51 protein-coding genes and 1 pseudogene (2 of these 52 only partly in view) are annotated in these 57671 nt (G+C 69.4%); 32 read left to right on the top strand and 20 right to left on the bottom strand.

Going from position 1 to position 57671, the window contains the following annotated elements; translation table 11 throughout:
* From O1R50_RS19980 to cobS, 18 genes and pseudogenes are all read left to right on the top strand, one after another.
* Positions 1-912 carry the 3' portion of a cobalamin biosynthesis protein gene (locus O1R50_RS19980; RefSeq protein WP_270111948.1) on the top strand. Its footprint begins 57 nt before the window's first position, so the window shows 912 of its 969 coding nt (coding positions 58-969); its start codon lies off the left edge, out of view; it ends in the stop codon at positions 910-912.
* Positions 909-2456, top strand: a complete 1548-nt coding sequence (locus O1R50_RS19975; RefSeq protein ID WP_270111947.1) for a cobyric acid synthase — start codon at positions 909-911, stop codon at positions 2454-2456. The genes O1R50_RS19980 and O1R50_RS19975 overlap by 4 nt, the downstream gene beginning before the upstream one ends.
* Positions 2453-6217, top strand: a complete 3765-nt coding sequence (gene cobN / locus O1R50_RS19970) for a cobaltochelatase subunit CobN (protein ID WP_270111946.1) — start codon at positions 2453-2455, stop codon at positions 6215-6217. The genes O1R50_RS19975 and cobN overlap by 4 nt, the downstream gene beginning before the upstream one ends.
* Positions 6214-8361 carry a magnesium chelatase subunit D family protein gene (locus O1R50_RS19965; RefSeq protein ID WP_270111945.1) on the top strand — a complete coding sequence of 716 codons (2148 nt, stop codon included), beginning with the start codon at positions 6214-6216 and terminating at the stop codon, positions 8359-8361. The genes cobN and O1R50_RS19965 overlap by 4 nt, the downstream gene beginning before the upstream one ends.
* A 10-nt stretch (positions 8362-8371) precedes the next feature.
* Positions 8372-8968 (top strand): cob(I)yrinic acid a,c-diamide adenosyltransferase, encoded by a 597-nt coding sequence (gene cobO, locus O1R50_RS19960; protein ID WP_270111944.1) that lies wholly within the window; start codon positions 8372-8374, stop codon positions 8966-8968.
* Positions 8962-10314, top strand: a complete 1353-nt coding sequence (locus O1R50_RS19955; protein WP_270111943.1) for a cobyrinate a,c-diamide synthase — start codon at positions 8962-8964, stop codon at positions 10312-10314. The genes cobO and O1R50_RS19955 overlap by 7 nt, the downstream gene beginning before the upstream one ends.
* The gene (gene cobI, locus O1R50_RS19950; RefSeq protein ID WP_270111942.1) at positions 10311-11024 is read left to right on the top strand and encodes a precorrin-2 C(20)-methyltransferase; all 714 of its coding nucleotides are present in this window, start codon (positions 10311-10313) and stop codon (positions 11022-11024) included. The genes O1R50_RS19955 and cobI overlap by 4 nt, the downstream gene beginning before the upstream one ends.
* A complete protein-coding gene (gene cobM, locus O1R50_RS19945) occupies positions 11021-11791 on the top strand; it encodes a precorrin-4 C(11)-methyltransferase (RefSeq protein ID WP_270111941.1) in 771 nt (256 codons plus the stop codon). The genes cobI and cobM overlap by 4 nt, the downstream gene beginning before the upstream one ends.
* 119 nt (positions 11792-11910) lie before the next feature.
* A complete protein-coding gene (locus O1R50_RS19940; protein ID WP_408612758.1) occupies positions 11911-13077 on the top strand; it encodes a cobalt-precorrin-5B (C(1))-methyltransferase in 1167 nt (388 codons plus the stop codon).
* The gene (gene cbiE / locus O1R50_RS19935; RefSeq protein WP_270111939.1) at positions 13074-14270 is read left to right on the top strand and encodes a precorrin-6y C5,15-methyltransferase (decarboxylating) subunit CbiE; all 1197 of its coding nucleotides are present in this window, start codon (positions 13074-13076) and stop codon (positions 14268-14270) included. The genes O1R50_RS19940 and cbiE overlap by 4 nt, the downstream gene beginning before the upstream one ends.
* Positions 14267-15958 (top strand): precorrin-3B C(17)-methyltransferase, encoded by a 1692-nt coding sequence (cobJ, locus tag O1R50_RS19930; protein ID WP_270111938.1) that lies wholly within the window; start codon positions 14267-14269, stop codon positions 15956-15958. The genes cbiE and cobJ overlap by 4 nt, the downstream gene beginning before the upstream one ends.
* Positions 15958-16158 (top strand): 4Fe-4S binding protein, encoded by a 201-nt coding sequence (locus O1R50_RS19925; protein ID WP_270111937.1) that lies wholly within the window; start codon positions 15958-15960, stop codon positions 16156-16158. Before cobJ ends, O1R50_RS19925 begins: the two co-directional genes overlap by 1 nt.
* Positions 16159-16163: 5 nt before the next feature.
* Positions 16164-16823: a precorrin-8X methylmutase gene (locus O1R50_RS19920; protein ID WP_270111962.1), complete on the top strand. Its 660-nt coding sequence runs from the start codon at positions 16164-16166 to the stop codon at positions 16821-16823.
* Positions 16820-17743: a sirohydrochlorin chelatase gene (locus O1R50_RS19915; RefSeq protein ID WP_270111936.1), complete on the top strand. Its 924-nt coding sequence runs from the start codon at positions 16820-16822 to the stop codon at positions 17741-17743. The genes O1R50_RS19920 and O1R50_RS19915 overlap by 4 nt, the downstream gene beginning before the upstream one ends.
* Positions 17740-18276, top strand: a pseudogene (locus O1R50_RS26460) (bifunctional adenosylcobinamide kinase/adenosylcobinamide-phosphate guanylyltransferase); the annotation flags it as partial. The gene O1R50_RS19915 and the pseudogene O1R50_RS26460, both read left to right, overlap by 4 nt.
* 111 nt (positions 18277-18387) lie before the next feature.
* A complete protein-coding gene (cobC, locus tag O1R50_RS26455; protein WP_408612757.1) occupies positions 18388-19413 on the top strand; it encodes an Rv2231c family pyridoxal phosphate-dependent protein CobC in 1026 nt (341 codons plus the stop codon).
* Positions 19410-20453: a nicotinate-nucleotide--dimethylbenzimidazole phosphoribosyltransferase gene (gene cobT / locus O1R50_RS19905; protein WP_270111934.1), complete on the top strand. Its 1044-nt coding sequence runs from the start codon at positions 19410-19412 to the stop codon at positions 20451-20453. The genes cobC and cobT overlap by 4 nt, the downstream gene beginning before the upstream one ends.
* Positions 20453-21244 carry an adenosylcobinamide-GDP ribazoletransferase gene (gene cobS, locus O1R50_RS19900; RefSeq protein WP_270111933.1) on the top strand — a complete coding sequence of 264 codons (792 nt, stop codon included), beginning with the start codon at positions 20453-20455 and terminating at the stop codon, positions 21242-21244. The genes cobT and cobS overlap by 1 nt, the downstream gene beginning before the upstream one ends.
* Before the next feature lie 83 nt (positions 21245-21327).
* Here the strand turns inward: cobS and O1R50_RS19895 are convergent, their stop codons facing one another.
* On the bottom strand, positions 21328-22602 hold the full coding sequence (locus O1R50_RS19895) for a PP2C family protein-serine/threonine phosphatase (RefSeq protein WP_408612756.1): 1275 nt from the start codon (positions 22600-22602) through the stop codon (positions 21328-21330).
* 401 nt (positions 22603-23003) lie between these two features.
* Here O1R50_RS19895 and O1R50_RS19890 point away from each other — a divergent pair, with 401 nt between their 5' ends.
* Positions 23004-23543 (top strand): hypothetical protein, encoded by a 540-nt coding sequence (locus tag O1R50_RS19890; protein ID WP_270111931.1) that lies wholly within the window; start codon positions 23004-23006, stop codon positions 23541-23543.
* Positions 23544-23571: 28 nt separating this feature from the next.
* Positions 23572-24510: a hypothetical protein gene (locus O1R50_RS19885; RefSeq protein WP_270111930.1), complete on the top strand. Its 939-nt coding sequence runs from the start codon at positions 23572-23574 to the stop codon at positions 24508-24510.
* Positions 24511-24537: 27 nt separating this feature from the next.
* On the opposite strand, the gene O1R50_RS19880 is transcribed toward O1R50_RS19885, so the two are convergent.
* The 4 genes from O1R50_RS19880 to O1R50_RS19865 form a co-directional block, all read right to left on the bottom strand.
* Positions 24538-25062: a hypothetical protein gene (locus tag O1R50_RS19880; protein WP_270111929.1), complete on the bottom strand. Its 525-nt coding sequence runs from the start codon at positions 25060-25062 to the stop codon at positions 24538-24540.
* 178 nt (positions 25063-25240) lie between these two features.
* Positions 25241-25735 carry a universal stress protein gene (locus tag O1R50_RS26450; protein WP_408612754.1) on the bottom strand — a complete coding sequence of 165 codons (495 nt, stop codon included), beginning with the start codon at positions 25733-25735 and terminating at the stop codon, positions 25241-25243.
* A 273-nt stretch (positions 25736-26008) separates the two neighbouring features.
* A complete protein-coding gene (locus O1R50_RS26185) occupies positions 26009-26638 on the bottom strand; it encodes a helix-turn-helix transcriptional regulator (RefSeq protein ID WP_333490272.1) in 630 nt (209 codons plus the stop codon).
* Between the two features lie 512 nt (positions 26639-27150).
* A complete protein-coding gene (locus tag O1R50_RS19865; protein ID WP_270111927.1) occupies positions 27151-27702 on the bottom strand; it encodes a helix-turn-helix transcriptional regulator in 552 nt (183 codons plus the stop codon).
* A gap of 727 nt (positions 27703-28429) precedes the next feature.
* Here O1R50_RS19865 and O1R50_RS19860 point away from each other — a divergent pair.
* Positions 28430-29056, top strand: a complete 627-nt coding sequence (locus O1R50_RS19860) for a hypothetical protein (protein WP_270111926.1) — start codon at positions 28430-28432, stop codon at positions 29054-29056.
* A 217-nt stretch (positions 29057-29273) separates the two neighbouring features.
* On the opposite strand, the gene O1R50_RS19855 is transcribed toward O1R50_RS19860, so the two are convergent.
* Together O1R50_RS19855 and O1R50_RS19850 are read right to left on the bottom strand one after the other, a co-directional pair.
* On the bottom strand, positions 29274-30020 hold the full coding sequence (locus tag O1R50_RS19855; protein ID WP_270111925.1) for a transposase: 747 nt from the start codon (positions 30018-30020) through the stop codon (positions 29274-29276).
* The gene (locus O1R50_RS19850; protein WP_270111924.1) at positions 30001-31113 is read right to left on the bottom strand and encodes a methyltransferase domain-containing protein; all 1113 of its coding nucleotides are present in this window, start codon (positions 31111-31113) and stop codon (positions 30001-30003) included. Before O1R50_RS19850 ends, O1R50_RS19855 begins: the two co-directional genes overlap by 20 nt.
* Positions 31114-31524: 411 nt before the next feature.
* Between O1R50_RS19850 and O1R50_RS19845 the strand changes: the two genes are divergently transcribed.
* Positions 31525-32478: a phosphotransferase family protein gene (locus tag O1R50_RS19845; protein ID WP_270111923.1), complete on the top strand. Its 954-nt coding sequence runs from the start codon at positions 31525-31527 to the stop codon at positions 32476-32478.
* A gap of 213 nt (positions 32479-32691) precedes the next feature.
* Here O1R50_RS19845 and O1R50_RS26445 read toward each other — a convergent pair whose 3' ends face one another.
* The gene (locus O1R50_RS26445; RefSeq protein WP_408612753.1) at positions 32692-32904 is read right to left on the bottom strand and encodes a GNAT family N-acetyltransferase; all 213 of its coding nucleotides are present in this window, start codon (positions 32902-32904) and stop codon (positions 32692-32694) included.
* Positions 32905-33441: 537 nt separating this feature from the next.
* Here O1R50_RS26445 and O1R50_RS19835 point away from each other — a divergent pair.
* The gene (locus O1R50_RS19835) at positions 33442-34644 is read left to right on the top strand and encodes a sulfotransferase family protein (RefSeq protein WP_270111921.1); all 1203 of its coding nucleotides are present in this window, start codon (positions 33442-33444) and stop codon (positions 34642-34644) included.
* Between the two features lie 127 nt (positions 34645-34771).
* On the opposite strand, the gene O1R50_RS19830 is transcribed toward O1R50_RS19835, so the two are convergent.
* Positions 34772-37027: a rhamnogalacturonan lyase family protein gene (locus O1R50_RS19830; protein ID WP_270111920.1), complete on the bottom strand. Its 2256-nt coding sequence runs from the start codon at positions 37025-37027 to the stop codon at positions 34772-34774.
* A gap of 392 nt (positions 37028-37419) precedes the next feature.
* On the opposite strand from O1R50_RS19830, the gene O1R50_RS19825 reads away from it, so the two are divergent.
* Positions 37420-38916, top strand: a complete 1497-nt coding sequence (locus tag O1R50_RS19825) for a family 43 glycosylhydrolase (protein WP_270111919.1) — start codon at positions 37420-37422, stop codon at positions 38914-38916.
* A 2-nt stretch (positions 38917-38918) separates the two neighbouring features.
* Positions 38919-40391: a family 43 glycosylhydrolase gene (locus tag O1R50_RS19820; protein ID WP_270111918.1), complete on the top strand. Its 1473-nt coding sequence runs from the start codon at positions 38919-38921 to the stop codon at positions 40389-40391.
* A gap of 80 nt (positions 40392-40471) precedes the next feature.
* Here the strand turns inward: O1R50_RS19820 and O1R50_RS19815 are convergent, their stop codons facing one another.
* From O1R50_RS19815 to O1R50_RS19805, 3 genes are all read right to left on the bottom strand, one after another.
* Positions 40472-41572 (bottom strand): Gfo/Idh/MocA family protein, encoded by a 1101-nt coding sequence (locus O1R50_RS19815; RefSeq protein ID WP_270111917.1) that lies wholly within the window; start codon positions 41570-41572, stop codon positions 40472-40474.
* A complete protein-coding gene (locus O1R50_RS19810) occupies positions 41569-42303 on the bottom strand; it encodes a sugar phosphate isomerase/epimerase family protein (RefSeq protein WP_270111916.1) in 735 nt (244 codons plus the stop codon). The genes O1R50_RS19815 and O1R50_RS19810 overlap by 4 nt, the downstream gene beginning before the upstream one ends.
* A gap of 85 nt (positions 42304-42388) precedes the next feature.
* Positions 42389-42538 (bottom strand): hypothetical protein, encoded by a 150-nt coding sequence (locus tag O1R50_RS19805; RefSeq protein ID WP_270111915.1) that lies wholly within the window; start codon positions 42536-42538, stop codon positions 42389-42391.
* Positions 42539-42757: 219 nt separating this feature from the next.
* Here O1R50_RS19805 and O1R50_RS19800 point away from each other — a divergent pair, with 219 nt between their 5' ends.
* Both O1R50_RS19800 and O1R50_RS19795 read left to right on the top strand, forming a co-directional pair.
* On the top strand, positions 42758-42964 hold the full coding sequence (locus O1R50_RS19800; protein ID WP_270111914.1) for a hypothetical protein: 207 nt from the start codon (positions 42758-42760) through the stop codon (positions 42962-42964).
* A gap of 43 nt (positions 42965-43007) precedes the next feature.
* On the top strand, positions 43008-43592 hold the full coding sequence (locus O1R50_RS19795) for a DinB family protein (protein ID WP_270111913.1): 585 nt from the start codon (positions 43008-43010) through the stop codon (positions 43590-43592).
* A gap of 127 nt (positions 43593-43719) precedes the next feature.
* On the opposite strand, the gene O1R50_RS19790 is transcribed toward O1R50_RS19795, so the two are convergent.
* Positions 43720-43962, bottom strand: coding sequence for a hypothetical protein (locus O1R50_RS19790; protein ID WP_270111912.1), 243 nt, complete (start codon positions 43960-43962; stop codon positions 43720-43722).
* 173 nt (positions 43963-44135) lie between these two features.
* Between O1R50_RS19790 and O1R50_RS19785 the strand changes: the two genes are divergently transcribed.
* Complete coding sequence (locus O1R50_RS19785) at positions 44136-44933, top strand: hypothetical protein (RefSeq protein ID WP_270111911.1); 798 nt, start codon at positions 44136-44138, stop codon at positions 44931-44933.
* Positions 44934-44968: 35 nt separating this feature from the next.
* Here the strand turns inward: O1R50_RS19785 and O1R50_RS19780 are convergent, their stop codons facing one another.
* A complete protein-coding gene (locus O1R50_RS19780; protein ID WP_270111910.1) occupies positions 44969-45634 on the bottom strand; it encodes a GAP family protein in 666 nt (221 codons plus the stop codon).
* A gap of 283 nt (positions 45635-45917) precedes the next feature.
* On the opposite strand from O1R50_RS19780, the gene O1R50_RS19775 reads away from it, so the two are divergent.
* Positions 45918-46451 (top strand): ATP-binding protein, encoded by a 534-nt coding sequence (locus O1R50_RS19775; RefSeq protein WP_270111909.1) that lies wholly within the window; start codon positions 45918-45920, stop codon positions 46449-46451.
* 194 nt (positions 46452-46645) lie between these two features.
* On the opposite strand, the gene O1R50_RS19770 is transcribed toward O1R50_RS19775, so the two are convergent.
* From O1R50_RS19770 to O1R50_RS19755, 4 genes are all read right to left on the bottom strand, one after another.
* Positions 46646-48244, bottom strand: a complete 1599-nt coding sequence (locus O1R50_RS19770) for a cellulase family glycosylhydrolase (RefSeq protein ID WP_270111908.1) — start codon at positions 48242-48244, stop codon at positions 46646-46648.
* A gap of 328 nt (positions 48245-48572) precedes the next feature.
* On the bottom strand, positions 48573-50885 hold the full coding sequence (locus O1R50_RS19765; RefSeq protein WP_270111907.1) for a beta-L-arabinofuranosidase domain-containing protein: 2313 nt from the start codon (positions 50883-50885) through the stop codon (positions 48573-48575).
* 151 nt (positions 50886-51036) lie between these two features.
* Complete coding sequence (locus O1R50_RS19760) at positions 51037-51129, bottom strand: twin-arginine translocation signal domain-containing protein (protein ID WP_270111906.1); 93 nt, start codon at positions 51127-51129, stop codon at positions 51037-51039.
* Positions 51130-51337: 208 nt separating this feature from the next.
* A complete protein-coding gene (locus O1R50_RS19755; protein ID WP_270111905.1) occupies positions 51338-52024 on the bottom strand; it encodes a carbonic anhydrase in 687 nt (228 codons plus the stop codon).
* Between the two features lie 367 nt (positions 52025-52391).
* Between O1R50_RS19755 and O1R50_RS19750 the strand changes: the two genes are divergently transcribed.
* From O1R50_RS19750 to O1R50_RS19740, 3 genes are all read left to right on the top strand, one after another.
* Positions 52392-54044 (top strand): AbfB domain-containing protein, encoded by a 1653-nt coding sequence (locus tag O1R50_RS19750; protein ID WP_270111904.1) that lies wholly within the window; start codon positions 52392-52394, stop codon positions 54042-54044.
* Between the two features lie 142 nt (positions 54045-54186).
* Positions 54187-55206, top strand: a complete 1020-nt coding sequence (locus O1R50_RS19745) for a LacI family DNA-binding transcriptional regulator (protein ID WP_270111903.1) — start codon at positions 54187-54189, stop codon at positions 55204-55206.
* Positions 55207-55268: 62 nt separating this feature from the next.
* Positions 55269-55967, top strand: a complete 699-nt coding sequence (locus O1R50_RS19740) for a hypothetical protein (RefSeq protein ID WP_270111902.1) — start codon at positions 55269-55271, stop codon at positions 55965-55967.
* 23 nt (positions 55968-55990) lie between these two features.
* On the opposite strand, the gene O1R50_RS19735 is transcribed toward O1R50_RS19740, so the two are convergent.
* Positions 55991-57064 carry a monodechloroaminopyrrolnitrin synthase PrnB family protein gene (locus O1R50_RS19735; protein WP_270111901.1) on the bottom strand — a complete coding sequence of 358 codons (1074 nt, stop codon included), beginning with the start codon at positions 57062-57064 and terminating at the stop codon, positions 55991-55993.
* A protein-coding gene (locus tag O1R50_RS19730; RefSeq protein ID WP_270111900.1) for a LysE family translocator crosses the window boundary here: on the bottom strand, positions 57061-57671 show its 3' portion. Its footprint extends 64 nt past the window's final position; the window shows 611 of its 675 coding nt (coding positions 65-675); its start codon lies off the right edge, out of view; the stop codon is at positions 57061-57063. Before O1R50_RS19730 ends, O1R50_RS19735 begins: the two co-directional genes overlap by 4 nt.

The following is a 57671-nucleotide window of genomic DNA, read 5'->3' as shown; positions in this document are numbered from 1 at the left end:
GACCCGAAACGCGGACACCCCGTGGCCGGATTCGGGCAGCTCGCCGCCAAGGCCGAACATCGCACCTGGCGCGACTCCCGTCCGGTCGGGGCCCTCCACACTGGAGCCCTCGTCGCCGGGACCGCCGCCCTGGCGGCGGCCGCTGACCGCGCCACCACTCGGCCTTGGGCCCGGGCGGCGTTGACCGCTGCGCTGACCTGGACCGTCATCGGCGGCCGGTCGCTGCGACGCGAGGCCGCCGGGATCGCCGCCGCCATCGAACGCGGCGACCTCGACGACGCCCGCCGCCGCCTGCCCGCACTGTGCGGCCGCGACCCTTCGGGCCTGGACGAGGCCGAGCTCGTGCGCGCAGCCCTCGAATCGGTCGCCGAGAACACTTCCGACGCCGTTGTCGCGCCACTGTGGTGGGGCGCGCTGGCCGGGCCTGCGGGACTCGCCGGCTACCGCGCCGCCAACACCCTCGACGCGATGATCGGCCACAAGTCGCCCCGCTACCGCCGCTTCGGCTGGGCCGCAGCCAGGTTCGACGACGTCGCCAACTGGATCCCCGCCCGGATCGCGGCCGCGCTGGCGGTCGTCCTCGCCCCGATCGTCGGCGGCTCCCCGCACGAGGCCGCGCGTATCTGGCGGCGCGACGGCGACGCGCACCCGAGCCCCAACGCAGGCCAAGTCGAGGCCGCCTTCGCCGGGGCTCTCGACCGCACCCTCGGCGGCGGCCAGAACCGCTACCCCGGCCACACCGACACCCGGCCCGCGATGGGTGACGGCCCGGCCCCCACGGTCGCCGACCTTCGCCGCGCGAACCGCCTCGCGGCGGCCGTCTCCGCCGCGGCGGCCGTCGGTGCGGCCGCGATCGCCTGGTCGCGGAGCCGTCGATCCGCGGAGCACCGCACCTCCGGGAGGGCCGCATGAGCGGCGCGATCCTATTGGCGGGCACCGCCTCCGATGTCGGCAAGAGCGTCCTGACCGCGGGCGTCTGCCGCTACCTCAAGCGCCAAGGCGTCTCGGTCGCCCCGTTCAAGGCCCAGAACATGGCCCTCAACGCGGCCGTCACGATCGACGGCGGCGAGATCGGCCGCGCCCAGGCCGCCCAGGCGGCCGCTTGCGGCATCCCGCCCGAGACCGCCATGAACCCGATCCTCATCAAACCCACCGGCGGCCACCGCAGCCAGGTCATCGTCATGGGCCGCCCCGCCTTCGACGCCGGCGCCCGCGACTACCACCGGCGCCGGACCGCCCTGCTCCCGGCCGTCCTCGACGCCCTCAACGGCCTCAAGGGACGCTTCGACGCGGTCGTCTGCGAAGGCGCCGGCAGCGCCGCCGAGATCAACCTGCGTCCGCACGACCTGGCCAACATGGGTCTCGCCCGTGCCGCGAACATGCCGGTCGTTCTCATCGCCGACATCGACCGGGGCGGGGCGCTCGCCTCACTCTACGGAACCCTGGCCCTGCTGGAGCCCGACGACCAGGCTCTCGTGGCGGGCTTCGTCATCAACCGCTTCCGCGGCGATCCGGCCGTCCTCGAGCCGGGGCTGGAGCAGCTGCGCCAGCTCACGGGCCGTCCCTGCCTCGGTGTCCTTCCGCACCTGAACGGACTCGACTTCGATGCCGAGGACTCGCTCGCCCTCGACCGGCCCCTGCCCTCAATTGCACCACTGGGGTCCGACAGTCTGGAGGTGGCAGTGGTGCGGTTGCCGAGAATCTCCAACTTCACCGACGTCGACGCCCTCGCCGCCGAACCCGGGGTCGAGGTCCGGTTCACCACCTCGACCGCCGACGTCCGCCGCGCCGACCTCGTGATCCTGCCCGGCACCAAGAACACCGTCGGCGACCTCGCCTGGCTGCGCGAAACCGGCCTGGCCGAGGCGATCGCGGACCGCGCCGCCGCGGGCGGCCCGATCCTCGGCGTGTGCGGCGGCTACCAGATGCTCGGCCGCACCATAATCGACGACATCGAAAGCCGCGAAGGGACCGCGACAGGCCTCGGCCTGCTCCCGGTCGTCACCGTCTTCCATGAGGACAAGACCCTCAAGATCCACAGCGGTTCCGCCCCAGGCCTCGGCGACATGCCCGTCGGCGGCTACTCCATCCGGCACGGCAGGCCCGCAGCAGACGGCGGCAAGGCCTGGTTGCGCGACGCCGACGGCACCGACGAAGGCTGCGCGGTAGGTGCGGTGTGGGGCACCAGCTGGCACAGCGTCCTCGAACACGACGAGGCCCGCCGCGCCTTCCTCTCCATCGTGGCCGACGCCGCCGGGCTCGACTGGAAACCCGGGGACGAGCCCTTCGCCGCCGTCCGGGAACAGCGCCTTGACCGCCTTGGCGACCTGATCGCCGACCACCTCGACGTGAACGCGCTCGAAACGCTGCTGGCCGACGGTCCACCGACCGACCTGCCGGTCGCACCGCCGGGCGGCGCACCCGCGCCGCGCGCCTGGACTGGGGAGAACCCTTGAACACCATCCTGTTCCTGACCACCGCCGACACCGAGATCCTCGCGGCGGCGGGCGCGGTCGACCGCCTCCCCGAAGACGCCCCGAAGCTCCGCGCGCTCAACCCCGCCCGAGCGGGAGGCAACGAGGGCTGGCTCGACGCGGCGCTGGCCGACGTCAAGGTTGTCGTCGCCCGGCTCCTCGGCGGCCGCGCAGCCTTCCCCGACCTCTTCGACGAGCTGCGCGAGCGATGCGTCGCTGCCGGAATCCCGCTGCTGGCCCTCTCTGGCGAAGGCTCGCCGGATGCCGAGCTCACGGCCCTGTCGACGGCCCCGACCGCCGCGCTCGCCCAGGCCTTCGAGTACCTGCGCCTCGGCGGCGTCGACAACACCGAGCAGCTCCTGCGGTTCCTCTCGGACACGCTGCTGCTCACCGGCCTCGGCTTCGAGTCGCCGCTGGAGCTGCCCGACCACGGCGCCTACCACCCGCACCACACCGACCCGCTCGCCGCCGTCGATCCCGAACGACCGCTCATCGGCGTGGTCTTCTACCGCTCGCACCTGGTCAGCGGCAACACCGGCTTCGTGGACACGCTCATCGACGCGATCGAAGCCCAAGGGGCCCAAGCGATCGGGCTGCACTGCTACTCGTTGCGCCCCGACGCCGACGGCAATGTCGGCCTCCTGTCGATGCTGGACGAGGCCGGGGTCCGGCCCGACGCGCTGGTCGTGACCGTCCTCGCCATGGGCGGCGCCACCGCCGCCGACACCCCCACCTGGAAGGCCGAAGCGCTGCAACGCCTCGGCGTCCCGGTCATCCAAGCCCTCGCCTCCACCGGCTCCCGCGAGACCTGGGCCGACAGCATCACCGGTCTGTCCCCGATGGACACTGCGATGCAGATCGCGCTACCCGAGTTCGACGGCCGCATCATCGGCGTCCCCTTCTCTTTCAAGGAACTCACCGAGGACGACGACCGCATCGGCGGCCCGGTCGTCCGCTACACCGCCGACCCCGAACGCACCGAACGCGTCGCCGGCATCGCGATCGGCCACGCCCGCCTGCGCCGAGTTCCCCGCTCGGACAAGCGGGTCGCGCTGGTCCTGTCGAACTATCCGACCAAGCACAGCCGCATCGGCAACGGCGTCGGCCTCGACACCCCCGCCTCCTGCGCGGCGCTGCTGCGGCGCATGAAGGCGACCGGTTACGACCTCGGCGACGTCGACCCCCACCTGCTGGAGGACTCCGACGCGCTCATCCACGCCCTGATCGACCGGGGCGGCTTCGACGCCGAACTGCTCACGGACGCCCAGTTGGCCGCCGCCGACGCCAAGCTCCCTGTCGAGGACTACGCCGCCTGGTTCAAGCGCCTCCCCGATGATCTGCGCGAATCCGTTGAGGCCCAATGGGGTCCGCCGCCAGGCGAGGTCCTGCTCACCCCCGACGGCCGCAACCTCGTGACCGCCACGCTCCGCATGGGCAACGTGGTCCTCGCGATCCAGCCCCCGCGCGGCTTCGGCGACGACCCTGTGGCGATCTACCACGACCCCGATCTGCCGCCCACCCACCAATACCTGGGCGCCTACTGGTGGCTGACCCGCGCCTTCGGCGCGGACGCGATCGTCCATGTCGGCAAGCACGGCACCCTCGAATGGCTGCCCGGCAAGGGCGTCGGCCTCTCCGCCTCCTGCGCCACCGACGCGGCCCTGACCGACGTGCCGCTCTTCTACCCCTTCGTCGTCAACGACCCCGGCGAGGGCACCCAGGCCAAGCGCCGCGCACACGCCGTCATCGTCGACCACCTCGTCCCGCCGATGATGCGCGCCGAGACCTATGACGAGCTCACCCGACTGGAGCAGCTGCTCGACGAGTACGCCGAGCTCGAACTGCTGGACCCGAGCAAGCTCCCAGCGATCCGCGACCAGATCTGGCAGCTCCTGGTCGAAGCCGAGATCGCCCGCGAACTCGACGTCGAGGCAATGCCCGGCGAAGAGGACTTCGGCGACCTCATCACTCACGTCGACGGCCACCTGTGCGAGATCAAGGACCTCCAGATCCGCGACGGGCTCCACATCCTCGGCGCGCCGCCGGAGGGCGAGCAGTTGCGCGGCCTGGTCAGGGCCATCCTGCGCCTGTCCCAAGGCGACACGCCCGGCCTGCGCTCCACCGTCGCCGCCGAGTTCGGCTTCGACGAGGCCGAACTGACCCGGGGCGGCGGCGTCCGCGTCGAAGCCGACACGGTCGGTCTCACCCGCCTGGCCCCAGGCCCTGCAGCGACCCGCGGCGACGTCCTCGACCGGATCGACCACCTCACCGGCGCCATGGTCGAGGACCTGGCCGAGACCGGCTGGGCCCCCGAGACCGCCGATCGGATCGTCGAGCAGCGGCTCGGCCGCTCCGCGCCGTCCGTAGCCGACGTGCTCCGCTTCGCCTGCACCGAGGTCGTGCCGCGCGTGCGCGGCTCAGCGGCTGAAATCGACAGGCTCCTGGAGGCCCTGGACGGCGAGTACCTGCCCGCAGGGCCCTCCGGCTCGCCCACCCGCGGCCGCCTCGACGTGCTCCCGACCGGCAAGAACTTCTACTCGGTCGACCCCAAGAGCCTGCCCAGCCGCCTGTCCTGGGAGGTCGGGGTCAAGCTCGCCGACGCCCTCCTCGCGACCCATGAGGAGCGGCGGGGGGTCCTGCCCGAGACCGTCGGCATCGTCGTGTGGGGCACCGCGAACATGCGCACCCACGGCGACGACATCGCCGAGATCCTCTCCCTGCTCGGCGTCCGCCCGGTCTGGCACGAGGAGACCCGCCGCGTGGTCGACCTCGAGGTCATCGACCTCGCCGACCTCGGCCGCCCCCGCATCGACGTCACCGTCCGCATCTCCGGGTTCTTCCGCGACGCCTTCCCGCACCTCGTCGCCCTCGTCGACCGCGCCGTCGAGACTGTCGCGGCCCTGGAGGAACCTCTCGACCAGAACTTCGTGCGCGCCCACGCCCTCGCCGACCAGAGGCGGCTGCAAGGCGAAGGCGTCCCCGAGGCCGCGGCCCGGCGGCGCTCGACCGCGCGCGTCTTCGGCGCCAAGCCCGGCGCGTACGGGGCCGGCCTGCTGCCGCTCATCGACGCCCGCAACTGGCGCGACACCGCCGACCTCGCCGAGGTCTTCACCGTCTGGTCCGGCCACGCCTACGGCCGCGGCCTCGACGGGGTCGAGGCCCACGCCGACCTGCACGCCAACCTGCGGCGCGTCCAGGTCGCGGTCAAGAACACCGACACCCGCGAGCACGACATCCTCGACTCCGACGACTACTTCCAGGAGCACGGCGGCATGATCGCCGCGATCCGCCACCTCACCGGGGCCGCCCCCGAGGCCTTCATCGGCGACTCCTCCGACCCCTCGCGCCCGGTCGCCCGCACCCTCGGCCAGGAGGTCGACCGCGTCTTCCGCTCCCGCGTGGTCAACCCGCGCTGGATCGCCAGCATGCAGCGCCACGGCTACAAGGGCGCCTTCGAACTGGCGGCCACAGTGGACTACATGTTCGGCTACGACGCCACCGCGAACGTCGTCAAGGACTGGCAGTACGCCAAGGTCGCCCACGCCTACGTCCTCGACAACGAGGTCCGCGACTGGGTCTCCGAGTCCAACCCCTGGGCCCTGCACGGCATCACCGAGCGGCTCCTCGAAGCCGTCCAGCGTGGACTGTGGAGCGAACCCGACCCGGACCTGCTCGACCAGCTGCGTGAGGCCCACCTGGAAGCCGAAGGCGCCGTTGAGGACCGCGGAGGAGACTCCGCATGACCTACCCGTTCACCGCCCTCGTCGGCTCCGAGCAGCTGACCACCGCGCTGCTGCTCGGCGCGATCGACCCCCGCATCGGCGGCGTCCTCGTCCGCGGCTCCAAGGGCTCGGCCAAATCGACCGCCGTGCGCGGCCTCGCCGCCCTGCTGCCCGACATCGCCACCCGCGCCGGCTGCGCTTACAACTGCCCGCCGGACCTTCCCGCCGACTTGTGCCCGACCTGCGAGGACGCGCCCGTCCAGCACCGGCCGACCCCGCTGGTCGAGCTCCCGGTCGGCGCCTCCGAGGACCGGCTCATCGGCTCGATCGACCTCGAACGGGCTCTGAGCGACGGCGTCCGCAGCTTCCAACCGGGCCTGCTCGCCCGCGCCCACCGCGGACTGCTCTATGTGGATGAAGTCAACCTGCTGGACGACCACCTCGTGGACGCGCTCCTCGACGCCGCCGCCATGGGCGTCAACCACGTTGAGCGCGAGGGCGTCTCGGCCCGCCACCCGGCCCGCTTCCAACTGGTCGGCACCATGAACCCCGAAGAGGGCGAACTGCGGCCCCAGCTGCTCGACCGCTTCGGCCTCACCGTCGAGGTCACCGCCCCGCTCGACGCCCACCAGCGCGCCGAGGTGGTGCGCCGCCGCCTCGCGTTCGACGCCGCCCCCGAGCCCTTCGCCGACCGCTTCGCGGCAGACGGGAAGCGCCTCGCCGAACGGCTGGTCGCCGCCCGCGACCTGCTGGAAAAGGTCGCGCTCGTCGACTTCTGGCTGCTGAAGATCGCCGAGGTCTGCGCGGCCTTCGGCGTCGACGGCATGCGCGCCGACATCGTCACCGCCCGCACCGCCGCCGCCCTCGCGGCCTGGAACGGCCGCACCGAGGTCACCCGCGCCGACGTGCGCGCTGCCTGCCTGCTGGCGCTGCCGCACCGGCGGCGCCGCGGTCCGTTCGACGACCCGGGCATCGACGAAGATGAACTCGATCGCCTCCTCGGCGACGACGAACCCGAACCGCCCCAGGACGACCCGGATGACGGACCGGACGACGGCCCCGATGACGGCGATGACGATCCGAACGGGTCAGGCCCGGCGCAGTCCGATCCGGGAGACCGATCCGCTGCACCGCCGCACGGTCCGCAGCCGCAACCGTCGGCATCCGACGGACCGGCCCGGTCCGACGACACCGAACGGCCGTCAGCTGGGGAAGCGCCGTCGACACCGGCCGACGATCGGTCGCCGGCACCGTCCGGCCGAGTCGAAGCCGCAGAAGAGACCGCAGCCGCCCCGACGTTGCTGACCGCCCCGCAGCGGCGGTTCGGGGCTTCTGGCCGCCGCAGTAGAGGGCGCTCGCGCCGGGGCGCGGCGGTAAGGACCCGTCCGCTGCTGTCGGGTGAGACCGCGCGCGCCGCCGACTTGGCGGTTTCGGCAACGCTCATCGCGGCTGCGACCGGCCGCCGCGCAATGTCGCCGGGCGCGAGGGCGGCCGGGGCCGGGGCGACACCGCGCGATCCGGTCCGGTTCGGCCTCAGAGGACCTTCGTCGGCATTCGGCGCGATGACGATCCGCCGCTCCGACCTCCGACACTACGAACGCTCCGGCAAGCAGGGCCACCTCATCGTCCTGTGCGTCGACGCCTCCGGCTCGATGGGCGCGCGCCGCCGCATGGGCGCCGTCAAGGGCGCCGTCCGCGCCCTCCTGTTCGACGCCTACCAACGCCGCGACCTGGTCTCCCTCGTGACCTTCCGCGGCAGGGACGCCGAGACCGTGCTGCCGCCCACCGCCGGCGTCGAGCTCGCCGATCGCCGCCTGGCCGTGCTCCCGACCGGCGGGCGCACCCCGCTCGCCGCCGGGCTCCTCCACGCGTGCGCCGTCATCGAACGCCACGCCCGCCGCGACCCCGACCGCCGCCCGCTCCTGGTCGCCGTCACCGACGGACGCGCCAACGCCACCACCGACGCGGTCGCCGAGTCCCGCCAGGCCGCCGCCCACCTGGCGGCCAAGGACGTCCCGGCCCTCGTCGTGGACACCGAATCCGGGTTCGTCCGCACCGGCCTGGCCGCCGAACTGGCCCGCCACCTCGCCGCGCCCTGCGTCGAACTCGAACGGTTCGCCTCCGGCGAACTCGCCCGCACCATCCGCCTCGCCACCGGACGCTGAGAAGGAATCAATGACCGACGAACGCAGCCAATACGACGGCGCCACCGCCGACGCCACCGCCGACACCCAGCCGCGGCGGCGCAAGCGCGAGGTCCCGCTCCTGATGGTGCACACCGGCACCGGCAAGGGCAAGTCCACCGCCGCGTTCGGGATGATGATGCGCGCGTGGAGCCAGGACTGGCCCATCGCGGTCTTCCAGTTCGTGAAGTCCGGCAAGTGGCGCGTCGGCGAGCAGGCCGCCGCCGAGAAGCTCGGCGGCATCGACTGGTTCAAGATGGGCGACGGCTGGTCCTGGACCAGCCGCGACCTCGCCGAATCGGCCGACCTCGCCCGCGAAGGCTGGGAAGAGGTCAAGCGCTGCCTGGCCGAGGAACGCTACCGCTTCTACCTGCTCGACGAGTTCACCTACCCCATGAAGTGGGGCTGGGTCGACACCGCCGAAGTCGTTGAGGTCCTTCGGGGCCGCACCGGGTGGCAGTACGTCATGATCACCGGCCGCGACGCTCCTCCAGAACTGATCGAGGCCGCCGACCTGGTCACCGAGATGACCAAGGTCAAGCACCCGCTCGACCAGGGCTGGCGCGGCCAGAAGGGCATCGAATGGTGACCGTGCCGCGCCTCGTGGTCGCCGGGACCCGTTCGGGCTCTGGCAAGACCACTGTGGCCACCGGTCTCATGGCCGCCCTGCGCGGCCTGGGCCTGCGCGTCTCCGGCCACAAGGTAGGGCCCGACTTCATCGACCCCGGGTACCACGCGCTGGCCAGCGGGCGGCCCCCGCGCAACCTGGACGCGTTCATGCACGGACCCGAGTTGATCGCGCCCCTGTTCGCGCACGGTGCGGCGGGCGCGGATGTGGCCGTGATCGAGGGCGTCATGGGCCTGTTCGACGGCCGGGCCGGAACCGACGAGGCCTCCACCGCCCACATCGCGAGGCTGCTCGACGCTCCAGTGGTGCTCGTCGTCGACGCCGCGTCGCAGTCGCGTTCGGTCGCCGCCGAGGTCCACGGCTTCGCGAGCTTCGACCCGTCGATCCGCATCGCCGGTGTGGTGCTCAACAAGGTGGCGTCCGACCGGCACGAGGCCATGCTGCGGGAGGCGCTGGCACCGTTGGGAATACCGGTGGTCGGGGTGTTGCGGCGCAGCGAACGCGTCGCAACGCCTTCGCGGCACCTGGGGCTCGTTCCGGCGGCCGAACGGCGAACCGAAGCCCTCGAACTCGTGGACACTCTTGGGCGCAAGCTGAAGGAGGGGATCGACCTCGAGGCGGTGATGCGCCTCGCCCGCAGCGCACCCGCGCTCGACGCCGACCCCTGGCGGCCTCCTTTCGGCCTTGCCGACGCGACTCGCCCCGTCGTCGCCGTCGCGGGCGGCCCGGCCTTCACCTTCGTCTACACCGAACACCGCGAACTGCTCGAAGCGGCCGGGGCCGATGTCGCCGACTTCGACCCGCTGCACGACGAGGCCCTGCCCGAAGGGACCGTCGCGGCCTATCTCGGCGGCGGTTTCCCCGAGGCCTACGCATCGGAACTGGCCGCCAACACCGGTCTCGCCGACGATCTGCGCGCGCTGTCGGCATCAGGCGGTCCGATCGTGGCCGAGTGCGGCGGCCTGCTGTATCTGTGCCGCAGCCTCGACAGCGAGAAGATGGTCGGCCTCGTGCCCGCCGACGCCGAGTTCACCGATCATCTGACCCTCGGGTACCGCGCCGCCCGTGCCGCCTCGTCAGGACCGCTCGGCCCGGAGGACTTCGAGGTGCGCGGCCACGAGTTCCATCGCACCGTCGTGCGGCCGCGCGCGGGGAGCCGCCCGGCCTGGGACCTCGGGGATCACGGGCTGGAGGGTTTCAACAGCGGCGGCGTCCATGCCAGTTATCTCCATACGGCCTGGGCCGCAGCGCCGGAGATGGCACGGTTTCTACTGTCATACGCGCACCGCAAGGAGGAACTGGCATGAGCGGCACTCTCATCGGGATCGGCACCGGACCCGGCGACCCCGACCTCATCACCGTCAAGGGCCGCGACGGCCTGCTGCGAGCCGACCGCATCTTCGTGCCGGTCGCGGCCTCCTCGTCCCCGGACGAGCCCGGCTACGCCGAACGCGTGGTCGCCCACCATGTGCCGCATGACAAGCCGATCCACCGCCTGGTGTTCGAACTCGACAAGGACCACCGGGACATCGCCTGGGCCAGGGCGGCCGACAAGGTGGCCGAGGTAGTCGCCGCCGGCGGGACCGCCGCGTTCGCGACCATCGGCGACCCGAACGTCTACTCCACCTTCGCCTATCTGGCCCGCGAGGTCCGCCGCCTCGTCCCCGACGCCGCTGTGCGGACGATCCCGGGCATCACGGCCATGCAGGACTTGGCCTCCCGCACCGGCACGGTGCTGTGCGAGCACGACGAGCCGCTCCAGCTCATGCCGATGACCGCCGGGACCGGCCGCATCCGCGAAGCCATCGCAAGCGGCGGCACGGTCGTGCTCTACAAGGGCGGCAGGAAGCTTCCGGAGATCAGGGCCGTGCTGGAGGAGGCCGGGGCGCTGGACCGCGCCGTGTTCGGCGCCCACCTGGGCCATGCCGACGAGGACGTCCGCGCCGAGGTGCCGCACAGTCCCGCCCCTTACCTCTCCACGGTCATCGTCACCCCCGAACGACAGGAGCGAACGTGAGCGGCGCGAAGATCTGGTTCGTGGGCGCCGGACCCGGCGCGGCCGACCTGCTGACCGTACGGGCCGCGAAGGTCATCGGCGAGGCCGACATCGTCGTGTGGGCCTCCAGCCTGGTCCACGAGGACGTCCTCGACTACGTGCGCCCCGGCGCCGAGGTCCTGGACTCGAAGACCATGACACTCGAAGAGGTCCTGGACGTCTACCGCCGCGCGGCCGCCGAGGGCCTGATCGTCGCTCGCCTCCACTCGGGCGACCCGTCCATCTACGGGGCGATGCAGGAGCAGTTGGAGGCCGTCGCCGAACTGGACGCCGACATCGAGGTGGTCCCGGGGGTGACCTCGGTGGCCGCCACCGCCGCCGCGGTCGCGCGTGAACTCACCATTCCCGAAGTGGCCCAATCGGTCGTGATGACCCGCATGGCCACCCGCACGCCCATGCCCGAAGGGGAGGACCTGGCCTCGTTCGCCCGCCACGGGACCACGCTCGCGCTGTTCCTGTCGGCGTCGCGGCCCAAGCGGCTCCAGGCCGAACTGCTGGGCGGCGGGTACGCGCCCGAGACGCCGTGCGTCGTCGGCTACCGCGTGACCTGGCCCGAGGAGCGCATCGAGACCTGCCGACTCGACGAACTGGCCGCGACGATCCGGGCCATGAAGGTCACCATGCACACCCTGGTCCTCGTCGGCCCCGCCCTCGGCGCCCAGGGCACCCGCAGCCACCTGTACTCGCCGGGCTTCGCCCATACCTACCGCCCGGCGAGGACGGCGTGAGCGAAGGGCCCGCGCGTTCCTTCCCGTCCCGGCTTCCCAAGCGCGCCAAGGCCGGGCCGGTCCACGTCGACCGCGCCTCCCCGCCTCCGTCCGCGCCGCGCGACCTCGTCGAACCCGACCTGCCGCGCACCGCGAAGATCCGCGACGGTAAGGCCCTGCGCACCGGATTCACCACGGGCGCGTGCGCGACCGCCGCGGCGAAGGCTGCGATCTTGTTGCTCGCCACCGGGAAACGCAGTAGCACAGTGGATGTTTGGTTGCCGGTCGGCCGCCGCGTCGAGTTCGCGGTCGACCGCTGCGAGACGCTCGGGGACGCCGCCGAGGCGGTAGTGGTCAAGGACGCCGGGGACGACCCGGACGTCACCAACGGCGCGCACCTGACCGCCACGGTCGCTTGGAGCGACGAGCCCGGCGTCCACCTCTACGGCGGCGACGGCGTCGGCGTCGTGACCAGGCCCGGCCTGGGCCTGGAGGTCGGCGGGCCGGCGATCAACGGCACGCCCAGGCAGATGATCCGCATCACCGTCGAGGAGGTCTGCGACCCGTACCGCGACCGCGGCGTCGACGTCGTGGTCTCGGTTCCGGAGGGCGAGCAGATGGCCAAGCGGACCACCAACGCGCGCTTGGGCATCCTAGGCGGCATCTCGATACTCGGCACCACGGGCATCGTCCGTCCCTTCTCGACTGCGGCATGGCGGGCCTCGGTGCTCCAGGCGGTCGACGTCATGGCCGCCGCGAACCTCGACACGTGCGTGCTCACCACGGGCGGCCGGACCGAACGCGCCGCGATCGGCCTCATGCCCGGCCTGGACGAAGTCTGCTTCACCGAGGTCGGCGACTTCACCGGCGCCGCCGTCGAACGCTGCGTCTACGCCGGTCTGCGCCGCCTCGTCTTCGTCGGCATGGCCGGAAAACTGGCCAAGCTCGGAGCAGGGGTCATGATGACCCACTACACCAAGTCGCGAGTGGACACCGGCTACCTGGCGGAGGTCACCGCGCGGGCCGGCGGCGACGCGGCCCTGGTGGCAGCGGTCGGCGAAGCCAACACCGGCCGCCACGCCTACGAACTCTGGTCCCAGCGCGGACTGTTGACGGCGGCCGGAGACACCCTCTGCGACGACGTGGCGATCAACCTGGCCGCCTGGGCCCGGCACTGCGGGGGAGAACTGGAAGTCGACGCCGTACTCGTGGACTTCGACGACCTCAACCCCGTCGCCTGGAGCACCCGGGCCCCCGAGCGCCTCGCCGCGACCGGAACCGACCCGGCCCTGTGGGCGCGGCCATGACCGCCCCGGTGATCGTGATCGGCGTCGGTCCCGACGGCCTCCTGGCCCGCCCGATTCCCCAAGACGCCCAAGCCATCGCAGGTGGCAAGCGGCACCTGGCCGCCCACGCCCCCGGCACCGTGCCGACCATCCCGATCGCCGGAGATCTCAACGCGGTACTCGAACGCATCGCCGCCGTGCCCGGCCCGGTCGCCGTCCTCGCCTCGGGCGACCCCGGATGGTTCGGCATCCTCCGCCGCCTCGCCGAACTCGACCGGCCGCTCGAAGTGCACCCGGCCGCCTCCTCGGTCGCCGGAGCCTTCGCCCGAATCGGCATGACCTGGGAGGACGCCCGCGTCGTCTCGGCCCACGGCCGCAACAGGCGACCCGCCGTCGCCACCGGCCTCGCCGGAGGCAAGGTCGCGATCCTGACCGACACCGAGAACACCCCCGCCAGCATCGCCCAGGAACTCCTCGACTCCGGCTGCGGCCCGAGAAACGTCGTAGTCGCAGCCCGACTCGGCCACGAAGACGAGACCATCGTCCACTGTGATCTCACCGAAGCCGCGGGCCGCGGATTCGCCGACCCGAACGTCATGCTGATCCTCGACCAGGCCGACACCGCCGGACCGACACTCCTGGCCCACAGCCGAACCACCGCACTCTGGGGCCGCCCGGTCGAGGACTTCGAGCACCGCGACGGGCAGATCACCAAGCCCGCCGTACGCGCCGCCGTACTCGCCGGGCTCGGTCCAGGACCCGGCCGCCTGCTGTGGGACGTCGGCTGCGGATCGGGCAGCGTCGCGGTCGAAGCCGCCGCCCTGGGCGCGGGCGTCATCGCCATCGACGACGATGCGGCCCAAGTGGAACGGACCCGCGCCAACGCTGCCGCCCACGATGTCCGGCTCGGTGCCGTCCAGGGCCGCGCCCCCGCCGCACTCGAAACCCTGCCCGACCCCGACGCCGTGTTCATCGGCGGGGGAGGAGCCGACCTCGAAGCGATCATCGACGTCGCGACGACCCGCTGCCGCGACCGGATCGTCATCGCGCTGGCCACGATCGAACGCGTCGGGCCGGTCATGAACCGCCTCGAAGCAGCCGGTTGGACCGCGAGCGGCCAGCTCATCGAAGTCGCCGAGCTCGTGCCCCTCGGCGACGGCCACCGCCTCGCCCCGCGCAATCCCGTCCTGCTCGTCCAAGGAGTACACCCGTGACCGCGCCCCGCACCATCGTCTTGGCAGCCACCGAGACCGGCCGCCGCCTCGGTGCCGACCTCGCAGCCCACGTCGGCGGTGAGCACCGCACCGGACGCCCGCGCGACCTGCTCGCCGAGGCCTGGGGCGAAGCCGACGCGCTCGTCCTCGTCATGGCCGCTGGCGCGGCCGTCAGGCTCATCGCCCGGCACCTGGCCGACAAGCGAACCGACCCCGCCGTCGTCTGCGTCGACGACGCCGGCCGTTTCGCCGTCAGCCTCTGCGGCGGCCACGAAGGCGGTGCGAACGCCCTGGCCGACCGCATCGCCGCCCACCTTGCAGCGACTCCGGTCATCACCACCGCCTCAGAGGCCGCGGGGCTGCCCAGCCTCGGCTCCCTCGGCGAGCGCTTCGGCATCCGGGCCGAAGGCGACCTCGCCGCCGTCGGCGGCCACGTCCTGACCGGAAGCCCGGTCCGGATCGAGCGCGACCTTCCCTGGCCGCTCGGACCGGTCCCCGCCCCGGTCACCGACGACCCCACCGCGCCGCTCCTGCGCGTCAGCGACCGCATTACCGCCGTTCAGGTCCCCACCGTCTTCTATCGACCCCCCTCGCTCGTCATCGGCATCGGCTCCTCCCGCGGCGTCACCGCCGCCGAGGTCGGCGACCTCATCGATCAGGCCCTCGCCGCCGCCGGGCTCTCCCCACTGGCCGTCCACACCGCCGCCACGGTCGATCTCAAGGCCGATGAAACCGGGATCAACGAGGCCGTCACCGCCCGCGGCTGGCCCGTCGTGCACCTTCCTGCTGAAGCGCTCGCCGCCATCGAGGTCCCCAACCCGTCCGAAGTCGTTCTGGCCGCCGTCGGCACCCCGTCCGTGGCCGAAGCCGCCGCCCTCCACCTCGGCGGGGAACTCGTGGTCGCCAAGCGCCGCAGCCCCATGGCCACCGTCGCCATCGCCCGCAGACCCGCCCGCGGCCGCCTGGCCCTCGTCTCACTCGGGCCCGGGGCCGATGATCTCACCACGCCGCGCGCCGCCGCCGAACTCGCCGCCGCCGAGGTCGTCATCGGCTACGGCCCCTACGTGGACCAGGCCGCCCGCTGGACCACGCGCGGTGCCGTCTTCGAAACCTTCGGTCTCGGCCAGGAGGTCGAACGCGCCGTACGCGCCGTCGAACTCGCCAGGGAAGGGCGCGCCGTCGCGCTGGTCGGCTCCGGCGATGTCGGCGTGTACGCGATGGCCTCTCCGACCATTGAACACGCGGGGCCCGACATCGACGTGGTCGTCGTGCCCGGCGTGACCGCCGCACTGGCCGCCAGCGCGATCCTCGGCGCCCCCTTCGGCCACGACCACTGCTCGATCTCCCTGTCGGACTTGATGACCCCGTGGAACCTGATCGAGGAGCGGGTCGAGGCCGCCGCCCGCGCCGACCTGGCGATCGCCTTCTACAACCCGCGCAGCGCCGGCCGTGACTGGCAGCTGGCCCGGGCCCGCGAGATCCTGCTGCGCCACCGCGACCCGGAGACCCCGGTGGGCATCGTCCGCGACGCGGAGCGGCCCGGCCAGGCGGTCACCGTGACGACCCTCGGCGCCCTCGATGTCGCGACCGTCCAGATGACCACCCTGGTCCTGGTGGGCACCAGCCGGACCCGCATGGCGTCCGGCCGCATGGTCACGCCCCGCGGCTACAAGAGCGAGGTCTTCTGATGGACGGGCCCTTCGTCGTGACGACCGCGTGCACCGCCTGCGGGGCGTGCCTGCGCACCTGCCCCGAGCGCTGCCTGCGTCCCACGCCCGGCGGCCGGATCCCGCTGCTGGTGATCGCCGACCGCTGCACCGGCTGCGGCGAGTGCGCCGAGGTATGTCCGGCCGAGGCGATCCGGCCGCTCGCGGAGGTGACCCGGTGAGGCGCATGGGACGCGACCGCGTGCATCCGATCGAGGTCGAGAGCATGCGCATCCTCGCCTCCAGAGTGGACCTCTCGCACCTGAAGCCGTTGAGCCGGGCAGTGACCGAGCGCGTCATCCACTCCGCGGCAGACATTGGCTACGCCGAGGAGCTGGTGCTCGACGAGGCCGCACTCGAACGAGCATGGACTGCCTTGCGCGACGGCGCCCCCATCGTCGCCGACAGCCGCATGGTCGCAGCCGGGATCACCAGTGTCGCCGTGGAGGTGCCGCTGACCTGGGACGGTGTGGCCGAGCGCGCCCGCGAGTCCGGCACCACCCGCAGTGCCGCCGCGATCGAGTCCGCCTGCGAGCGTTTCGGTCCCGGCGCGATCTGGGTGGTCGGCAACGCGCCCACGGCGCTCGAGGCGGTCATCGCCCGCGCCCCCGACCCGGCGCTCGTCGTCGGCCTGCCGGTGGGCTTCGTCGGCGCGGTCGAGTCCAAACGGCACCTGCGCGACTCCGGCCTTCCCGCGGTCTCGAACCGCTCCGAACTGGGAGGCTCGGCAGTCGCCGCCGCGGCCGTGAACGCCCTGCTCTACACCGCTTCCCTGGAATCGGGTGCGAGCCCGCCAGCGATCGCCCCTCAACCCTCCACACCTACCTACCTTGAGGAGCACTCATGAGCCACCAGTTGATGATCGTCGCCCACGGCACCACCGACCCGGCCGGGCAGGCCGAGTCGTTCCAGCTGCTGGAGGAGGTCCGCGCCCTGCGCCCGAACCTCCGCGCCGACCTGTCCTTTCTGGAACTGTGCCCGCCGCCGATCAGCGAGGCAGTCGCGGCGGCCGTCGCCGACGGGGTCGACCGCATGACCATCCAGCCCCTGGTCCTGCTCGGTGCGGGCCACGCCAAGGGCGACGTCCCGGCGGCCATCGCCGCCGAGCGCGACCGGCACCCGCACGTCACCTTCACTTACGGCGCGCCGCTGGGCATCCGGCCCGAAATCCTGGAGCTGACCGATCGGCGTCTGCGCGAGGCCGTCCCCGAATCCGAACGAGAGGAGACCGCCGTCATCCTCATCGGACGCGGCACCTCCGACCCCGACGCCAACGGCGACCTGTTCAAAGCCGCTCGCCTGCTCTGGGAGGGCCGCCCCTGGCCGATCGTCGAGGCCGGCTTCGTCAGCCTCGCCCAGCCCTCGGTGCCCGAGGCGCTCGAACGCTGCCGCGCCTTGGGCGCCAAGCGGATCGCGCTGCTGCCGTACTTCCTGTTCACCGGCGTCCTGGAGCGGCGCATCCGGCAGCAGACCCACGAATGGGCCGCCGCCAACCCCGACGTCGCCGTCATCGACGCGCCCTACCTCGGCCCCGACCGGGCCGTGGCCGAAGCCCTGCTGGCCCGCGCCGACGAAACCGAGTCCGGGCAGGTCCGCGTCAACTGCGACACCTGCCAGTACCGGGTCGCCCTGCCGGGCTTCGAGCACCGCGTCGGCGCGCCCCAGACGCTCCACTACCACCCGGACGACCCGGGGACCCACGCCCACCACCACGGCGACCACGCCCACGACCACCACCAGCAGCACCACGCGGAGCGCGCTCAATGACCCTCCACCTCGTCCTCGGCGGCACCCGCTCGGGCAAGAGCGCCCGCGCCGAGCACCTGGCCGCCGCGAGCGGCGGCCCCGTCGCCTACGTCGCGACCGGCAAGGCCGACGACCCCGAAATGGGCGAGCGGGTCCGCCGACATCGCAACCGCCGCCCCGCCGACTGGCAGACGGTCGAGACCACCGACCTCGCCGCGGCCCTGAAGGAACTGCCGCCGGAACACTGCGTTCTCGTCGACGACCTCGACGGCTGGATCACCGACCAGATGACCCGGGCCGGACTGTGGACCGAGGACGACGTCGCAGGGCTCGGCGAGACCGGACGCGCGTCGTGGGACCGGGTGCTGGACCACGCACGAGTCTGGCGCGACCTCGCGGTAGCCCGCCCGGCCCCGGTGATCGTCGCCGCCGGCCAGAGCAACCTCGGCCTGCTCCCGCCGCATGCCTCGTCGCGCCGCTGGCTGGACCTGCACGGCGAAGTGGTGCAGACGCTCAGCTCGCACGCCGAGCAATGCGAACTCGTCGTCGCGGGCCGTGCGATCCCGCTGCCGACCCCGGACGGACCGGTTCCCGCGATCCCTCTCATCGACGAACCCTGCGTCCAGGAAGCAGGCCTCGGCTCCGCTTCCGAAGGGCGCCACGAGATCCCAGCGGCGGGAGAACCCTGGCTGCGCGACCACGGCGACACCCAGGTCCCCGCGGGCGCGATCGACCTGGCGGTCAACGTCCTCGAAGGACCGCCCAAATGGCTGGCCGACCGCCTGACCCGGGCCGTCGTCGACCTCGCCGGCTACCCCGACCAGCACGCCGCCCGCGAGGCCGCGGCGGCCCGGCATGGCCGCAACGCCGCCGAATGCCTTCCGCTCAACGGCGCGGCCGAGGCGTTCTGGCTGCTCGCCCAGGTCCTGAAGCCCAGCCTCGCCGCCATCGTCCACCCGACCTTCACCGAAGGCGAAGCGGCCCTGCGCGCGGCCGGCGTCCACGTCCATCGAGTCTTCCGCGAACCCGAGCAGTGGCGACTCGACCCCGCCGACGTTCCGGAGGAGGCCGACTTCGTCCTCATCACCCGCCCCGACAACCCCACCGGGGCGCTCGATCCCGTCGCAGTGATCGAACCGCTCTGCCGCCCAGGCAGAGTCACCGTCATCGATGAGGCCTTCGCGGACTTTCTCCCCGACGGCGGTGACCTTGCCGCCCGCGCCGACCTGCCCGGCCTCGTGGTCGTCCGCAGCCTGACCAAGCTCTGGGGCATCGCGGGTCTGCGCGTCGGCTATCTGCTGGCCGATGCGACCACTGTCGCCCGCCTCGACGCGGCCCGCCAGCCATGGCCGGTCAGTTCCATAGGCCTCGAAGCGATCAAGGCCTGCGTCGCGGCTGAGGACGAGCGCCTCGAACGCGCCCGCCGCGTCGCCCGCGAACGCGAAGCACTCCTGGCCGCCCTGGCCGACATCCCCGGCCTGCGAACCTGGCCTGCCTCGGCCAACTTCGTGCTCATCCGCACCGAGCTGCCCGACCTGCGCGAAAGCCTGCTCGCCGACGGACTGGCCCTGCGCCGCGGCGACACCTTCCCTGGACTCGATCCCCATTACCTCCGCATCGCCGTTCGGGACGAACCCACCTCAGAACGACTCCGAGCAGCGATCATCCGCAACCTGAAAGGCGCGACATGAACGACCTCGCCACCCTTGTCGAAGCCGTTGAACCCGTAGAAGACCGATTCGCCCTCATGGCCGACCAGCGCCACAGCGGCCTCGCCAAACCCCAAGGGAGCCTGGGCCGCCTCGAGACCCTCGCCGCACAGCTCGCCACCATCGCCCGGGTCTGCCCCCCGCCCGCCGTCGGCAACCCCGGCCTCATCATCGCCGCCGGCGACCACGGCGTCCACGCCCAAGGGGTGAGCCCTTGGCCGCAGGAGATCACGACGCTCATGGTCGAGAGCTTCTGCGCCGGGCGCGCCAGCGCGAACGCCATCGCCTCCGCCTGCGGCGTGCGCGTCATGGTGCTCGACGCCGGGATCGCCAAGCCGCCGGCCGATCACCCGGTGATCCGCACCGCAGGCATCATGAACGGCACCCGTGACCTACACGTCGAACCGGCGATGACCGTGGACGAATGCACCGCCGCAATCCTTGCCGGAGCGGCCCTCGCCGACCGCATGATCGACACCGGCGCGGACCTGCTCGCCCTGGGGGACATGGGCATCGCGAACACGACCCCGTCGGCTGCCCTCATCGCGGCATTCACCGGACAGAGCGCCGATCTGGTGACGGGGCGCGGCACGGGTATCGACGACCGCACCCTCGACCTGAAGAAGACCGTGGTCGCCGATGCGCTGGCCCGGCACGGCGAGGACCGGGACCCGCTGCGGACCCTGGCCTCCCTCGGCGGCCTCGAACACGCCGCACTGGCCGGAGTCGCCCTCGCCGCTGCGGCCCGGCGCGTCCCGGTCCTGCTGGACGGCGTCAACACGGTGGCCGCCGCCCTCGCGGCGGTCGCGCTGTGCCCCGACGTCCTCGGATACCTGATCGCTGGCCACCGGTCGGTGGAGCCCGGGGCGTCGGCGGGTCTGGCTCACCTCGGCCTCGAACCGATCCTCGATCTGGAGTTGCGCCTCGGCGAAGGCACGGGCGCGCTCTTGGCGGTCCCGATCGTCCGGAGCGCCGCCGCGGTCCTGCGCGAAGTGGCGGGCCTGGACGAACTCGGCGCCTGATGAAGGCACTCCGAGCCCTGACCGGTGCCCCGCTGCGCGCCGCCCTCGGCTTCCTGACGGTTCTCCCGGTCCGCGGAAGGTGGCCCCTGGGCCGCGCGGCGGTGGCGGCGTTCCCGTTGGTGGGACTGGTCATCGGTTCGGTCTGGGCGGCGGCGGCCTTCCTCGGACTCCATATCGGAGGCCCATTGGTGGCCGCCGCACTGGTGCTCGCGATCGACTTCGCGATCACGGGCGGCCTGCACCTCGACGGTGTCGCCGACACCGCGGACGGCCTGGCCAGTCACCGTCCACCCGACCGGGTAGGCGAGGTCATGAAGGACCCGAGAATCGGCGCGGTAGGCGCGGCCGCACTGATAACCACCCTGATACTCCGCTTCGCCTTGTTGGCGGCGGTCATAGCCACTCCGGATTCCTGGCCCGCCATCGCTCTGGCCCCGGTCGCGGGTCGCCTGGCCCTCGTCTGCCTACTGAGGACCACCAGGCCGAGAAGCGACTCCCTGGCGAACGGCCCGGCCGAAGCCGCCACCGGAGGAGCCCTTGCGGTTGCGGTGATCGTGACCGCCGCCGCAGCTGTGGCCACAGCCGCGATCACCCCCGAAGCCTGGCCGATCACCGTGGCGTCCATAGCAATCGCGATGGCAGTGGTTCACACGACTGCCCGCTACTGGAACCGCCGACTAGGCCCCGCCGGAGACATCCTAGGAGCTGCAGCCATCCTGGCCGAAATCACCACCTTGGCGGTCCTTGCGGGATCCTGTGCTCGACTTATGACCGTGTATGAGCATGTGTGACCGGTTGCGACTGGAGCATGTCCCGCCCCAAGGGGCCTCGGACTTCACGGTCACATGCGGGCTCGGCCGCACGCCGATCGCGGTCACAGCCGGAAGACGATCAGGGAGATGTCGTCGCGTCCGCCTCCACCCGCACCGACGTCGGACATCAGCACGTCGGCCAGGAGTTCCGGGTTGTCGGTGCTGTGCTGCCTCAACGTCGAGATGAGGCGATCGAGCCCCGCGTCGATGTCCTCACCGCGACGCTCGATCAACCCGTCGGTATAGAGCACGAGCGTGTCACCGGGGATGTAGGAATGCCCGGCCTGTGAGGCGGGGACGTGCTGGGGGCGCGCGCCGAGCGGCGGGTCGACGACCTGGTCCAGCAGCTCGCACTCGCCGTCCGCGTGCACCAGGACCAGTGGCGGATGCCCCGCGTTGCTGTAGGTGATCAGCCGATTGTCGGGATCCACCATCGCGTTGATGGCCGTGGTGTTCAGGGCGCCCTCCATCGAGCGGGCGAAGAGTTCCAGGAGCTCCAGGGCGTGAGCGGGCCGCTCCGAATCGCGGACGGCGGCGTTCAGCACACTGCGCATCATGCCCATGACCGCGGCGGCCTCCAGGCCGTGGCCGACGACGTCGCCGACCGTCAGCGCAACGCGGCCTCCCGGCAGGTCGATCAAGTCGTACCAATCCCCGGACACGGTCAGGGAGTCATCTGCCGGCAGGTAGCGCACCGCAACGTCGTCGTGGTGCTCGAAGTCCGGCGTCATCAGCATGATCTTCTGCAGGGCGACAGTCACTGCGTGCTCGCGGCTGTGGGCCTCCCGCAGTTCCTGGTTGAGATGATGCAGCTCGCGGGCCCGTGCGTACAGCTCGGCCTCCAAGCCCTTCCTCTCGATCGACGTTCCCGCCAGCGGCCAGTCCCCGGAGGCGAGGGCCTTGACGAACGAGGTCACGTCCTCAATCCGAATGAGGATCCACTTGACCGCGCGGTCCGGGCCCAAGATCGGAGTGCTGATCGGGGACCACCAGCGCTCCTCGTACACGCCGGGCCGACCAGCGACGGCGATGTCGTACTTCTGCAGCGCCATAGTGTCCGGCTCACGCATTTCGAGGACTCTTTCCAGCGAGGCGCTCAGGTTCCGCACGCCGTCCGCCTCGGGATCGGCCGGGTTCCCCGGGAAGGCGTTGAAGAGGTGGCGCCCGAGCAGTTCCTCACGGTTGCGGCCGGTGACCTTGAGAAAGGCTCGGTTGACCTCAACGATCACCAGATCCGGCGCGAGCACCAGACACGGATTGGGGGTCGCCTCGAAGATCGATGCGTAATCCATGTCCGTCATTGACGGCCGACTCTGCGCCCCAGGCGTCCTATCCATGATCTTGGCTCCCCCTTCCGCTATCTCCGCCTTCGTGCAGATGAACGCCGTGGCACTGGATCGTGATGCCGACGGCAAGCCGGTCTACACCGACTGTCGCCGCGACGGTCATCGTCTCCTAGAAAGCAGCTGGTTCGCGGGTGATTCCTTGGCACAGAAGGCTCGCGCCGCATTGGGAGCCCGAATGTAGCGAGCAAGGCCCAGCACGTGACAAAGTTCGCCACACTCCAGGATCGGCCAGGGCATGTCGGCCCGTCTCGTCGCGGCTGCACGAAGCCGCGAAGGCGCCGGGGCGCTCCGATCGGCATGCGTTCGGCGCGCGGGTTGCGGCGAATCCGCGTCCGGCTGCTCGCCTGCTCCTAGGATGAGCCGGAACGGTGCGAATTCGTCCGGGAGTTCTGATGAGATCGAGGGTCTGCTTCATTACGGTGCTGGTGTCGGTGCTGGCCGCGTGGGCGTTGCCGGCGTCGGCGCAGGACACTTCGGTCACGTTCGCCGTCCAGGCCGGTTCGCTTGCCGTCAGCGTTCCAGCCGACGCCGATCTCGGCACCGGTGATCCCGGCCAGACCCAGACGGGCCAGATAGGCGCTGTCACCGTGACCGATGAGCGCGCGGCACTGGTCGCCGCTTGGACCGCGTCGGTGACTTCGACCGCATTCACGACCGGCGGCGGCACCGCCGATGAGACCATTCCCAACAGCGCGGTCGAGTACTGGTCGGGAGCCGCGACAGCGGCCTCAGGGACCGGGACGTTCCTTCCGGGCCAGGTGATCGCGGCGAGCGCGGTGGTCCTCAACCAGCAGCGCACCGCCTTCGCCCTGACCGCGGGCGTGGGCGTGGGCAGTAACTCGGCCACATGGAACCCGACGCTGGAAATCGCCATTCCTGCCGCGGCCGTCACCGGCACGTACAGGGGAACGGTGACCCACACTGTCCTGTAGCCGCAGACTTCTGAGCGCACTCGCCTCCGTGGCGTTCATGTGCGCCTACGCCCCACCGGCCGCGGGCGAGGCAGCGGATTCCGGGAGCGTCGGCATACGGCTGGTCGCCCAGTCCGACGCCGCCAGCGGCGAGCGCGACCAGTTGTATCTCGTCGACCACGTCAGCCCCGGTACGGAGATCCACCGCGAGGTCGAGGTCCAGAACGCCTCGGATCACCCGCAGCACATCGAGCTGTACCCGGCCGCGGCCTCGGTTCATGATGGAGAGTTCACCGCGGACGACGGCCCGGGCGGCAACGACTTGAGCGAATGGGCGAGCCTGGAGGCGTCGAGCCTGGACCTGGAGCCGGGCGAGATCGAGCGCGTCACCGTCACCATCGCCGTGCCCAAGACCGCTCCGGAAGGCGAACGGTACGCGGCGATCCTGGCCGAGATCGCCGGACCCCAGACCGCAGACAGCACCGTCCTGCAGATCAACCGCGTCGGCATCCGCGTCTACTTGAGCGTCGGCCCAGGCGGCGAGCCGCCCTCCGATTTCGCGCTCGGCGACATCGAAGTGCTCGAAGCGCCACCGGGATCGTGGCCGGTTCTGAGCGCCGAGGTCACCAACACCGGTGAACGCGCCCTCGACGTGGGCGGCACGGCAACGCTGGAGCGCCAGGAGGGGACGATGACCGCCGGGCCGTTCGCGACCCGATCGCCGCTCACCCTAGCGCCCGGGGCATCGGGCAGGGCCGAGATCGAACTCGACGAGCCGCTCCCGGAAGGTCCCTGGCGGGCCGGGGTCACCCTCTCCAGTGGTGACCTCGAACGGTCGGGGGAGGCCGTCGTGAACCTCCCCGAAACCGAGACGGCGAGCGATGGCGGCACCGTCGGTGCGGTCGCCGCGCTCCTCATCGGCCTCGTCGTGGCGGCGGCCCTCGCCGCCATGTTGCTCGCCCGCAAGTACCTGCGGCGCCGAAGCTGAACCCGACCGCCAAGAGGGGTTCGGGGCTCAAAGGACGGAGTGGGTCACGGTGCCGGTATAGGTGCCGGCCGCCGCCGTCTCGGGGATTTCGATCCACAGGCTCGGAACCCAGGAAACAGCGTTGTTGCCGATCCCGCCGGCACGGGAGAACGCCGTCCTCCGGGAGTTGAGGGCTACAGCGCTGGCGGCGTTCGGCTGGCCCGGGTTGAACGGCCCGGCGCCGTTGGAGGCAGTGGCCGGTCCCGACCAGTAACGGACCGCGCTCGACTCGATCGTGTGCTCGCCCGACGTGAAGCCCTCAGAGGTGACCGAGACGGTCCAGTTCCTCGCTTGCCCTCCCCGCGTGTCGGCCACTCGGACGGTGCCCAGCTGGGCTGTGAGCGTCCCTCCGGGGGCTGCCGAGCCCAGATTCGCCGATCCCGGCACACTGATCGAGAGCATCAACTGCTGCTCGGGGACCGTCTCCGCACCCTCCCGCGCCGCCGCCGACGTGGCGTACAGACATGTCGCCGCAACGACTGCCGCAGCGGCGGACAAGATCCTCGACCTCATGACGACTCCGTGGGATGCGCGTTGCTCACCGACATCATAGGTCGGAGTCGTCGCGATCAGGCGGAGCAATTCACAGGGCGTCAATCCTCTTCGGCCACGACGACCACACCATCAGCGGCGCTTCGGCCTCGCGAGCGGAGCGGGAGCAGTCCGCTGATACAGAGGGGTGCATCGCTGCTCATGGTTGGGCCCGATCGGGTGTGTGTGCGATCAGGACATCGCAGGGTGCCTGGCGGATCGTGTGCCGACCGATGCTGCCGAGTAGTGCCTGCCGTTGACCGGCGCGCTGTCTCGTGCCGGTGACGACGAGGTCGGCGCCGATGCGGGCGGTCAGGTCGGCGATCGGGTCTTCGGGGCGCCCGGGCCCGACGACCAGCCGTACTGGGCGGGAATCCCTGATCGCACGGGCGCGTGCTTCGAGCTGCGGGCGCATCTGGCGCAGGCGAGCCCGACGCAGGCGGTCGAGCTGGGAATGGTCGGCCCCGCCGAGACGCAGCAACCCCTCGCCGGGGACGGCGGCGGCGTGCGCCACGACGTGGCGCGCCCCTGGGGTGAGCGCGACTCCGGTCGCGGCCGTGGCCACCGCGCGTTCGGTCCCTTGGCACGGTGGACCTCGGGGCGGTGAGACGCAGTGTTGATTCGGGTTCGACCTCGATGAGGTCCTCGGGGGCATCAGCAGGTCGCCGTTCCGGCTGCGGGGCCGTGCGCGTCAGGATGGGCGACCGGGTTGCGGCAGCGGTGAGCTCCGCTCGGCCGACGGCGCTGTCGCATTGCCTTGATCGTGTGGGTGGACTCGGACGCGGGCGTGGGTCCTGCATGTTCGCACCGATCTTTCGACGGTTCGGAGTGGACGGTACTCGACGGCAGGTGCCCTGCCTGCCGACAATGGGCAGGCAGGGCGAAACGCCGCCGCTACGCGGGCGGTCTCGGGACCGGGTTCAGGAGATCAGGAGATCAGGCCGGTGCGGAAAGCGATGGCGACGGCATGGGCGCGGTCGCGGGCGCCGAGTTTGCGGAACAGCCGCTTGGCATGGGTCTTCACGGTCTCTTCGGCCAAGAACAGTTCGCGCCCGATTTCGGCGTTGTGCTTGCCCTCGGTCAGTCCCGCGAGGACCTGAGTCTCCCGCTCCGACAATTGGATCCGCGCCTGCTGCTGCTGCGGCGGACGCGGGCGCGGCACGGGGTCGCTGGTGTTCACCAGTTTCATGCGCGCGATGACGATCGCTTGGGCGAACGCTACGAGCAAGTCGTCGGTGCCGCCTGTCCTCGCTTTGACGAAACCCATGGCACCGGACGCGGCCACCGCCTGCGAGGTGGCCGGATCGGCGGCACCGAGGAACAGCAGACCGGTTCGGGGGTAGCGGGTGCGGAGGTTCCGAGTGAACTTGACCGGGTCGGTGCCAACGAGGGAGACGTCCACCAAGACCACATCTACCGGCCCGTGAAACAGTGCCATGTAGAGGGCCGGGACGCTGTCCACGGATTTGACCTGCTGCGGCAGGTCCATGTGTGTCGCGCATGATGCGAGGCGCTGGCCGGCCTCGGGCGTCTTGAAATAGACCACGATCGTTTTCATATCGCTGTGCCCTTCCTGTTTCACCTGCAGGTCGAGTGGCGCCCTCGATGGAGGGCGGAGTGCGGCGCCGGGGGAGCCGATGAGGGACAGCGGCGGCGGGCCATGCTCCCGCGTCCGCAGCGTCCTGGACTGGTGATCATCATTCATGCCCTCGTGCCATGGCGGTACTAACGAGCTTTGAGCGCGAAAGTAACGGACTGGACCTCAAATTGACTAGACGCCCTGCGGTCGATGCCTCGCCCGATCGTGGGAATGATTCACGAACCTCGCCGGCGAACACGCGGCCGCGTACGGAAGCGGCCCTCGGCCATGTGATGGCGTTCCCGGTTGCGTCGGCGTGAGCGCTGCGACGCCGTTGCCGCAGATTGGCGCCCGCTCCGGATGGGCATCGAGGTGTGCAGGGTTGCGGGGAGGTCCGACCGGCCTGCCGTCGCAGCGGCCTCATGGGCCAGGCCGACGCCGCTGGTGGTGGGTTCTTACTCAGCGGTGGCGAGTCGGGTGTGCGGGGAGTCCTAGGGGGCCAGGCCGCTGCGGAAGGCAATGGCGACGGCATGGGCCCGTTCGCGGGCGCCGGACCTGGGGTACCTCCGCTTCGCGTGGGTCCTCACGGTGCCTTCGGCCACGAACAGTTCGCGCCCGATCGCGGTGCTGTGCTCGCCCTCGGCGATCCCGGCAAGCACCTGGAACTCGCGCTCGGACAGTTCGGTCGGTGCCCGGTGGGACGAGCGCGGGCGTCGCACCGATCCGGAAGTATCCGTCAACCGGGTGCGAGCGAGCAAGATCGCCTGAGCGAACGCGACGAGCAGGTCGTCAGTGTTTCCGGGCAGGGCTCGGATGACACCCAAGACGCCCGCGGCGGCCACGGTCGCTGCGATGCGGGGATCGGCGGCGCCCGAGAGCAGGACGCCGGTTCGGGGGAAGCGGGACAAGACGCCATTGGCGAACTTCGCCGGATCGGGTGCCGCAAGAGCGACGTCGACAAGCACCGCGTCGACCTGTCGCCGGCTCAGCTCGACGAACAGTGGGACGCAGTCCGCCGCCGTGACCGACTCGGCCAGGCTCATCTGGGTCGCGCAGACCGAGATCTTTCTACCTGAGAGCGGCGCCTTGACATAGACCACTATTGTCCTCACATCACTGGTCCTTCCACGATTGGGTATCGGATTCGGTTGGGCCCGTTGCGATTAGGCCGCTATGGGGGCGGTCGTTCGGTAAAGGCTCGACGCCTCTGGCCGCATCGAGGATGCAAGGTCTAACGAGGCTCGAGTGCGAAGGTCGCGGATGAACCGCCGCAAATAGTGGCAAAAGGTGAACCTTTGATGCGTGGGGTCGGGTGGTCATATCTGGTCCCTCGCCGGCGGCGAGCAGTGCGACTTTGCCGAGGCCCGTCCGCGACATGGCCGACCTTCGGGGTCAGGCATGATCGCCGATTCGGGATGACCGGCCGCCGCATGTGGATCCGCTCCAGCGGATCCCCCGATCGGGGGACACCTTGCCGATTCGCCAATTCGGTGCGCCCTCGGAAGGTCGAGGAGCCGGCATTCCGGGCGGACGCAGGGGAGGCCGCACAACCGTGAACGTCACGCCCGCAAGCGTTTGTCTGCGGGGCGCGAACGCGAGTCCGGCGCGTGTTCTCGTAAGTCCAGTGTCGCTTCTTCGTGCGTGGATTCATCAATTCCGGGACGCGGCAGCAGTTCATGAATAGCCTCGGGAGCGTCAGATTCGCAACTCCAATGGAGGGTGACGTCGATGAAGATGTCCAAGAAAAAACGGGCAAAGGTCATTCGCCGCGTGGCGACGGGTGCGGTCGCCGCGTCGGCCGTGGGCGTGGCGGTCGCGGGGGTCGCCCTCGCCGCTCAGCGGACCGAGCAGGTCGTCCCCAAGCTCCCGGCGCCGGGCGCCACCATCGAGGTGGATCTCGCCTCGAAGGGCCTCGAGCTGGTCTTCGTGGGCCAGAAGGTCAAGACGGGCCCGCTCAGGGGCAAGGCCACGTTCGAGATCGAGTCGAACAAGGGGGACCCGTCCTCGGTGCAGACGAAGATCAGCGAGTTCTACCTGACCTCGCCGGCCAAGCAAGGCGGCATCACGATCGCCATCGAGCCGGCCGGCCGCAACTCCAAGGACCGGTCGGTGCTGCGGCACAACCGTTCGGAGTCGCCGAAGCTCCAGCACACCCTCAAGGTGCCGCTCAACATCACGGTCCGGTACCCCGAGATCTTGGGGCTCCCGGCCGACACCGAGGAGGCGCTGACGCTCAAGGCGGAGGATGCAGCCGTGCTCATCGGGCGGCTGAACGGCTTCCCGGCCAAGGGAGCCCGCTACAAGCTCAAGGAAACGACCGAGCTGTCGCTCCCGGGCCAGCCCGGCAATGAGGTGGCGACGATCTTGAAGTTCCCGATCAGGCTCGAAGGTTTCTAGGCGCGATCCGGCGGCCTCCGGCGGTCGTGCCACAGCGGCTTAACGGGTGCCGTCGAGCTCGGCCTCAACTGAACGAGTAGGGAGGGCACGTGCATCAGCGTATGCACGTGCCCTTCTCACATGAGGCGGTCCGCATCGCACTCGGCGGCGAGCCGATCGCCCATGCAACGCAACACATGCACCTGCCGTCAACCTTGGCGGTACATCTGGAGCTTGATCACCGCCTGTAGCGTGCGGTCGGCCTTCGGCAGCGGCCGGCGGTATCCGGTCGCGAGGACCTTCCACGAGCGCAGGTGCGCAATACCCCGCTCCACAACCCAACGGCGCTGATTGACCTGCCGGGTGAACAGCAGCTCTGACGCTGAGGTAGCCAAAGGTCGCCGATGAGGCTCGGGCCGTTGCCGGTCGTGTGCATTTCGTATGACTTCGCCAATCCGGATTCCTTGAATGCCTTGGCGTCGTGAACGGAGCCGACCACGATACGGCCGCCATCGATGACCCGACCGCGCAGATCGGTGATGATCTGCGTGTTGAGGCCGGGTCGGTGACGTTTCCCTGAGAACAACCCCGCCGGGGCGGTCAGATCCCGGGTAGGGATGAGGAACCCGTCAACCACAAGGTCGGAGCGCGCAGCCTGCTCACGCAGGTCCAATGCCAGCTGGTCGAGGCAGGTCGAGACCACTGGTTCCAGTTTCTCGACGTAGCGGGAGACGGTCGCCTGCGAGACCTGTGACTGCTCGCCGAGCGCGGCTTGGATAGTGTTGTGGCGCAAGTAGATCAGGCAGGCCACGATCGCGTCGAACAAATCCAGAGCCTTGCGGCGGCCGGTGTCGGGTTGCCAGGAGCCGATCCTGGCCTCGACCGCTCGTTCCAACAGGAGCAGTTGCTCGGTGTCCAGGCCGGTCCGCTGCTCATACCGCGGCAGCGGTCGCTGTTTGATTCCTTCACTCGAGGCCACGGTCACGGCGCTTCCGGCTGCGCTTCGGCTCAGCGATGACGATGACCGGGTGCTGCCCGGACAGGCTGAGCTGATGGCGATCGACGAGATTCCAAGCTGATCGCTCGGCCTCGAAGTGGCACAACAGTTCCGGCGGTACCAGGCACACGAGCCTTCCGTCGGCAGCGATGATGCGCCGCCACGCCGCCAAGAGCGCAGGGAAGCGCTGCACCATGGCGACCTGGCGTCCCCAGGCCGGATTTGTCACGATCCTGTCGATGCTGCCGGTAGGCATCGGCAGCTCAGCGGCATCGGACTTCGCGAACGCGATGTCGGCGAGGTGTTGCGCGTTGTGCGCAGCAGCGGCGAGCGCATCCGAATTGAGGTCTGAACCGATGAAGTCGGCGCGGGGAGTGAACTCCTTCGCTTCGATGAGGATCGTCCCGGCTCCGCAGCAGGGATCAAGCACGGTCATCCCTGCATCGATCCCGGCGAGCCGGGCCATGGCCGCGGCCACCGGAGGGTGCAAGGAGCCGGAAATCGATGCGGTCTTCCAGACCCGGCGATGGAGGGGCGAGCGGCGGCCTCTGTAGCCGAGCAGGAGGCCCTCGGGCGACAGCACCGCGCGCCATTCGGCGGCGCCGGCCGGAGGTCGATTGCCGCCGTTGCGCGAGGCGAACCGGGCACCGAGTCGCTCGGCTAGGACCGAGCCGATCACGTCCTCGAGGTCATGGCGGTTATAGGTGCGCCGACCGATCATCGACGCTGAAACGGCAAGTACCGGATCGCCATGATCGAAGTCGGACTTGGCCTGGCGCAGGTCCGCGGCGTCGAGGAGGGGACGCAAACGCTCCAGATCTGCTTTGGTAGGACCGGGATCGGCGGTTCGCGCGACCTGAAGTAGCAGGTCGTCGATTGTCCGTGGCCGACCGACCATGCACGGCTCGGGAGCCGTCAGCAGCACTTGGCGCTTCCTGATAGAAACGACCCGGCATCCAAGTACGGCAAGTTCTACCGCGGCGAGGTGCTCGAGTCCGTGGACCGTGCTGGCGAAGAAATTCTGATGTTCCGGTGAATTGGGCGTAGACGAGCCCACCGTCGAAGGACGGTTCGGTGACATGACAAAGCTCCGGGTGAGCGACCTGGAGCGGCGGGCAGCCGCACCACATCGCTAGCCACGGGGATTCCCTCTGGACGGCTAGCGGAGCGCTAACCGAGGCGGAAGAAGCTGTATGTCACGGCGCCATGCTAACTCACCCGAAGGAGACTCTTGCATCAGCTTGACGGGCTTACGCGGACTTTTCGGTTTGTCGGTGTCGCTTCCTGATTCGTCGCCAGTCATCTCCATGGCCTTTCTCTGTGGTCCCATGTCCGGTAGCGCTGGCTCTGGGCTGTCGCGCCTACAGCGGCTTGCCGCCCCGGTCGATACCTTGACGTCGCAACCGTGGAAAACGTTCGGGCCCAATCGAAATTCTTGGTTCTTCCCGAAAATCGGTGGAGCGGGAGTGAAGGCGGTCGTTACGCTCCCGCCATGGCAAAGCCTACGTTCGAACTGTCCGCTATTCAGCCCGCGGTCCAGCAGGAACTCGGCCCCCTGACCGACTGGGAACCGCTCCACGAAGGCGAGAACTCTCAAGTGTTCGCGGCCGTCGGCGAGGCAGGACCGGTGGTGGTCCGGGTTTCCGATCGCCGGAAGGGCTTCGAAGTCGATCGATGTACGAGCCGGATGCTTGCGGACAGCGGCGTCCGCGTGCCGAAGTTCCACGGGATCGGCCCGATCGCGGACGCCTGGTGGTGCGTCACTGAGCGACTTCCCGGGAAGCCGCTGTACGCGTTGGGAATGGAGCGCATCGAGGCCGTCGCGCCAGCGGTCGCCGAGACGCTCGACCGGCTGCATTCGGTGGACCTCTCCACGACGACCGGCTATGGCGGTCTGAACCCTGAGAGCGGCAACGGATTCCATGGCACGTGGTTCGAGTGGGTGCTCGGAGGCGTCCCGGACTCGTGGCCGAACGTCGGTCGCGAGGAGGACCGGAAGCTGCTCGAGGCCCTCGCGGAGCTGGTGCGCGCTGAGAAGCACTCACTAGAGCCCGGACGGGCGCTCGTGCACGGCGATTTCAGCGCCGACAACATCATCATGGACGAGGACGACACGGTCGGCGTCATCGACCTCGAATGCGCGATGATCGGCGATCCGCTCTGGGACATCTCGTATCAGCTGTACTGGGGAGGAGCCTGGCCTGAGATGGCTCCGCAGGCACGGGCTGCCGTTGCGGCGCTTGAGGACTCTGTCGAGCATCGGGCGCGGCTTCGGTTCTACATGGTCACGACCGGGCTTGCGGGCACCAGGTTCTACGCTGACGACCGGCGCGCGGACGAGGTCACGCTGATGGTGCGGCGACTCGCCCCGCTCCTGGAGACGCCGCCGAGTCTGAAGGACCTCGACGGGTACTGGCTGCGCCTCGGCAGCGAACGCGAGGGCTGAGAACTCACTGACGGTGAAGTGCGACCGGCCGCTACGCTCCGGCTAAGGCGAAACTGAGGTTCACACTGGCGACGATCGCTCCTTGATGCTATGTGTGGTCACACCTCAAGGAAGCCACAAGCCCGCTGCCGCTCACTATCCGTAACCAGGGCAACGAAGACGCGATGCCACCCGAACGAGGCTTTTGCATGAGCTTCCGGTTCTTATGGCCTACTAGTCGAGCTCCCGCGCGAAGTGGAAGGCCATGATGGTCAACCGCTCCCGCATGTAAAAGCGGTGGGCGTCGCGCCTGTGCGTTCCTGAGTCGAGATGAATTGCAGTGCAAGCGAGTTCACGTGCTCGCTGCTCCAGGTACTCCAGAAGAGCGTGGCCGACTCCAGTTGAGCGCGCCTCGGAAGCCGTGACCAGGTCGTCGACGTAAAGCATCCGAAGCGATTGGTGTTCGCCACAGTGCGCCAGCCAGCGACCCCCACACAGCGGCCTTCCGCGTACGCCGCAGTGAATCGGAGTCCCTGCCCATGCCCCTCGTCATATACGGCAACGTAGTCATCGGCGCTCAGATCAGGGCGTAGTTCTCGGAGGACGGGCAGCAGTTCGGCGGTGAGCCGGGCGTCACCGGGCTCGATGTCGATGATCTCCATCGCGGAATTGTACGAAGGCCCGGCCCGCGAAGGAGCGGTCCTCGGGTTGCCCTGCAGGCGCTTCCGGGGCGCGTTCGACCGTCACGGGACTCGCAGATGCTCCCTCATCAGCCGTGCAGTGGGGCTCGGGCCCCTGGGGCACCAAATGGAGGGTTTCGCCGGACTTCATCGCTTGAATGCAGCAAGCACCGGGTTTCTTGTACTTCAATCCATTCCCGCTGACAATGGAATCGATTCCATTCTTGGCCACGAAATGATTACGGACTGTCGTGCAAGAATATCGCCGATCCCTTATAACCGGCAGCCCAACCGGAGGCGAAGCATGCCGAGTATACCGACCAGTACGAAACTCCTCAATGCACTATTGCGGCCCACGCTTGCCGGTCAGCGCACCCCGGACCGCGTATTCGACCTCCTCGTCGCCAAAGCGGAGCGCGACGCGAAATGGAGCGCTCTAGGCGATGAGGCGTTCGTGGACGACTACCGCCGGCTCTTCCACGCTTTCGCGAAGATGGACCGCCTCACCGCGATCGGCTGGCAGGCGGTCCAGGCCGATATCCAACTGCGACTCCAGAACCGCCTGCGGATTCGGCGACTGCATCACGATCACCCGGAGATCGGCCGCGAGGAGGTCGTCGCGCCGATCTTCATCGCAGCCCTCCCGCGCACCGCCGCCACCCTCACCCGCGGCGTCCTCGCCCGCTCGGCGAACCACCGTGCCCCGCTGCTGTGGGAGATGGCTTTCACCGATATTGAACTGCCCGAACGCGAGCGGCGCGAACGCATCAAATCGGTCGCCGCTCTGTACAGGCAGTTGAGCAGGCTCGCCCCGAAATTCCACGACGCCTTTGGTTTCGATGCCGAGAAGCCGTGGGACTGCTCGCAGTTGCTTCCCCACGGCGCGCAGTACCTCACCCGAGCGATCCTCCCGGATTACGTCGAGTGGTTGTACAAGCGCGATTTCAGTACCGACTACCGCCACCTCAAGGCGGCGCTCCAGGTCCTCCAGTACGGGCGGCCGAAGACCCGCTGGGTGGTGGAGGCGTCGGCGAACCTGGCCAACTTCGCGGTGATCAGGGAGATCTTCCCCGATGCCAAGATCGTCTGGCTCCACCGCGATCCGGTCACCGTCGTCGGGTCGACATGCAGTCTGATCGAGACGTCCATGGCACTGCATGTCCGCGGCCCCGACCGGCACGCGATCGGCGCGGTGTGGCTGAAGCTCATGGCGACCATGATCGAACGGGCGCGCACCGACCGCATGAAGCTGCCGCGCGACGCCGTCATCAACGTGCCGTACCCGCAGCTCGACGCCGACGCACGTGCCAAATTGCCGCTGCTGTTCGAGCAGATCGGCACCCCGTGGACTCAGGCGGACTCCGGTCGTCTCGAGAAGGTCCTGGCAGGCCCCGGGATCGGCCGCGCCCACGAGCACGATCTGAGCCGCTACGGTCTGACGAGCACCGACGCCGAGGCCGCCTTCGGCGACTACCCGCTGACCATCCCGTACATGCGGCTCGGCTGAATCGGGCACCAGAAGTGCGTCCGTGGAAGTCGGGCCTGCGGCAGCGCCGGAGTGACCCTCGAAGTGTTCGCCCTGTGTGCCGGGGAGCCCGGGGGTTCCGGTACGGCGCCCGGGCTCCGCGGGGACTTTACGGGGTGTGGACGTCAGGCCACGCGTACGTGGTCTTGTCGCTGCCGATGTAGAAGCTCGGGTGCGGCGGCTGGTTGTAACCGGTGTTCTGCCAGGCGATGGCGACCCGGTACTGGATGTCGTGCATCAGCGTCGGGACGCGCAGGTTCGTCTGATGCGGCGTGGCGTAGATCCGCAGCGCGGAGGAATCGGAGGTCTTCCAGACGGCTTCTTCACGCCAGTCGCCGAACAGGTCGGCGGACAGGCCCGGGGTGGACTTGGTGCCGTTGTTCGAGGTCACGCCCGAGCCGGACAGGAGCGTGCCCGACGGGTAGTTGGAGATCTGGGTGCCGTCGAGCAGTTCGCGCTCGCCGTCGCCGTCCCACCAGGACAGGAAGTTGATCGAGCCGGGCTTGGCGCCGATGTTGGCGCCGGAGGCGTTGAGCAGGCCGCCGACGTTCGCCGACCAGTACTCGGAGCCAGGATTCGAGGCGAGGATGTTCGCCCCGACGCCCCGGCCGTTGTCGCCGCTCGGACTCGTCTGGAACAGGATCTGACCGTTGGAGCCATTGAGGCTGGAGGACGGAGCGCTGCCGCTCTCGTGCACCATGAAGACCTCTTGGCCGGCGCGGCTGGGCACGTGGTCGGACACGTGGAGCGCGTCGCCGTGGCCGAATCGCGTGTTGTAGAGCGCCTGCCCGTTGGAGCCGACCGCCATCGCGCCGTAGACGACGTCCTGGTTTCCGTCCCCGTTCATGTCGGCGATCGAGAGGCTGTGCGCCCCTTGGCCTCGGTACTGGCTGCCCGCAGTGTTCGAGTCGAAGGTCCAGCGGGTGGTCAGGTCGGTGCCGTTCCAGTCCACGGCCCAGATGACCGAGCGCGTGTAATACCCGCGGGCGAAGATCATCGAAGGGGTCTCGCCGTCGAGGTAGGCCGTTCCGGCGAGGAACCGGTCGGACCGGTTGCCGTAGTTGTCGCCCCAATCGCTGACGTTGCCGCGCGGCGGGTTGTAGTTGATCGTGTCCATCGCGGCGCCGGTCTGGCCGTTGAAGATGGTCAGGAACTCGGGGCCGGAGAGCACGTAGCCGCTGGAGTTGCGGTGGTCCGCGCTGGAGGAGCCGATGACCGTGCCGACGCCGTCCCGGGTGCCGTCGGCGGTCTTCATCGCGATCTCGGCTTTGCCGTCCGAGTTGTAGTCGTAGACCTGGAACTGGGTGTAGTGCGCGCCCGAGCGGATGTTGCGGCCCAGGTCGATGCGCCACAGCCGCTGCCCGTTGAGCTTGTAGGCGTCCATGATGGTGTTGCCGGTGTAGCCCGATTGGGCGTTGTCCTTGGCGTTGGTCGGGTACCACTTCACGATGAGCTCGTAGGTGCCGTCGCCGTCGAGGTCGGCGGTGCTGAGGTCGTTGGCCTCGTAGGTGAACGACCCCGAAGGGGTCGATCCGCCCGCGGGCTTCTGGATCGGGACGTCGTAATAGCCGCTGGAGTTGAACGTGATCTCGGTGCCCGCGTCGGCGCCCTCGGCGCCGTTCACGACGGTCCGCACGGTGTACCGGGAGCTGGAGGATCCGCCCGTGTCCAGGTAGTTGCTCGCTCCGGTCAGCGGAGACGAGTTCAGCTTGGCGCCGTCGCGATAGACGTTGAATGCCACATTGGACGGATCGGTGCCCAGCAGCCGCCACGAGACGAGGCGGCCGCTGCCCGAGGGCACCACGGTGACACCGCGGGTCAGCTCCTCCACTTCATACCGGCCGTCGCCGGTCTGGGGCGGGTCGCCGTCGGTGATCTCGACGTAGTCGATGTTCGCCAGGCCCGAGGCTGTGGAGGCGACCAGCCGGATCGTGTTGCTCCCCGCGTTGACAGGGATCGTGACGGTCTTGGTCGACCAGGTGGTCCAGGCGCCGGTCGCGCTGAAGGCGCTCGCCGTCTCCACCGCCGCGCCGTTGACGAGGATGTCGGCGGAGCGGATGTCGGTGCCGCCGTGGGCGTACCGAATCGCCAGTGTCGCCGTGCCCGCGCTCGCGGCGTTGACGGTGAACTGGTTCGCCGCGCCGACCGCGTTGTTCGAGTTGCAGAACCCGCTGCCGGAATAGCCGGTGTGGTTCGATTCGACCACGCCGTCGCAGGTCGCCGGGGCGCTCTCGGCCTCGTAGCGGATCGTGGCGGCCTCGGCGGTGTTCAGGGCGATCATCGTCGCCGCTGCGGCGACGAGACCGATCGCCACCGTTGCGGGTGCTCGCAGGCGTCGGGCCCGTCGAGAGGTTGGGATGTGCATCTTCGCTCCGTGCTAGTCGGGTTCTGAAACGGGCGATGCCAAGGACGCCCGGGGAGATCGAATTGTATCGATATAGAGATGCGAAGAGCATAGCGGTCAGTGCCTAGGGGCGCAACACCTTGGATGAACTGGGTTGATAGGCGTGGGACTCGCTCATCGGATGGCGTGCACCCTGATGCGTCACGAAATGCTGTGGTCAGCGTTGCTGAATATCATTAATGATGCTTTCTATCGCTAAAATTTCACCATCGATCCACACCGTGAGGCAACTCGGCTCCCGACGCGGATGGCAACCGGTTCGAATGACACCGCCCGACCCCTTGTGTAACGATCCATGTGTCCGATAACATCGATTAGTCTCTATCCCTCACTTCCTAGAGATTGGTACACGCATGAGCAATCCACAACCGCGGCAACGGCGCAGATCCTGGTTCGCCGGGCTCGCCGCCGCCGTCATCGCCGCTACGGGCTTGGCCTTCCTCGCACCCACGACCGCGAACGCGGCCATCGACACCAATGCGGACTACGTCCTCACCAGCCGCCATTCCGGCCTGGTCTTCGACATCGACGGCCGCTCCACCGCCGACGGCGCCGGACTGATCCAATGGACCCGCACCGACGCGACCAACCAGCAGTTCCGGTTCGTCGACGCCGGAGGGGGCTACTACCGCATTCAATCCCGGCACAGCGGCAAAGTCCTCGGCCTGCAGAACCAGAGCACCGCTGACGGCGCGTACGTGGTCCAGGAGACCGATACGAACGCCACCGACCAGCAGTGGACGGTCACCGAGTCCGGCGGGTACGCGTCCTTCGTGAACCGCCTCTCCGGCAAGGCGCTCGACGTGTGGGAGTGGTCGACCGCCGCGGGCGGGCGCATCTCCCAGTACACCGCAACCGGTGGCACCAACCAGCAGTGGTCCCTCACCCCGGTCGGCGGCACCCAGCAGCCCGAGCCGAACGACTGCTCCAGCGGCCCCGCCCAGCCGCCGAGCCTCAGCGGCAGCCTGGGCGCCCACGACCCCGCCCTGTGGGCTGGATGCACCGGCCAGCCCTGGTTCGTCTATGCCACCGGCGACATCCGCTTCAGCGACGGCAACATCCCGATCCTCCGCTCCACCAACGGCGGCCAGACCTGGCAGAACGCCGGGTACATGTGGAACGCCAAGCCCGCGTGGACCAAGCAGCAGATCCCCGGCGTCGAGAACCTCTGGGCACCCGAGATCCACTACGACGCCGCCCAAGGCCTGTACTACCTCTACTACTCGGTTTCCACCTTCGGCTCCCAGCGCTCGGCCATCGGCCTCGCCACCAGCACGAGCCTCGACCCGTCCGCGCCCGGCTACGGCTGGACCGACAAGGGCGTCGTCTTCCAGTCCTACAACGGCAACGCCTACAACGCGATCGACGCGAACATCATCGTCGACGCCTCCGGACGGCACTGGATGGTCTTCGGCTCCTGGCAGCAGGGCATCCACACCATCGAACTCGACTGGCCCTCAGGCAAACCCAAGGCCGGCGCCACCCCGATCCGCCTCGCCACCAAGAGCGGCGGCATCGAAGGCCCGTCCATGACCTACCACAACGGCTACTACTACCTGTTCACCTCGATCGGCACCTGCTGCGCCGGGGCGAACTCCACTTACAAGATCACCGTTGGCCGCTCCACCTCGCCGACCGGCCCCTTCGTCGACGCCGCGGGCGTGGATATGCGCAACGGCGGCGGCACCGTGGTCCTCGGGGCATACGGGAACAACGTCGCCGCAGGCGGCCAGTCGATCCACAGGGGATTCATTGCGTACCACGCGTACGGCTCGGGCGGCGGCTTCGCACTCGACATCGAGCAGATCCAATGGAACGCGGCGGGCTGGCCCGTCCTGAACGGGAGCTGACCATGCCGCAGCACACTCGCTGGCGCTCGCTCATCGCGCTCGCCCTCACCGCCACGCTCACGGCCCTGGGCCTCGTCGCCGCCTCCGCGGCCCCGGCGCAGGCCGCCGTCACCCCGGGCACCTGGTACGTCATCACCAGCGCCCACTCCGGCCTCGCCCTCGACATCAAGAACGCATCGACCGCGGCCGGAGCCGAACTCACCCAATGGAACCGCACCGACGCGACGAATCAGCAGTTCCGGTTCGTCGACGCCGGCGGCGGCTACTACAAGATCCAGGTCCGGCACTCGAACATGGTGCTCGACGTCTACCAGAAGAACGCCGCGAACGGCGCGACCATCGCACAGTGGACCGACGTGGGCGGCACCAACCAGCAGTGGTCGGTAACCGAACACGCCGACGGCACGTACAGCTTCATCAACCGCTTCTCGGGCAAGGCCCTCGACCTGTGGGAATGGTCGACGACCCCGGGCAGTCGCATCTCGCAGTACACCTATGAAGGCTCCAACGCCCAGAAATGGCGGCTCAACCAGGTCGGCACCGGCTCCCAGAACACCCTCGCCAACCCGATTCGCAGCAACGGCGCCGACCCGTGGATCGAGTACTGGGACGGCTACTACTACATGTCGACCACGACCTGGGATTCGACGGTCATCATGCGCCGCGCCACCACACTGGCCGGTCTGAAGACGGCGAGCGACACCGTGGTCTGGAACGACGCCAACGTGCCGAGCCGCTGCTGCTCGCACTGGGCGCCGGAGTTCCACCGCATCAACGGCACCTGGTACCTCATGTACACCTCCGGGAACTCGCAGACGAACTTCGACGGGCAGAAGCTGCACGTGCTCCGCTCGACCAGCGCGACACCCATGGGGCCCTACGAGTTCATGGGGACGCCGCTGCCGAACCAGTGGAACATCGACGGCACGTACCTGGAAGTCAATGGTGGCCTCTACCTCATGTGGAGCGAGTGGGTCGGCGCGGACCAGTCGATCCGGATCGCCGCCATGTCGAACCCGTGGACCGTCACCGGCGCGCACGCCACGATCGCCCGACCCAGCCACAGCTGGGAGACCGTGGGCGCGCGGGTCAATGAGGCCCCGGCCGTGCTCCAGCACGACGGGAGGACGTTCGTGACTTTCTCGGCCTCCTCGTGCAACACCCCGGACTACAAACTGGGGCTGCTGGAACTCACCGGATCGAACCCGCTCGCGGCCTCGTCGTGGACCAAGAAGTCGACGCCGGTGTTCCAGCAGGGCAACGGCGTCTACGGCCCGGGCCACAACGGGTTCTTCACCTCGCCGGACGGCACCGAGCACTGGCTGGTCTACCACGGGAACACGTCGGCGAGCCAGGGATGCGGCAACACGCGGCAGACCCGGGTGCAGGAGTTCACCTTCAACGCGGACGGCACACCGAACTTCGGCACGCCGATCGCCAGCGGCGTCCAGTTCCCCGCCCCCTCGGGCGAGTAACGGCCACAACGAAATGACCAGTGCCCGGCCGGTGCGTCCGGCCGGGCACTGGTTCCCGATGCAGCGTCCTCCAGCGGCGGTCAGAGCGTGCGGGCTGTCGGGTCCCATTGGTGTGGAAGCGCATCGGGCGGGGTCGCTGTGCTCTGCGGTTCGGCGGCGCTCCCTGACGCCGCGGCCTCCGCGATCGCGACCATGACATCGAGCACGTGGAAGGCGATGGCGGCGGAGGCCCGCTCGTCGGTTCCCGATCGGATGGCGCGGGCCAGGTCGAGCACGCCCGCGCCTCTGCCGTACTCGGGTCCGACGGCATCGATCACGTCCGGCTCGCCGCCGTCCCGCCACAGCCGCGAGGGGCCGCCGAAGCCGTTCGGGTCGGGGAGCGCGAGCGTGCCCGAGGTTCCGGTGACCTCGAGGAGGCCGGCCCGCGTCAGGTGGGACTCGAAACTGAACAAGGCCACCGCGCTTGCGCCGCTGGTGAACTCCAGCAGCGCGCTGTGCGCCGTCGGGACGTTCACCGGGAACTCCGTTCCGGCGCGCGGGCCCGAACCGATGACGCGCGTGGCGCGGGAGCGCGAGGAGGTCGCGCTGACGCGGCGCACCGGACCGAAGACGTGGACGAGGGCGGTCAGGTAGTACGGTCCGATGTCGAACAGGGGTCCGCCGCCGGTGTCGAAGAGGAACTCCGGGCTCGGGTGCCACGACTCGGGGCCGGGGGAGTTCATGATCGCCAGGGCGGTGAGCGGTTCCCCGATCCGGCCCTCCTTGACGGCCCGCAGGCCGGTCTGGATGCCCGAGCCGAGAACGGTGTCCGGCGCGCACGCGACCCTGAGACCGCGTAGCCTCGCCTCCTCCAGCAGCAGCAGGCCGCTCTCGCGGTCTAGTGCGACGGGCTTCTCGCTCCACACGTGCTTGCCGGCGCGCAGGATCTCGAGGCCGACCTCCGCGTGCACGGCGGGGATCGTCAGGTTCACCACGATCTCGATGTCCTCGCGCGCGAGCAGTTCGGCCACCGTCCCCGACGCCGGGACGCCGAATGCCTCCGCCTGCGCCTTGGCCCGGTCCGTGTCGAGGTCGGCTACGAATCGCACGGCGAGGTCGGGGAACGCGGTGAGGTTCCGCAGGTACTCGCCGCTGATGACTCCCGCGCCGATGACGCCGACGCCTACCGGCCCCCCGCTCATGACGCCTGCCCGGAGACGAACCGCAGGCTCTGCGCGATCCCGTCGAAGATGTCGCCGGCGTAGGCGTCGAATTCGATCACCCGCACGGCCCCGGGCGCGGCCGCCAGGATCTCCTTGACCGGCATGTCGCCCGATCCCGCGGGCTGTTGCGCGGCCGCGTCGGTGCTGCGGGGTCCGTCCTTGACGTGGATCAGCCGCACCCGGTCGCCGAGGCGGGCGAGCAGCTCGGGCGCGCTCGCGCCGCCGACCTCGGCCCAGTACGTGTCGATCTCGAGCACCACCGCGGGGTCGAGCCGTTCGGTGAACACGTCGAACGCATTGCGTCCGTCGATCTCGGACTCGAACTCCCAGGTGTGGTTGTGGTATCCGACCTCGATGCCCAGCGGCCGGGCCTGGGCGGCGATCTGACCGAGCCGGTCCGCGATGGCGGACACGCCGTCCGCGGTCTCCCATCCATGGCGGACCATCGGCTCGATGAGCGTCCGCATGCCGAGGGCGGCCGCGGCGTCGAGCGCGCGCTCGGCATCGCCCTCGGCGAGCGCGGCGTGGCCCGAGAGCGCGGTGAGGCCCGCGTTCGCGAGCGCGGTGCGGTACTCGTCCACTCGGTCGACGAAGCCGAAGAGTTCGACGTTCGCGAAGCCGAGTCCCGCTATGCGGTCGAGCGTTCCCGGCAGGTCGGCGGCGAGCGCGTCGCGCACGCTGTAGAGCTGGACCGAAAGCGCGGCGGTCATGTTGATCTCCTTCGGGTGCTGAAGCGGCGTGGGCACCTGGACACCCACGCCGCGTTGCGGGTTTGCTGCTAGGCGGAGGTTCCGGTCACGGTGGTGCCGCATGGTCCGGCCGGGAGCTCTGGCCCGCTTGGGCGGTAACGGCGCCGATCAGTCCCGTGGTCAGGGCCGTGACCGCGGCGGCGGCGATCGCGCCGAGCCGCGTTCGTCTTCTACGGGCAGTGTCTGAGGTCTTCACGGTTCTCCTTGCGGGAAGGCGGGTTCCGTGAGGGCGCGGCGCTAGCCGCCGGAGGGGGGTCGAACTCCTGGTGCGCCACCAGACTAAGTTTGCCGACCAAACTTTGTCAAGAGACCGATCCGTGCCCCTCGAGCCCGGCCGACTTCCGGGTTGTCGCTGCTTGCGGTAGCCGCCCGCCCGGGTGGCGGCCAGGTGTGTCAACAAATTCCAGTCGAACCATTGGACGCCTATCCCGGCGGCCGCGTGCCCGCCCTCGCCCCGATCACCTGGACCGCCGACGGCTGGCCGGAGGGGCAGACGGTGAACGGCGCGTGGGGGAGCAGCTATCCGTTCCCGAACCTCACTCCGCATCCCGTGCCGTCCCTGATCGGGACGGTGCCTTCGGTGTCGGGCGGGACGGAGGTCGGTTACTCCGCTGACCCCTAGGGGATCTGAGTCCACGAGCAGCCATGTGGCAGGCTCATGCCGCATGATCGATGGACTCGCGAAAGCCAACATGCACGGGAGACTGCGACAGGACCGCCAAGCGCTGCTCTGGAAACTCGACGGCTTGTCCGAATACGACGCCCGCCGACCGTTGACAGCGACCGGGACCAACCTCCTCGGCCTGGTCAAACACGTGGCCACCGTCGAGGCCAGGTACTTCGGCGAGGTCTTCGACCGCCCTTCCCCGGAACCGCTGCCCCGGTGGCAGGACTCCGACGGCAGCGATCAATGGGCGACCGAGCACGAGACCCGCGACCAGATCATCGGGTTCTACCGGCGCACCTGGGAACACTCGGACGCGACGATCAACGAGCTTCCCATCGATGCCCCCGGCCACGTGCCGTGGTGGCCGGAGCCTCATGCCGAGACGAACCTGTTCCTCATCATGCTCCATGTCCTCGGCGAGTCCATCCGGCATGCCGGGCACGCCGATATCCTGCGCGAGGGCATCGACGGCCGGACCGGGATGCGCGCCGAACGCGAGCAGCCGATCGACGAGGAAGCCCGCGCAGCCTACCGAGCGAAGATCGAGCAGGCCGCCCGGTCGGCGGCATCAATGAAGCGCTAGTTCGATTCCTGCCGCTTTCCCGTGTTCCGTCTTGTAAACGAGGGTTTCAGTCACCAGACTCCATCGAGGACGCCTCAGGAGGCATCGGTTCCCGAGAGTTCATGGACGCCGTTCAGCCCCCATCCCTTCATAATCGGGCCTTATCACGGGCGCCGTCCACATCGCGGCGACCACGCTCGGGCGCGAGCTCCATGTCTTCGGCGCCTCCGAAGGGGGCACCAGTCTCTACCACACCGTCCGCAATGAAAACGGCAGCTGGCAGCCGAGTTGGAATCTGCTCCGGGCCTTCGGGCGCATCAGCCAGATCGCCACCACCCGGGTCGGCACGACGATCGATACCGCGGTCGTCACCGAGGGCAAACTCCTCCACTCCATTCGCGCCTCGGACGGGACCTGGATGGTCGGCCCGTTCGCGCCACCGGACTGACCGACTCCCCGGGAGTCCTCGCAATGACCGGCACCAGCCGCTGAGCGGGAGTCGCCTCTCGCCGCCGGGGGAAATTCCTTGTCCGGTCCATGGCGGCGCGTTGATACGATCGCGAAGTGACCACGCCCAAAGCCCCCAAAACCGACGTCGGCCGACCGACGACCGCTCGCGCCTGGCTCGCTGCGAATTACAGCATCCCGGCAAGGGCCGTAGCCGTTATCGGTGTGCTCGCGAGCGCATGGGGCATGGTCATCGCGGTCGGCGACACCGAGGGCGAGAACCCCGCCAGCTGGCTCATGTTCATCGGACCCGCGCTGGCCGGCGCCTTCCCGACCCTCGAGCTCGCATGGCGCCGAGACCACGATCTGTCGATGGCGACGGTCACGTCACGCTGGTTCGTCTTCCCGTTGTTCGGCGCGCTCGGCGCCGTCATCGTCATGGCCGTCACCGAAATCGTCATGCGGGCTTCCGGTGCCATGGCCGCGGCGCAGGCCGCGGACAAGTGGCACTACTGGTTCGCCGTCGACGGCCCGCCGATGCCGTCGGTGATGTTCGGCCTGCTCGGTTACGCCGCAGGACTGCTGCTCGCCATCGTGTTCTTCGTCCTGGTGCTGTGGCCGCTCCAGGTCATCCTGCGCCCGAAGCAGGCGATCGCCGAGAACATGATGGACACGGGGGAGTCGAGTTTCCGTCGCAACCGGGCGGCGCTGATGCTGGGCCCGTTCATCGTGATCGATGCGTTCGTGATCGCCATCGCCATCACGCAGGAACTCGGCTGGCTCGTGGTGGTCTCGATCCTCGCCGAAGTGGCGATGGTGGCCGTCGCGGCGTCCCTGCAACGGGTCGACAAGCAGCGCCACGGGGAAGCCCCTCTCCCGACGGGAGTCGAGCTCGGTCGCAACGACGATTCCTGACACCGACTGCAGGGCTTCGATCTTCGGGTAGGTGTTCAGCCGACCCAGAGGAACAGGACGGCGAGGCTCGCGGCGGCGCCCGCGAAGCAGGCCGCGGCCGTCTTCGGGCTCGGCTCGGCGGTCCCGGAGGTGCGGCCGCTGAGCATCGACTGGAGCTGCTCGCGCAGCTCCTCGTTGAACGCCAGGCCGGCCGCGAGGATCAGCACTGAGGGCAGGGCGTAGACGAGGGTGTAGCCGACGAGGACGGCAACTGCGGCCGGGGCCGCTATATCGGCGTCGATGAGGCGTTCGACGGCCAGGACCATCGGGAACGCGTTGGGGAGGTCCCCGACCGTGGCGAGCACTCCGAACGGCAATGCGCTCCAGGCGTTCACCCACGGCGGCAGGGTGTAACCCTTGCGCTCGCGAGGCTTGAGCCTGCGCGCGCCCAACACCACCAGTGCAACCGCCAGGCCGGCGAACAGCAGGCGGCGCAGCCACAGCGTGAACCCCTCCAGCACCGAGTCCGCAAAGGTCAGTCCGAAGTAGAACATCAGGGTGAAGGCCAGGAACGAAACCGACACTCCGAGCATGAACGCCCAGCCGGTGGGTGCGGGGCGCTTCGCGCCCAGCAGGATCACGATGACGAGCCAGATCGTGGCGGCGTTGACCGAGTCGAGCAGCGCCAGGCCCGTCAAGCCCCACAGCAGTCCGCCTGTCAACTGACACCACCCCTTTCCTCGGCGCACCCGATCAGGGCACCGTCGTCGCGGATCATGCGGGATCCCTCCGGACCCGCGGCGCGAGTGCCGCAGGTCGTGTCAGGGCGGCCCCGGACCGCCCGACCGCACAGTACCCGCCCCGCACTGCCCGGTGGCGTGACGATGGCGGAGAAGGCGAAACGCCGGCAACGGTGATGCGACGACTGCCTTCGCCCTCAACGGATCCCGACGCCGCCCGACCGGTGCGGCAGTGCCTCGCATCTCGGCCTGACATGCTGTCGTGATGGATCATGTTGAAGCACTGCTCATCGGCGGTCGGGCCGGGGTCGGGAAGACGACCGTCGGCTGGGAAGTCTCGGCGCAGTTGGCGGCGGCTGGGGTCGCTCATGCGTACATCGAGGGCGACATGATCGGCCAGTTGCATCCAGCGCCGGCGGGCGACCCGGACCGAGTGCAGGTCACTGAGCGAAATCTGGCGGCCATGTGGGCCGAGTACGCCCGGCTCGGCTGTCGCCGCTTGGTCTACACGAGAACCGTGAGCGTGCTGCCTGAATACGGGGCGATGATCCAGCGCGCGTTGACGGGTGAGGTGCGTCTGATCCGGATCCTGCTCACCGCCTCCGACGCGACTGCCGTTGACCGATTGACCCGCCGCGAGCAGGGCTCGCGGCTCGAAGCGGAGCTGCGGACCACGGCTCAGAAAGCGCCGATGCTCGAGGCTCGCGCGCCCGCGGGCACGGTCAGGGTGGGCACCGACGACCGCCCGGTCACCGAAATCGCCAAAGAGGTCATCGCGGTCGCCGGTTGGCTCCAGTAGAGGGATGTGCCGGTTCAGCGGGTGGCCGGAGCATGATGCTCGATGGTGAGATCCGGTGCTACCCGGCGGGCGCCGCTAGGCGTCCCGGTCGTCGCGATCGCGACCGGCCGCGTCGTCGGATCGCCCTGCGGCGGGCGGCACCGCGGATGCGGTGCCGCCCCTAAGTCCGAGGCCGTGCCTGTGTGGTCGGTCCCCTATCGGAGGGTCCAGCGCTGGTTGCTGCCGCCGTTGCAGGTCCAGAGGATGATCTGGGTGCCGTTGGCGGTGCCACCGGCGTTGGCGTCCAAGCAGAGTCCGTTGTGGACGTTGGTGATGGTGCCGCTGGAGTTGACGTTCCAGCGCTGGTTCGCGCCGCCCGTGCAGTCCCAGATCACCGCTTTGGTGCCGTTGGTCGTGCCCCAGCCAGAAGCGTCGAGGCACTTGCCGCCCACTTTCAGTTCACCCGCGGTGGTGCGGGTGAACAGCTGGTTGGATCGCTGATTGCAGTCCCACAGCTGCGCCTGGGTGCCGTTCGCAGTCGACGAGTTCGGGATGTCCAGGCAGCGGTTCGACGCCGCGCCGACGATCGCTACGGAGTCGGACGGCTGGGCCGAACCGAGGCCGCTCATGATGGCGTTGACAAGCCCCGGCTGGGTGACCGCGTTGGTGGAACGGTTGAACAGCCCGAACCCGTACTGCCCGTTGAAGCCGTTGTCCCAGTAGATGGTGGCGGCGCCGTACTTCTTGGCGGTGGCCACCAAGGTGCGTGCGAAGTCCTGGCGGTACTGGTTGTTCGCAGAGTCGTGCGAGGACTTGTCGATGGCGCCGTACTCGCCGACGACGACCGGGTACCCCTTGGCGACGAAGGCGTCGTAGGTCAGCTTCAACTGGGCGTCCATGTAGTCCTCCTGCCCCCAGGTGGAGGTCTTGGACGGGTTGGTCGCGCCCGGGCCCCATTGGGTGATCGTGCCGTTCTCCTCGCCGGCGAAGTCCCAGGGCGAGTAGTAGTGGACGGAGATCATGATCCGCCGCTCGCCGCTGGGGATGGAGGGGGAGCGGTAGTTGTCGGTGGGGATCACGAAGCCGTAGTTGCCGGTGGTGTAGTCGATGTTCGTGTTCCAGCCGGGGACGAGCAGCCACCGCGAGGTGTTGTTGCCACCGGTCTGTCGCACGGTGTCGACGAAGATCTGGTTGTAACTGTTGATGTTCGAGTAGCACGGCTGCGTCGGGTTGCCGAACTGCCCGTCGAACTCCTCGTTCATCGACTCCAGGATCAGGCGCTGGTCGTAGTCCCTGAAGCGGGTGGCGATCTGCTGCCAGGCCTTCTGGTATTTGGCCTTGATCGTCGTCTGGTCGGTGGCGTCGCAGATCAGCCAGGAGCCGGGGACGCCCTTGTAGCCGTCGCCGTGCATGTTGATGACCACATGCATGCCCCGGTCGTAGGCGTAGTCCACGACTTGCTGGACACGGTTCAGCCAGGAGGCGTTGATCGTGTAGTTCGGGCCGGTGCCGATGTGGTTGAGGTAGGACACCGGAATCCGGATGGTGTCGAACCCTGCCGCTTGCACGCTGTCGATCAGCGCCTGGGTCACGGTCGGGTTGTTCCACGCGGTCTCGCTCGGGACCCCGTTGGCGTTGGCTTCCAAGCTGTTGCCGAGGTTCCAGCCGGCGCCCATGTCGGCGATGATCTGGGAGGCGTTGCGCTGTGTCATGGTGTCGGCTGATGCCGGGGTCACCCAGCCGGTAACGGATACCCCGACCGCCAACGCCACCGCGACGAACGCGGCCCTGAACCTGCTCTTTTTCGAACCCACGAGGAGCTCTCCTTTCCGGTCTTCCCTGCTGCCCGCCATTGATGGCCGACGCCCGCTCAGCCTCGGCCGCGGTGGAGCGATGACGATGGGGACGCGGTGTCCGCAGGAGTTTGTTGGATCACCTAATAAAATGATCCATCAAGACATGCACAGATGTCAATACCTTGGAGGCAAGGCCGGTCCCTCAGGCTCGGTCACGAGCGACCCGGTCATGGCCGCCATGAGATCGTCGGTCGTCGCATCGGCCGCGTTGAAGCGGGCGGTGCGACGACCCAGGCGCATCACCTCGACCCGGTCGGCGACCTCGAGGACCTGCTCGGCGTTCCGGTCACACGAGCCTCCACCGGTTGTCGGCGGTGCCGTCGTCCGGGGTCTGCACGGCCTGGGCGCCAGCCGAGGTCGAGCCGTTGAGGATGCCGAGCAGCTTGCCGCTGTTGGCGTTCCTGATCTTGTAGGTCCCGTCGCCGAGGTTGACGAGCGTCCAGTTGTGGTCGGCGGTGCCGTTGTCGCCCCACTGGAGGACCCGGGCGTTGTCGGCCGTGGACATGTTCTCGACGCCGAGGACCTTGCCGCTGTTGCGGTTGCGCAGCTTCACGATCGAGCCGGAGGCCACGATCTCCCAGTAGTGGTCGGCGGTGCTCGTGTCGTGCCACTGGACGGCCAGTCCGCCGTCGGCTTTGGACATGTTCTGGACGCCGAGGACCATCCCGGTGCCCACGTTCTGGAGCTTGACGACCTGGCCCGCAGTCCCGCCACCGGTGTTCCAGTAGACGGTGTAGTTGTGTCCGTGGGCGTCGTAGAACGGACCCAGGTTCACGTTGGCGCCGTTGGCGGTCGCGGTGAAGGCCAGCGACGAGGTGCTGGTCCGCTGGATCGAGCCCACGGTGAGCGCGGGCAGGGCGCTGAGGGCGGTGCTGCCGTAGTTCCCCGAGAGCACGACCGGCCCGTAGATTGCGGCGGCGACGTTCGGGTTGTCGTTGGCCGCTTCGATGACGACGCGCATCGGGAGCTTGACCGTGACTGTGTCGCCCGAGGCCCAGCTGCGGTTGAGCTCGGCGTACTGCCCGGGGCTGGTGTCGATGTTCTGGACGGTGCCGTTGACGCTGACCGTGGCGTTCTGGGTCCAGGCGGGGATGCGCAGCCGCATCGTCCACTGTCCACTCGTGCCGGTCACGGTGAGGGTCGAGCTGTCGCCGACCGGGTAGGTCGTGGCCTGGGTGACGGTGACGCCGCGCTGGGACCAGGTGAGGGTCGAGGGCGTGTAGAGGTTGACATAGAGTCCGGCGTCGTCGTGGAAGTAGACGGAGTCCATGAGCTTCGTGAACGTCTCGATGCCGGTGCCCTGGCAGCACCAGAACGAGTCGTAGTCGGTGGACCAGGTGCCGCCGCCCCAGGCCGGGCCCACGCCCCGGCGGCCGCCCGGTTTGAGCGGGGTGAAGTAGGTGATGTGCCCGTGGGCGTCGGCCGGGTTCTGCCAGCCGATCATGTGGCCCAGCATCGCCCGCTCGTAGTAGTCGAAATAGGACGCGTCGTCGGGGTCGAGGAGCCATAGCTCGCGGGTCAGCTTGAGCATGTTGTAGGTGTTGCAGCCCTCGCACGTGTCGGTGTCGAGGTATCCGGCGACGGCGTTCGGCGGTCGGAAGTGCTCGGCCTCGCTGTTCCCGCCGATGGCGTAGGTGTGCGCGTCGGTGACGATGGTCCAGAAGTTGTCGGCGATGTCCCGGTAGCGGGTGGTGCCGGTGGCCTTGTACTCGCGGGCGGCGCCGATCGCCTTGGGCACCTGGGTGTTCGCGTGCAAGCCGTTGAGCCGGTCCTGGCCCGCGGCGAGCGGGTCGAAGACGGCGGCGTGGTCGAACCGCTTGGCGGCGGTGAGCCAGCGCGCATCGCCGGTCTGCTGGTAGAGGTCGGTGAGGACAGCGTTCATCCCGCCGAACTCGCGGCCGAGCACGGTCTGCATCTGGGAGGAGGAGAGGCGGGCGGTGCGGGTGTCGACCCAGCCGGCGAGGGCGAGGAGCACGTCGCGGGCCTGGGTGCTCTCCATGTAGCGCCAGACGTCCAGGAGCCCGGCGAGGGTCTTGTGGATGACGTAGTACGGGACGTTCCCGTTGGTGAGCGTGCCGTTCTCCAGGGCGGTGAAGTCGGATTCGGGGAAGCCGCAGAGGTATCCGGCGGCGAACCCGGCGGCGCCGTTGTTGGCCTGGCATTTGGCGAGTTCGGCGACCATGGTGTTCGCCTTGTCGCGGCAGGTCGTGTCGCCCAGGGCGACCCAGGCTTGGGCCCAGGCGGTCAGGAAGTGGCCCTGCGAGTGGGTGCGGAACGGGAAGTTCGGGGCCTCCCAGCCGCCGAGGGCCGCGGCGCCGCCGGTCGAGAGGCGGTGGTTGGCGCGGAAGTTGTAGAGGAGCCGGTTGACGTCGACGAACCGCAGGAACGAGAGGGTGCGGTTCTGGTTGTCGAGCCAGCGGCCCGCGTTGAGCCGGACTTGACCGAGGGGGAAGGGCTCGGCGAGCGCGCCGATGTCCTCACGGGCTGGGGCGATCGTCGCGTGGACCGGGTTCGCGACGAGTCCGGTTGCGGCAGCGGCGATCGCGGTGACGCCGGCGGTCTGGAAGAGCCTGCGGCGGCTCATCGGGGACGAGTGCATTCGAAACTCCTTGAATCGTAATGAGCACGATCACATAGACGATAATCGATTTAAGCCGCCGCGAGAAGCCCTCCGGCATGGGGCTTCTCGCGGCGGCGGCGTGTGGACAGGAGTCGCCGGTCGCGCTGCGGGCGTTCGGGACGCGGGCGCTCTACTGAGGGACCAGCCGGTAGCCGGTCCCGGCCGCGACGGCGGTGGCCGCGGTCAGGGTCAGGAAGTTCCTGCGATCGGTGGAGAGCGCCATGCTCACTCCTCATGGGAGGCGATGACGGCGAAGCGAAGGATTCGAAACATTCGAGGGAGGCGTCGAAAACAAGATACCTGAGACTATAGATACTTGTCGATATCCAGTCAACGGCTCAGCGCTGCACCGCCCCGGTTGAGGAGGGACTGCGTTCCGGCCGGAGGCTGGGGCGCTCGGTGATCGATCAGGCGATTCGTGTTGGCGGCGTTCAGATTCGCTCGACGACGCCGGTCTCGAGGGAGTAGTAGGCGCCGACGATCGCCAGCTCGCGGGCCTCGGCGAGAGCCGCCAGTGCCGGCAGGGCGCGGAGATTGCCGACGGTGAGGCGGGTGTGGGCGCGGATCATCGCGTCCACCGGGTCGCCGACGGCGTCCAGGCTGGCCTCGTACGCGGGGGCGAGATGTTCGACGAGCCGGTCGAAGCCCGCGGCGTCGCCGCCGCAGTCAAGGGTGTTCCAGGCCAAGGTGACCGCGCCGCAGTGCTGGTGGCCGAGCACCACGACCAGCGGGGTGCGCAGCTCGACGGGTCCGTACGCGACTGATTCGGCGACCATCGGGTCGAGGGTGTGGGCCGCGGTGCGGACGTCCATGAGGTCGCCGTTGCCGGCATCGAACAGGTACTCGGGCGGTACGCGGGAGTCGATGCAGGTGAAGACGATCGCGCGCGGATGCTGGCTCCAGACCAGGGAGTGGCGCAGCGCGGCGTCGTCGTGCGGGTGGAGCGGGCGGTCGCCCGACCAGCGCCGGTTGCCCTCCATGAGAAAAGTCCAGGCGCTGCCGGCCGCGGCGCCGGACTCGTCATGACGCGAGGAGGCGCCGGTGAGGAGCGTCCCGATGCCGACTGCCCCCGCGCCGCGGAGCAGTCCGCGTCGCGTCGGGTACTTCTGGTGCTTCATGCGCAGTGATTGTGCGCCGCGTGCCCGCGATACCGAGGGAGTTCTCGGGGGTGTCGCTCAGGTTCCTGTCCGATCGGGTTCGGGGATGGCGACGATCGTGGTGAGGTGCGTGCCGAGCAAGACAGAAACCGTTATCTGTAATGCTGATCGCGGGTTCATCTGGTGTATTCGGTTGCTGTGCCGCAAGAGTGCCCGGTAGCTGTAGCGCTTTCGCGCAGCAGTCCGATGAATCTCGAGTCAGATATTGAAATATGTAAGCATTATGAGATACCGTTCTCTACGACAGGAGACGCGCCCCCGCGTCGACCGTCGTTGACCGCGGTGGCGTTTCCCCGGCGTCGCTCACCGCATGGCGCAAGGGAGCACCATGTCCGAACAACAGCAGAGCGGAACCCGCCGCAGCCCGAGCATCGGGCGGCGGAACCTCCTCAGAGGAGCGATCGTCGCCGGAGGCATCGCCGCCGCCGGAGCCGGCGCCCTCGGGATCGCCCAGGCCCAGGCCTATTCCCACCCGGGGATGCTGATCCAGAACGACGACATCGACCGGATGCGGAGCGCCGTCCAGGGCAACCGGGAGCCGTGGATCTCGGGTTGGAACCGGCTGATCAACAACTCGCACTCCTTCTCCACCTGGAACCCGCGGCCGGTCGAGCGAATCATCCGCGGCAACAACGGCACCGACCCCGAGAACTACTGGCTGCTCATGAACGACATGCACGCGGCCTACCAGAACGGGCTGCGCTGGAGGATCAGCGGCGACACCGCTCACCGCGACTGCGCCGTGCGAATCCTCAACGCCTGGTCGGGGACCCTCAAGGAGATCGGCGGCTGGACCGAGACCTCCCTCGCCGCCGGGATCTACGGCTACCAGGCGGCCAACGCCGCCGAGCTGGTCCGCGACGCACCCGGCTTCGACCGGGCCCGCTTCCGGACGATGCTCGCCAACGTGTTCTACACGCTGAACAACGACTTCCTCGTCCGCCGCCACGGCACCTGCGACGGCCACTACTGGGCCAACTGGGACCTGTGCAACATGGCATCGATCCTCTCGATCGGCATCTTCAACGACGACAAGGCCAAGGTCGACCAGGCGATCGAGTACTTCTGGAACGGCAAGGGCCAGGGCTCGATCGAGCACGTGATCCCCTTCATCCACGGCGACCTCGCCCAGTGGCAGGAGTCGGGCCGCGACCAGGCCCACACGATGATGGGCATCGGATTGATGGCCGAGTTCATGGAGATGGCCTGGAGCCAGGGCATCGACCTCTACTCCGCCCGCGACAGCGCCTTCGCCAAGGCCGCCGAGTACGTGGCCCGCTACAACAACGGGCACAGCGTGCCCTTCACCAAGTTCGTCTGGTACAACGGCCACAACTGCACCTACAACGAGCAGACCGTGATCTCCGAGGGCGGGCGCGGCCAGATCCGACCGGTGTGGGAGCTGGTGTACTCCCACTACTACGGGCGGCTCGGCCGCGCGATGCCGAACGTGTTGGAGATGCTCTCCAAGGTCCGGCCCGAGGGCGGAGGAGGCGACTACGGCACCGCCTCCGGCGGCTTCGACTCGCTCGGTCTCGGCACGCTCGCCTACGTGCAGGAACGGAAGCCGACCACGCTCAACCGGCTCCAGTCCTACAACTACCAGGACCGGTACGTGCGCCACATCCAATACGACGTCCGCTTGGACAACACGATCAGCCCTGCGGCGGACGCGCAGTTCCGGCTGGTGCCCGGCCTGGCCGATGCGGCCGGGGTCTCGTTCGAGGCGGCGAACAAGCCCGGTTACTACCTGCGCCACTACAACTACGACTTCCGGCTGGACCCGAACAACGGCTCCTCGACGTTCGCCGCCGACGCGACCTTCCACTCGGTGGCGGGCCTCGCCGACGGCTCGTGGCGCTCGTTCCGGTCGCACAGCCACCCCGACCGCTACATCAGGCACTACGACTACCTGCTGAAGCTCGAGTCGGTCAGCACGGCCACCGGACGCGCCGACGCGACCTTCCGCATCACGACCTGATCCGATCACGTCCGGGCCCAAGGCGACCGGGCCCGGCCGTGCCGCCTCGGGCAGTCTCAGCGGCCGCGATCTTCGCCGAAGATCGCGGCCCTGCCGTGCTCACGCGATGCGGGTCGGACGAGCGCATCCGGAGGTCAATAGCATGGACGAGGACCAATGGAAGGACGGCGACGTGGCCAAACGGGTGACGATCCTCGATGTCGCAGCCGAGGCCGGGGTTTCCCGGCAGACGGTGACACGGGCGATGAACGACATGGCGGACATCAGCGACGGGACGCGCCGTAAGGTCCTCGAAGCCGCCGATCGGCTCGGGTACCGCCCGAGCCGTTTCGCGCGCAATCTCGTGACCAGGGACAAGACGCACGCGCTGGGCCTCCTGGTGGCCTCGTTCCGCAACCCGTACTTCACCGACATCGCCGCCGACATGCTCTCGGAGGCGGTGGAACGCGGTTGGCAGCTGATGATGGCCGCTGCAGAGGGCGGGGAACGCGAGGCCTTGGCGCTCTTGTCGACTCAGGTGGATGTCGTGGTCGGCCACTTCAGCCTCGCCGGTCCCGAGTTGCTCGAAGCGGCGCGAGGCCTGCCTATCGTCTGCCTCGAATCGTGGAGCGATCTGCCGGGATTGCATTCGGTCGAGGTCGACATCGAGTCCGGGATCATCGAGGCGGTCGAGGCGCTCCGCGGGCGCGGAGCGAGCCGCTTCGGCATGGTCGACTCGAACTATTCGGAGCGCGACCGCGGCGCGTACGAGCCCTCGCCCAGACGCGAGTGGTTCGAGCGCGCCGTCGGCGATCAGCTGACCGGTGTCGTCGTCGGCGAGGAGACCATCTCCGGCGGCGGCAGCGCCTTCGCCGAGCTGCTGCGGCTGCACCCCGAGACCGACGCGGTGCTCATGTTCAACGACCTGATGGCACTCGGGGCGGTCCAGAGCGCGCACGCGATCGGCGTCGACGTCCCCGGGCAGGTCCGCATCGTCGGCGTCGACGGGCTGGCCCTCGGCGAAGCGGTGGACCCGCCGCTCACCTCGATCTCCCTCGACCGTCAAGGCCTCGCATCGAACACGCTCGACATCGTGGAGCGCATCGAGAAGGCCGATTTCGCCCGCATCGACCCGATCCACCGCACGATTCGATCAAAAATGCTCTGGCGCGCATCGGCTTGAGACTGCGGGTTCACTCGGACGGGCCGCCCGCTTCGGGCGCATCGTAGGGTTGAATCGCCATCATGAGCGTTCACTCCTTCCATCTCGCGCCGGCGCCGGTGCGCCGATCCGTCGGTGCGATGCTGCGTCCGCCTGCGGCGCAAGGGCTCCGGCACGTCGAAGTCCTCGCCGGGATGGAGCTGGGCGCGCCCGTGGCGTCCCCGCGCCGGATGCAGCTGCGGCAGCTCGCCGTGTTCGCCGAGTGGGAGGACGAGGCGGCCCTCGACGCGTTTCTCGCCGAGCAGCCGCTCGGTCGAGCGCTCGGCGCCGGATGGCATGTGCGGCTTGAGTTCCTGCGCCGTTGGGGCAGCGTCCGCGAGCTCGCGCACCTGCCCGCCGAAGCCGGGCGCACGGATCCCGGTGAGCCCGTGGTCGCGGTGACCCTGGCCCGGGTGCGGCTGCCGGAACTGCCGCGTTTCATCCACTGGGGCAGGCCCGTCGAACGCCAGGTCCGGGACCACCCCGAGACGACGCTGGCGCTCGCGGCGATGCGGCCGGTCCGGACGGTCTCGACGTTCTCGGTCTGGACCAGCTCCCGCGCGATGACGGGCATGGTCTTCGGCCGCGGCGAAGGCGATGCCGCCGCGCGCCACAGCGCGGCCATGGCGGAACGCGACCGGCGGGACTTCCACCACGAGTTCACCACCCTGCGTTTCCGGCCGCTGTCCGAACACGGGTCGTGGCAGGGCAGGTCGGACCTCATCCCGAAACCGAGGGGATGAGCCGGACCGGCGGCCGCGGCTCCTCAGGAAGGTGCGCTCGCCCTGGTCGGGGCGGTCAGGCGGGCGTGGGCCCGGGTCAGCTCGATGATCTCCTGGAGGAGGGCGACGCTGCCGCCGCCGCTGCCGCTCATGTTCGGCGCTCCCGCATAGGCGCGCTTGGTGATGCCCATGTGGCGGCCCCGGAACGTGAGCAGCGTCCGGAGGACCCCGGTGTGCGCCTTGGCGATGCGCTCGAGGTGCGGCGGCGGGTCGTCGGTGCCGTACGGGGCGAGGGCGGTGCGGATGCGGCCGCTGATGGACGGCTTCGCGGTCCAGTCCCGGTAGTGGCCGACCCAGTGGGGGAGGGCGTACGGGAGCATGGACGCGGCGAAATCCCGGTACTCGGCGTGGCCGTCGTCGGCGGCCCACAGGGCCTGGTCGATCAGCCAGATCGGCATCTGCGCGGCGGCAGCGCCGTAGTAGGACTTCCCTTCCACGAGAACGGGATCGAGGTAGGGGCGGATGTCGGTGAAGAAGAACTCCGGCCGCACCTCGTCGATGACCATGTCCATCGAGTCCACCATGCACTGGAGGTCGGCGGCCAGCTCGTCGAGCAGGAGCGGCGGCACCGCTTCGAGGGACGGCGCGGCCAGGATCCGGTCGCAGCGGCGGATGGCGGCCTCGAGGTCGTCGCCGACCAGGCGCACCGATTCGATCAGCGCCCGCTCCATCGGATCGCCGGTGAAGGTCCGCTCGCGGTCTCCGGTCGGGTTCCACACCGTGTAGTGCAGGATCATGTCGCGCGGGACGAGGCCCGTGCGGTCGGCGAGGTCGAGCAGCAGCGCCTCCAGGCGGGGCACCGCCTCGACCGGTTCGTCGCCGTGGCGCCGTACCGAGCTGAGCACCATGCCGAGGTCCCGCATCGCCGCGTTCGCCTCGGGAAGGGAGCGCGCCGGTTGCGCGAGGCCGTTGTCGACGAGGAGCGTCAGGGTCATCGCGAGGGCGGCGCGGTCGCCGGCCCGGTTCAGCTTGGGGAGGTCGGCGAGCAGCTCGTCGGCGCGGAGCGGGTCCAGCGCCCGGATCTGCTGCGCCAGTTGGGGATCGTGGTATTCGGTCATAGTCCCGCCAGGGTTGAGACGGCCATGTAGCCGCCGATGGCCAGCAGCGCGCAGCCGACGATGAGGGTGAGCGCGAAATTGACCCGAGGCCGCTGCAGGAACGCCGAGAAGTGCGCGACGGCGAGCGCGAGCAAGCCGAACCACACCAACGTGACGGCCACCGACACGACCCAGATCGCGGTCATGTCGAGCAGGTCGGGCCGGGTGGGCAGGAACCCGGGCATGAGGGTGATGAGGAACGCGACGACCTTCGCGTTGAGGACGTTCGTCAGCAGCCCTTGGCGGAACGCGGTCCAGGACTTCGTCCGCACCGTCGTCGCCTGGCCCGCTCCGGTGAGCGGCGCTTCGTCCTCCGAAGGTTCGCTCGCTTCCGCCGTGTCGCCGGGGCGGCGGGGCCTGATCGCCCACAGTGCCGTCGCGCCGAGGTAGACCAGGTACCCGGCGGCGATGAGGCGCACCGCGGCGTACAGGCCGGGCGAGGCGAGGAGGACCGCGCCGAGTCCGGCCAGCGCGACCGCCGCGTGCACGCCGACGCCGCCCGCGATGCCGGCCGCCGCGGCGAGGCCGGGGCGGCGGCCGGTCATCGCGTGCTTGGTGACGATGAGGA

This window comes from Glycomyces luteolus (genome assembly GCF_027622875.1).
Taxonomy (GTDB): domain Bacteria; phylum Actinomycetota; class Actinomycetes; order Mycobacteriales; family Micromonosporaceae; genus Glycomyces; species Glycomyces luteolus.
This window is presented reverse-complemented; position numbering and strand designations above follow the sequence as displayed.

Bases quoted from the DNA above. Each gene is read 5' to 3' on its own strand.
- O1R50_RS26450 (WP_408612754.1), bottom strand. From the start codon at position 25,735: ATGCCCCCGAGGACCTCATCGAGGTCGAACCCGAATCAACACTGCGTC.
- cobI (WP_270111942.1), top strand. From the start codon at position 10,311: ATGAGCGGCACTCTCATCGGGATCGGCACCGGACCCGGCGACCCCGAC.
- O1R50_RS19750 (WP_270111904.1), top strand. From the start codon at position 52,392: ATGTCCGAACAACAGCAGAGCGGAACCCGCCGCAGCCCGAGCATCGGG.
- O1R50_RS19815 (WP_270111917.1), bottom strand. From the start codon at position 41,572: ATGAGCGGGGGGCCGGTAGGCGTCGGCGTCATCGGCGCGGGAGTCATC.
- O1R50_RS19865 (WP_270111927.1), bottom strand. From the start codon at position 27,702: ATGAGCCTGGCCGAGTCGGTCACGGCGGCGGACTGCGTCCCACTGTTC.
- O1R50_RS19880 (WP_270111929.1), bottom strand. From the start codon at position 25,062: ATGAGGTCGAGGATCTTGTCCGCCGCTGCGGCAGTCGTTGCGGCGACA.
- O1R50_RS19965 (WP_270111945.1), top strand. From the start codon at position 6,214: ATGACCTACCCGTTCACCGCCCTCGTCGGCTCCGAGCAGCTGACCACC.
- O1R50_RS19890 (WP_270111931.1), top strand. From the start codon at position 23,004: ATGAGATCGAGGGTCTGCTTCATTACGGTGCTGGTGTCGGTGCTGGCC.
- O1R50_RS19975 (WP_270111947.1), top strand. From the start codon at position 909: ATGAGCGGCGCGATCCTATTGGCGGGCACCGCCTCCGATGTCGGCAAG.
- O1R50_RS19835 (WP_270111921.1), top strand. From the start codon at position 33,442: ATGCCGAGTATACCGACCAGTACGAAACTCCTCAATGCACTATTGCGG.
- cobO (WP_270111944.1), top strand. From the start codon at position 8,372: ATGACCGACGAACGCAGCCAATACGACGGCGCCACCGCCGACGCCACC.
- O1R50_RS19775 (WP_270111909.1), top strand. From the start codon at position 45,918: ATGGATCATGTTGAAGCACTGCTCATCGGCGGTCGGGCCGGGGTCGGG.
- O1R50_RS19895 (WP_408612756.1), bottom strand. From the start codon at position 22,602: ATGGATAGGACGCCTGGGGCGCAGAGTCGGCCGTCAATGACGGACATG.
- O1R50_RS19760 (WP_270111906.1), bottom strand. From the start codon at position 51,129: ATGGCGCTCTCCACCGATCGCAGGAACTTCCTGACCCTGACCGCGGCC.
- O1R50_RS19755 (WP_270111905.1), bottom strand. From the start codon at position 52,024: ATGAAGCACCAGAAGTACCCGACGCGACGCGGACTGCTCCGCGGCGCG.
- O1R50_RS19830 (WP_270111920.1), bottom strand. From the start codon at position 37,027: ATGCACATCCCAACCTCTCGACGGGCCCGACGCCTGCGAGCACCCGCA.
- O1R50_RS19820 (WP_270111918.1), top strand. From the start codon at position 38,919: ATGCCGCAGCACACTCGCTGGCGCTCGCTCATCGCGCTCGCCCTCACC.
- O1R50_RS26445 (WP_408612753.1), bottom strand. From the start codon at position 32,904: ATGCTTTACGTCGACGACCTGGTCACGGCTTCCGAGGCGCGCTCAACT.
- O1R50_RS19795 (WP_270111913.1), top strand. From the start codon at position 43,008: ATGATCGATGGACTCGCGAAAGCCAACATGCACGGGAGACTGCGACAG.
- O1R50_RS19925 (WP_270111937.1), top strand. From the start codon at position 15,958: ATGGACGGGCCCTTCGTCGTGACGACCGCGTGCACCGCCTGCGGGGCG.
- O1R50_RS19745 (WP_270111903.1), top strand. From the start codon at position 54,187: ATGGACGAGGACCAATGGAAGGACGGCGACGTGGCCAAACGGGTGACG.
- O1R50_RS19850 (WP_270111924.1), bottom strand. From the start codon at position 31,113: ATGTCACCGAACCGTCCTTCGACGGTGGGCTCGTCTACGCCCAATTCA.
- cobS (WP_270111933.1), top strand. From the start codon at position 20,453: ATGAAGGCACTCCGAGCCCTGACCGGTGCCCCGCTGCGCGCCGCCCTC.
- O1R50_RS19825 (WP_270111919.1), top strand. From the start codon at position 37,420: ATGAGCAATCCACAACCGCGGCAACGGCGCAGATCCTGGTTCGCCGGG.
- O1R50_RS19920 (WP_270111962.1), top strand. From the start codon at position 16,164: ATGGGACGCGACCGCGTGCATCCGATCGAGGTCGAGAGCATGCGCATC.
- cobT (WP_270111934.1), top strand. From the start codon at position 19,410: ATGAACGACCTCGCCACCCTTGTCGAAGCCGTTGAACCCGTAGAAGAC.
- O1R50_RS19915 (WP_270111936.1), top strand. From the start codon at position 16,820: ATGAGCCACCAGTTGATGATCGTCGCCCACGGCACCACCGACCCGGCC.
- O1R50_RS19735 (WP_270111901.1), bottom strand. From the start codon at position 57,064: ATGACCGAATACCACGATCCCCAACTGGCGCAGCAGATCCGGGCGCTG.
- O1R50_RS19845 (WP_270111923.1), top strand. From the start codon at position 31,525: ATGGCAAAGCCTACGTTCGAACTGTCCGCTATTCAGCCCGCGGTCCAG.
- cbiE (WP_270111939.1), top strand. From the start codon at position 13,074: ATGACCGCCCCGGTGATCGTGATCGGCGTCGGTCCCGACGGCCTCCTG.
- O1R50_RS19765 (WP_270111907.1), bottom strand. From the start codon at position 50,885: ATGCACTCGTCCCCGATGAGCCGCCGCAGGCTCTTCCAGACCGCCGGC.
- O1R50_RS19740 (WP_270111902.1), top strand. From the start codon at position 55,269: ATGAGCGTTCACTCCTTCCATCTCGCGCCGGCGCCGGTGCGCCGATCC.
- O1R50_RS19810 (WP_270111916.1), bottom strand. From the start codon at position 42,303: ATGACCGCCGCGCTTTCGGTCCAGCTCTACAGCGTGCGCGACGCGCTC.
- O1R50_RS26185 (WP_333490272.1), bottom strand. From the start codon at position 26,638: ATGAAAACGATCGTGGTCTATTTCAAGACGCCCGAGGCCGGCCAGCGC.
- O1R50_RS19955 (WP_270111943.1), top strand. From the start codon at position 8,962: ATGGTGACCGTGCCGCGCCTCGTGGTCGCCGGGACCCGTTCGGGCTCT.